Origin of the sequence: Martinezella lusitana (assembly GCF_016901135.1) — a bacterium.
GTDB lineage: Bacteria > Pseudomonadota > Alphaproteobacteria > Rhizobiales > Rhizobiaceae > Rhizobium > Rhizobium lusitanum_D.
This window is the reverse complement of record NZ_JAFEVL010000030.1, coordinates 1-57,671: the sequence shown is the minus strand read 5'-3', so window position 1 is coordinate 57,671 and position 57,671 is coordinate 1. Positions and strand designations below refer to the sequence as shown.

At 58.1% G+C, this 57,671-nt stretch carries 50 protein-coding genes and 3 pseudogenes (1 of these 53 running past the window's edge); 27 read left to right on the top strand and 26 right to left on the bottom strand.

What is annotated here, in order from left to right; translation table 11 throughout:
- From JTP94_RS11495 to JTP94_RS11470, 6 genes are all read left to right on the top strand, one after another.
- Positions 1-2,802: the final stretch of a hemagglutinin repeat-containing protein gene (locus tag JTP94_RS11495; protein ID WP_204850620.1), read on the top strand. Its footprint begins 12,960 nt before the window's first position; 2,802 of the gene's 15,762 nt are visible here — the last part of the coding sequence; its start codon lies off the left edge, out of view; the stop codon is at positions 2,800-2,802.
- A complete protein-coding gene (locus tag JTP94_RS11490; RefSeq protein WP_204850619.1) occupies positions 2,802-3,269 on the top strand; it encodes a hypothetical protein in 468 nt (155 codons plus the stop codon). Before JTP94_RS11495 ends, JTP94_RS11490 begins: the two co-directional genes overlap by 1 nt.
- Before the next feature lie 185 nt (positions 3,270-3,454).
- Positions 3,455-4,030, top strand: a complete 576-nt coding sequence (locus JTP94_RS11485) for a DUF637 domain-containing protein (protein ID WP_204850618.1) — start codon at positions 3,455-3,457, stop codon at positions 4,028-4,030.
- Positions 3,949-4,380: a DUF6862 domain-containing protein gene (locus JTP94_RS11480; RefSeq protein WP_204850617.1), complete on the top strand. Its 432-nt coding sequence runs from the start codon at positions 3,949-3,951 to the stop codon at positions 4,378-4,380. The genes JTP94_RS11485 and JTP94_RS11480 overlap by 82 nt, the downstream gene beginning before the upstream one ends.
- Positions 4,381-4,624: 244 nt before the next feature.
- Entirely contained in the window at positions 4,625-5,404 is a 780-nt protein-coding gene (locus tag JTP94_RS11475) for a polymorphic toxin-type HINT domain-containing protein (RefSeq protein WP_246754831.1), read from the top strand.
- A gap of 71 nt (positions 5,405-5,475) precedes the next feature.
- Positions 5,476-5,838: a hypothetical protein gene (locus tag JTP94_RS11470; RefSeq protein WP_312038152.1), complete on the top strand. Its 363-nt coding sequence runs from the start codon at positions 5,476-5,478 to the stop codon at positions 5,836-5,838.
- A gap of 449 nt (positions 5,839-6,287) precedes the next feature.
- Here JTP94_RS11470 and JTP94_RS11465 read toward each other — a convergent pair whose 3' ends face one another.
- From JTP94_RS11465 to JTP94_RS11430, 8 genes are all read right to left on the bottom strand, one after another.
- Complete coding sequence (locus JTP94_RS11465; RefSeq protein WP_204850614.1) at positions 6,288-7,610, bottom strand: FAD-binding oxidoreductase; 1,323 nt, start codon at positions 7,608-7,610, stop codon at positions 6,288-6,290.
- Positions 7,611-7,620: 10 nt separating this feature from the next.
- On the bottom strand, positions 7,621-8,520 hold the full coding sequence (locus JTP94_RS11460; RefSeq protein ID WP_204850613.1) for an ABC transporter permease: 900 nt from the start codon (positions 8,518-8,520) through the stop codon (positions 7,621-7,623).
- A 10-nt stretch (positions 8,521-8,530) separates the two neighbouring features.
- On the bottom strand, positions 8,531-9,481 hold the full coding sequence (locus JTP94_RS11455; RefSeq protein ID WP_204850612.1) for an ABC transporter permease: 951 nt from the start codon (positions 9,479-9,481) through the stop codon (positions 8,531-8,533).
- A gap of 81 nt (positions 9,482-9,562) precedes the next feature.
- Positions 9,563-11,236 (bottom strand): peptide ABC transporter substrate-binding protein, encoded by a 1,674-nt coding sequence (locus JTP94_RS11450; RefSeq protein ID WP_204850611.1) that lies wholly within the window; start codon positions 11,234-11,236, stop codon positions 9,563-9,565.
- 79 nt (positions 11,237-11,315) lie between these two features.
- Positions 11,316-12,647: an FAD-binding oxidoreductase gene (locus tag JTP94_RS11445; protein WP_204850610.1), complete on the bottom strand. Its 1,332-nt coding sequence runs from the start codon at positions 12,645-12,647 to the stop codon at positions 11,316-11,318.
- Between the two features lie 2 nt (positions 12,648-12,649).
- Positions 12,650-13,348 carry an SDR family NAD(P)-dependent oxidoreductase gene (locus tag JTP94_RS11440; protein WP_204850609.1) on the bottom strand — a complete coding sequence of 233 codons (699 nt, stop codon included), beginning with the start codon at positions 13,346-13,348 and terminating at the stop codon, positions 12,650-12,652.
- A 23-nt stretch (positions 13,349-13,371) separates the two neighbouring features.
- Entirely contained in the window at positions 13,372-13,857 is a 486-nt protein-coding gene (locus tag JTP94_RS11435; protein WP_204850608.1) for a MarR family winged helix-turn-helix transcriptional regulator, read from the bottom strand.
- Positions 13,858-14,134: 277 nt separating this feature from the next.
- Entirely contained in the window at positions 14,135-15,781 is a 1,647-nt protein-coding gene (locus tag JTP94_RS11430) for an ABC transporter ATP-binding protein (RefSeq protein WP_204850607.1), read from the bottom strand.
- Positions 15,782-15,979: 198 nt separating this feature from the next.
- Here JTP94_RS11430 and JTP94_RS11425 point away from each other — a divergent pair.
- Positions 15,980-16,129, top strand: a pseudogene (locus tag JTP94_RS11425) (IS6 family transposase); the annotation flags it as partial.
- Between the two features lie 59 nt (positions 16,130-16,188).
- Here JTP94_RS11425 and JTP94_RS11420 read toward each other — a convergent pair.
- Both JTP94_RS11420 and JTP94_RS11415 read right to left on the bottom strand, forming a co-directional pair.
- Positions 16,189-16,566, bottom strand: coding sequence for a nuclear transport factor 2 family protein (locus JTP94_RS11420; RefSeq protein ID WP_204850606.1), 378 nt, complete (start codon positions 16,564-16,566; stop codon positions 16,189-16,191).
- A gap of 31 nt (positions 16,567-16,597) precedes the next feature.
- Complete coding sequence (locus tag JTP94_RS11415; protein ID WP_204850605.1) at positions 16,598-17,350, bottom strand: SDR family oxidoreductase; 753 nt, start codon at positions 17,348-17,350, stop codon at positions 16,598-16,600.
- 110 nt (positions 17,351-17,460) lie between these two features.
- Here JTP94_RS11415 and JTP94_RS11410 point away from each other — a divergent pair, with 110 nt between their 5' ends.
- Together JTP94_RS11410 and JTP94_RS11405 are read left to right on the top strand one after the other, a co-directional pair.
- Positions 17,461-18,363: a LysR family transcriptional regulator gene (locus JTP94_RS11410; protein WP_246754830.1), complete on the top strand. Its 903-nt coding sequence runs from the start codon at positions 17,461-17,463 to the stop codon at positions 18,361-18,363.
- A gap of 317 nt (positions 18,364-18,680) precedes the next feature.
- Positions 18,681-19,697 carry a FecR domain-containing protein gene (locus JTP94_RS11405; protein ID WP_204850604.1) on the top strand — a complete coding sequence of 339 codons (1,017 nt, stop codon included), beginning with the start codon at positions 18,681-18,683 and terminating at the stop codon, positions 19,695-19,697.
- Positions 19,698-19,733: 36 nt separating this feature from the next.
- Here JTP94_RS11405 and JTP94_RS11400 read toward each other — a convergent pair whose 3' ends face one another.
- Positions 19,734-21,905 carry a CHASE2 domain-containing protein gene (locus JTP94_RS11400; RefSeq protein WP_246754828.1) on the bottom strand — a complete coding sequence of 724 codons (2,172 nt, stop codon included), beginning with the start codon at positions 21,903-21,905 and terminating at the stop codon, positions 19,734-19,736.
- Between the two features lie 139 nt (positions 21,906-22,044).
- Positions 22,045-22,830: an AraC family transcriptional regulator gene (locus JTP94_RS11395; protein ID WP_204850602.1), complete on the bottom strand. Its 786-nt coding sequence runs from the start codon at positions 22,828-22,830 to the stop codon at positions 22,045-22,047.
- A 400-nt stretch (positions 22,831-23,230) separates the two neighbouring features.
- Between JTP94_RS11395 and JTP94_RS11390 the strand changes: the two genes are divergently transcribed.
- Both JTP94_RS11390 and JTP94_RS11385 read left to right on the top strand, forming a co-directional pair.
- Positions 23,231-24,598, top strand: coding sequence for an NCS2 family permease (locus JTP94_RS11390; RefSeq protein WP_204850601.1), 1,368 nt, complete (start codon positions 23,231-23,233; stop codon positions 24,596-24,598).
- A gap of 12 nt (positions 24,599-24,610) precedes the next feature.
- Positions 24,611-26,473 carry an adenine deaminase gene (locus JTP94_RS11385; protein WP_204850600.1) on the top strand — a complete coding sequence of 621 codons (1,863 nt, stop codon included), beginning with the start codon at positions 24,611-24,613 and terminating at the stop codon, positions 26,471-26,473.
- A gap of 101 nt (positions 26,474-26,574) precedes the next feature.
- Here JTP94_RS11385 and JTP94_RS11380 read toward each other — a convergent pair whose 3' ends face one another.
- The 5 genes from JTP94_RS11380 to JTP94_RS11360 all read right to left on the bottom strand — a co-directional run bounded on the left by JTP94_RS11380 (position 26,575) and on the right by JTP94_RS11360 (position 31,819).
- Positions 26,575-27,261 (bottom strand): aspartate/glutamate racemase family protein, encoded by a 687-nt coding sequence (locus tag JTP94_RS11380; protein WP_204850599.1) that lies wholly within the window; start codon positions 27,259-27,261, stop codon positions 26,575-26,577.
- Between the two features lie 10 nt (positions 27,262-27,271).
- Positions 27,272-28,057 carry an SDR family oxidoreductase gene (locus JTP94_RS11375; RefSeq protein ID WP_204850598.1) on the bottom strand — a complete coding sequence of 262 codons (786 nt, stop codon included), beginning with the start codon at positions 28,055-28,057 and terminating at the stop codon, positions 27,272-27,274.
- A gap of 79 nt (positions 28,058-28,136) precedes the next feature.
- Positions 28,137-29,429 (bottom strand): LLM class flavin-dependent oxidoreductase, encoded by a 1,293-nt coding sequence (locus tag JTP94_RS11370; protein ID WP_204850597.1) that lies wholly within the window; start codon positions 29,427-29,429, stop codon positions 28,137-28,139.
- Positions 29,426-30,397 (bottom strand): cupin domain-containing protein, encoded by a 972-nt coding sequence (locus tag JTP94_RS11365; RefSeq protein ID WP_204850596.1) that lies wholly within the window; start codon positions 30,395-30,397, stop codon positions 29,426-29,428. The genes JTP94_RS11370 and JTP94_RS11365 overlap by 4 nt, the downstream gene beginning before the upstream one ends.
- 21 nt (positions 30,398-30,418) lie before the next feature.
- On the bottom strand, positions 30,419-31,819 hold the full coding sequence (locus tag JTP94_RS11360; protein WP_204850595.1) for an amidase: 1,401 nt from the start codon (positions 31,817-31,819) through the stop codon (positions 30,419-30,421).
- A gap of 224 nt (positions 31,820-32,043) precedes the next feature.
- Between JTP94_RS11360 and JTP94_RS11355 the strand changes: the two genes are divergently transcribed.
- The 6 genes from JTP94_RS11355 (at position 32,044) to JTP94_RS11330 (ending at position 37,019) form a co-directional block, all read left to right on the top strand.
- Positions 32,044-33,054: an ABC transporter substrate-binding protein gene (locus JTP94_RS11355; RefSeq protein WP_204850594.1), complete on the top strand. Its 1,011-nt coding sequence runs from the start codon at positions 32,044-32,046 to the stop codon at positions 33,052-33,054.
- A gap of 26 nt (positions 33,055-33,080) precedes the next feature.
- Positions 33,081-33,923 carry an ABC transporter ATP-binding protein gene (locus JTP94_RS11350; RefSeq protein WP_246754826.1) on the top strand — a complete coding sequence of 281 codons (843 nt, stop codon included), beginning with the start codon at positions 33,081-33,083 and terminating at the stop codon, positions 33,921-33,923.
- Positions 33,920-34,669 carry an ABC transporter permease gene (locus JTP94_RS11345; protein WP_204850592.1) on the top strand — a complete coding sequence of 250 codons (750 nt, stop codon included), beginning with the start codon at positions 33,920-33,922 and terminating at the stop codon, positions 34,667-34,669. Before JTP94_RS11350 ends, JTP94_RS11345 begins: the two co-directional genes overlap by 4 nt.
- Positions 34,666-35,409: an ABC transporter permease gene (locus tag JTP94_RS11340; RefSeq protein ID WP_204850591.1), complete on the top strand. Its 744-nt coding sequence runs from the start codon at positions 34,666-34,668 to the stop codon at positions 35,407-35,409. The genes JTP94_RS11345 and JTP94_RS11340 overlap by 4 nt, the downstream gene beginning before the upstream one ends.
- Positions 35,410-35,411: 2 nt before the next feature.
- Positions 35,412-36,194, top strand: a complete 783-nt coding sequence (locus JTP94_RS11335) for a class II aldolase/adducin family protein (RefSeq protein WP_246754824.1) — start codon at positions 35,412-35,414, stop codon at positions 36,192-36,194.
- A 99-nt stretch (positions 36,195-36,293) separates the two neighbouring features.
- Complete coding sequence (locus JTP94_RS11330; RefSeq protein WP_204850590.1) at positions 36,294-37,019, top strand: GntR family transcriptional regulator; 726 nt, start codon at positions 36,294-36,296, stop codon at positions 37,017-37,019.
- A gap of 10 nt (positions 37,020-37,029) precedes the next feature.
- Here JTP94_RS11330 and JTP94_RS11325 read toward each other — a convergent pair whose 3' ends face one another.
- Positions 37,030-37,788, bottom strand: a complete 759-nt coding sequence (locus tag JTP94_RS11325; RefSeq protein WP_204850589.1) for an alpha/beta fold hydrolase — start codon at positions 37,786-37,788, stop codon at positions 37,030-37,032.
- Positions 37,789-38,346: 558 nt separating this feature from the next.
- Here JTP94_RS11325 and JTP94_RS11320 point away from each other — a divergent pair.
- Positions 38,347-39,026 (top strand): annotated as a pseudogene (locus tag JTP94_RS11320) (IS6 family transposase).
- On the top strand, positions 39,027-39,245 hold the full coding sequence (locus JTP94_RS11315; protein ID WP_409456602.1) for an ATP-binding protein: 219 nt from the start codon (positions 39,027-39,029) through the stop codon (positions 39,243-39,245).
- 262 nt (positions 39,246-39,507) lie between these two features.
- On the opposite strand, the gene JTP94_RS11310 is transcribed toward JTP94_RS11315, so the two are convergent.
- Together JTP94_RS11310 and JTP94_RS11305 are read right to left on the bottom strand one after the other, a co-directional pair.
- Positions 39,508-39,711, bottom strand: coding sequence for a conjugal transfer protein TraD (locus tag JTP94_RS11310; protein ID WP_312038158.1), 204 nt, complete (start codon positions 39,709-39,711; stop codon positions 39,508-39,510).
- A 4-nt stretch (positions 39,712-39,715) separates the two neighbouring features.
- Positions 39,716-40,000 (bottom strand): TraC family protein, encoded by a 285-nt coding sequence (locus JTP94_RS11305; protein ID WP_204850588.1) that lies wholly within the window; start codon positions 39,998-40,000, stop codon positions 39,716-39,718.
- Between the two features lie 187 nt (positions 40,001-40,187).
- Between JTP94_RS11305 and traA the strand changes: the two genes are divergently transcribed.
- Together traA and JTP94_RS11295 are read left to right on the top strand one after the other, a co-directional pair.
- Positions 40,188-44,144 (top strand): Ti-type conjugative transfer relaxase TraA, encoded by a 3,957-nt coding sequence (gene traA / locus JTP94_RS11300; protein WP_246754876.1) that lies wholly within the window; start codon positions 40,188-40,190, stop codon positions 44,142-44,144.
- Between the two features lie 151 nt (positions 44,145-44,295).
- Positions 44,296-45,126, top strand: a complete 831-nt coding sequence (locus tag JTP94_RS11295) for an HlyD family type I secretion periplasmic adaptor subunit (protein ID WP_312038157.1) — start codon at positions 44,296-44,298, stop codon at positions 45,124-45,126.
- A 14-nt stretch (positions 45,127-45,140) separates the two neighbouring features.
- Here JTP94_RS11295 and JTP94_RS11290 read toward each other — a convergent pair whose 3' ends face one another.
- From JTP94_RS11290 to JTP94_RS11275, 4 genes are read right to left on the bottom strand one after another with little or no spacing between them, the layout of a single operon-like run.
- Positions 45,141-46,226 carry an extracellular solute-binding protein gene (locus JTP94_RS11290; RefSeq protein WP_204850586.1) on the bottom strand — a complete coding sequence of 362 codons (1,086 nt, stop codon included), beginning with the start codon at positions 46,224-46,226 and terminating at the stop codon, positions 45,141-45,143.
- A 44-nt stretch (positions 46,227-46,270) separates the two neighbouring features.
- The gene (locus JTP94_RS11285; protein WP_246754872.1) at positions 46,271-47,068 is read right to left on the bottom strand and encodes an ABC transporter permease; all 798 of its coding nucleotides are present in this window, start codon (positions 47,066-47,068) and stop codon (positions 46,271-46,273) included.
- 58 nt (positions 47,069-47,126) lie between these two features.
- Entirely contained in the window at positions 47,127-48,032 is a 906-nt protein-coding gene (locus JTP94_RS11280) for an ABC transporter permease (protein ID WP_204850585.1), read from the bottom strand.
- Positions 48,029-49,147, bottom strand: coding sequence for an ABC transporter ATP-binding protein (locus JTP94_RS11275; protein WP_204850584.1), 1,119 nt, complete (start codon positions 49,145-49,147; stop codon positions 48,029-48,031). The genes JTP94_RS11280 and JTP94_RS11275 overlap by 4 nt, the downstream gene beginning before the upstream one ends.
- A gap of 254 nt (positions 49,148-49,401) precedes the next feature.
- On the opposite strand from JTP94_RS11275, the gene JTP94_RS11270 reads away from it, so the two are divergent.
- The 6 genes and pseudogenes from JTP94_RS11270 to JTP94_RS11245 all read left to right on the top strand — a co-directional run bounded on the left by JTP94_RS11270 (position 49,402) and on the right by JTP94_RS11245 (position 56,248).
- Complete coding sequence (locus JTP94_RS11270; protein WP_204850583.1) at positions 49,402-50,091, top strand: GntR family transcriptional regulator; 690 nt, start codon at positions 49,402-49,404, stop codon at positions 50,089-50,091.
- Between the two features lie 108 nt (positions 50,092-50,199).
- On the top strand, positions 50,200-51,558 hold the full coding sequence (locus JTP94_RS11265) for an aspartate aminotransferase family protein (protein WP_204850582.1): 1,359 nt from the start codon (positions 50,200-50,202) through the stop codon (positions 51,556-51,558).
- Entirely contained in the window at positions 51,555-53,270 is a 1,716-nt protein-coding gene (locus JTP94_RS11260; RefSeq protein ID WP_204850581.1) for an acetolactate synthase catalytic subunit, read from the top strand. The genes JTP94_RS11265 and JTP94_RS11260 overlap by 4 nt, the downstream gene beginning before the upstream one ends.
- Entirely contained in the window at positions 53,267-54,043 is a 777-nt protein-coding gene (fabG, locus tag JTP94_RS11255) for a 3-oxoacyl-ACP reductase FabG (RefSeq protein ID WP_204850580.1), read from the top strand. Before JTP94_RS11260 ends, fabG begins: the two co-directional genes overlap by 4 nt.
- A 20-nt stretch (positions 54,044-54,063) precedes the next feature.
- On the top strand, positions 54,064-54,777 hold the full coding sequence (locus JTP94_RS11250) for a response regulator transcription factor (protein ID WP_204850579.1): 714 nt from the start codon (positions 54,064-54,066) through the stop codon (positions 54,775-54,777).
- Positions 54,778-55,259: 482 nt separating this feature from the next.
- Positions 55,260-56,248, top strand: a pseudogene (locus JTP94_RS11245) (IS5 family transposase).
- 329 nt (positions 56,249-56,577) lie between these two features.
- Here JTP94_RS11245 and JTP94_RS11240 read toward each other — a convergent pair.
- Together JTP94_RS11240 and JTP94_RS11235 are read right to left on the bottom strand one after the other, a co-directional pair.
- A complete protein-coding gene (locus JTP94_RS11240; protein WP_204850578.1) occupies positions 56,578-57,495 on the bottom strand; it encodes a nucleotidyl transferase AbiEii/AbiGii toxin family protein in 918 nt (305 codons plus the stop codon).
- Positions 57,485-57,671 (bottom strand): type IV toxin-antitoxin system AbiEi family antitoxin domain-containing protein (locus tag JTP94_RS11235; RefSeq protein ID WP_204850577.1); only part of this gene is annotated, 187 nt, incomplete at its 5' end. The genes JTP94_RS11240 and JTP94_RS11235, both read right to left, overlap by 11 nt.

Below are 57,671 nucleotides of genomic sequence, written 5' to 3'. Positions count from 1 at the left end.
AGCTCGCTCGACAGCGATGGCGGCATCACTATCCTTGCCAACCGCAACATCAACGATCAGTCCGGCCAGATTGCCGCCAATGGCGCGGTCGACCTGATCGCAGGCGACAGCGTCAACATGCTCTCGAGCAACGACGTTACTAATGCTTCCGAGATGCAGAAGAAGAGTTTTGCCGGCGTCAGCATCACGGTGTCGTCATCGCTGATATCGGCCGGTCAAAGCGCCGCGCAAGCAGCCGATACCCTTTCGAGCGACAACAGCGTCTACGGCATCGCTCCCGCGGTGCTGGCCGGGGTCAATGGCTACAAGGCCCTCCAAAGCATCATTCCAAATCCCGATACTGGCAAGACCACCGGCAATTTCGCCTCGATCTCGATCACTGCCGGCTACAGCTTCAGCGAAAGCTCGTCGCAATCGACGAGCTCAATTCCGGTTCCGCCTACGATCAGCGGTAGCTCGGTCACCATCATTGCTCAATCCGGTGATGTTGTCGGCCGTGGTGTACAGATCAACGCTGGTGTCGGCAAAGACGGCCAGGCCACGACGGCGTCCGATGATCCCAACAACGGCAATGTGTTGATCTCGGCGGCGGGCAATGTTGATCTCGAAAGCGTACAGGCGACCAGTGATAGCAAGAGCAGCAGCAAGTCGGGTAGCGCCAGCATCGGCTATAGCTGGAACCTAGGGGCTCAACCAAGTGCCGGCTTTGCCGCAAGCGGTAGCTATGGCAGTGACAAGTCCAACGGCAGATCGGTCACGCAAGTCAACACCAATGTCAGCGGCACCGGCACTGTGAATGTCATTGCCGGTGATACTTTGACCCTGGCGGGTGGGGTGCTCTCTGGCGATACGGTCAATGCCAGTGCCGCGAACGGCATTGTCATTGAAAGCCGCCAGGACATCGCAACCTATGACGAGAAGACGCAGAGCGCCTCCCTTAGTATCGGACCGAGCCCAAAGGGTTCAGTCATTGGTGGGGGTTATAGCCAAGGCACAATCACTGGAGACTATGCCAATGTCTCCCAGCAGAGCGGCATCTTTGCCGGTTCCGGCGGCTATCATGTCAGCACCGATGGCACCATCGAACTTATCGGTGGCTTCATCGGCTCGACTGCCGATCCGACGAACAACGATCTCTATGCTAATCAGATCCTCTATTCCAACATCGATAATTCGATGTCGGCGTCATCAGGTAGTTACGGCGTAAGCCTAATCGGTCCAGGCATCCCCATCCCTGTCGTGGCTCAGCCGGCAAGGCAGGACGATCATGGCGAAACGCTGGCAACAATTACACCCGGCAACTGGAATCTGACGAATCAGAGCCAGGACCTCTCTGCTCTCAACACCGATGTCTCCAAGGCCAGCAGCACCGTCGACCCGTTTGATATCGACAAGCTGAAAGCCCAACAGCAGAGTGCCGCGGCATTGTCACAACTTGCCAATACGGCGATTGGTTCGCTCGCTAACCAAATGCACTGGGAAGAAGGCAGTCCCGAGAAGGTCGTCCTACATGCGGTAGCAGCCGCAGTCGTCGCGCAGCTTGCTGGCGGCAGTCCCGCCCAAGCGGCGGCGGGGGCGGGAGTAGAAGAGATCGCCAACGGCATTTTGCAGAGCGTCCTGGGATCCGATTCGTCTATCAAGCTCAACGATACTGACAAGATAGCAATTAGTGAATGGGCGGCAATGCTGATCGGCGCAGCGGCCGGTGGAACGCAAGGCGCGGCTGCGAGCCTGGATAACTACAACTACAATTATCTGTATCACCAAGAGGCGCTCTATCGGGAAAAGGCGAAACAACAACTTGATGAATGCAATCAAGAAGGCACGACATGCTCTGACAGCAAGATTGCATCGCTACAGGAGCAGATCGGCTATTGGGATCAGCTCGACACCCAACGCGACACAAATTTAATCGATGCTTGCACTGCGAACCGGACAGGGTCTGCCTGCGTTGCCGCTGTCACTGATGCGTTAAAGGCGGTGGAATATCTCCGCGATCCCGCGGATCCGCTGATGAATCCGTCGACGGTAGCGCCCGGTGGCTATGCCGATATGGAAATGCGCTTGGTCAATGGCCGGTTCGGCGGTTTGGCGAACCAGGATGTTGCAACGGCTGTTTATGCCGAGCGCCTTCAGACCATCGCGCTACTGAGCCAATACCAGGATTCTGTTCAGGCGGCGCTTCAGGGCTATGTCAATCAATCCATCATCAATGCCGCCGTCGCAGTCCTGACTTTTGGTGTGACAGAGAAGTTCAACCAGAACGGAAATAGCGTCGGTGGATCAAAAGGATCGGCGACCGACACTCCAGATGGAGGAAGCGACGTTCCAACAAACAATCCTCCGAAAACAATTCCCTATACTCCGGAGGGAAACATGACGCGCCAACCCGACGGAACACCTCTATGCGGTGTTGCTTGCTGCTGCATGGTCGTTAGCGATGCTACAGGAAAACCTCTTGATCTATCGTCTATTTTTAATCAGTTCTCAGAAATCCGGCAGGGTGGTGTTAACGTACTAGACATGAGTCAAGTGCTTGATAACAACGGCGTTAGCAATTCGCTGTTGTTGAAGATAACACAATCTGATCTCAATGCCGCCTTGGCGGCTGGGAACGAAGTTATCGTGCAAGTTCCGGCAGGCACAGGCTATCATTTCTTGATCGTGGATGGAGCGAAAACCGTAGACGGAGCGAATTACTATTTGACGCGTGATCCATTCACGGGTCCGCGAGGAGTTCTCTCCGACTTGTTGGGGTCAGCGTTGTCAGGAAACGCCATAATAATTAAGGGAGCAAAATAATGAATGTGAAAGAAATAATACAGAAATTTTCGGAAATTGAAGCTGAAACGGTCAATGTAACCGGATGGCTGACGCTGGTGCGCGGCTATCTTTATTTGCTTGATTTCGAGGATGTCGAAGCATCTAACCGCGTGACGTCAAATTTTAACGAAAACTCATTAGAGTTTGTGGCAAGGTTGAAAATAAATAATAATGATATTGCTTACGTGATAAGAGATTGCATTATGCCACTAGGAGGTGGGTACAGCTTTATATTTCACCGTTCACGTATGAGCGGAATATTGTCTAAAGGCGAGAAGGAAACGGTTGAGATAAGTCCTTTGACGTTGGCGATAGAAGACAGTATCGGTGAAGAATATAAGCAAATAAAATTGGACGATGAGACCATATCGTCCGCTAAGGCAAAACACCAGAATCTGCCTATTGGAGAAAAATCGATTAATATAACGGGTGATTGGCTAGATTGACAAAGTAACAACCGGAAGGGCGATGTCACGTTGTCAGCCGTTTAACGGTTTGGCCTGGAGTGCGAAGGCACGCTGGTTAAAATGGTACCATCGACCTCAACGGCGGCATCATCGCCTCGACCGCCGACCCCAAAAACAACGATCTGACCGCCAACCAGATCCTCTATTCCAACATCGAAAATTCGATGTCGGCGTCCTCGACCAGCTATGGCTTCAGCCTGATTGGCGCAGGCATTCCGCTCCCCGTCGTCGGCCAACCGGCCAAACAGAGCGATAGCGGCGCGACGCTGGCAACGATCACGCCCGGCAACTGGAACCTCACAGGCCAGAGCCAGGATCTTTCAGGCCTCAATACCGATGCCTCCAAGGCGAGCAATACGGTCGATCCCTTTAACATCGACAAGCTGAAAGCCCAGCAGCAAAGCGCAGCGGCATTGTCGGTGCTTCTGAACATGGGCGTCGGCGAGCTTTCGACGCAACTTGGCTTTGCCGAAGGATCTCCTGAGAAGGTCGCCTTGCATGCTGCCGTCGGCGCGATCGTCTCACAGCTGGCCGGCAGCAATGTGGGTGCCGGCGCTCTCGGCGGTGCTGCGAGCGAAATCGCCAATGGCGTGCTTCAGCAGGTCCTGCAGGCCGATCCCAACCTCACGGATGCCCAGAAGAGCGCTATCACACATTGGTGGCGGCAGCCGTCGGCGCGGCCGCCGGCGGAGGCACAGGCGCGGCAGCCGCGCTCGATAATGTCAACTACAACTACCTGACACATGAGGAAAGTAAGGAGCTGGAACGCGCCGAATTGGCCTGCCGAGGTGGCAGCGATAAGGATTGCACTCGCCAATATGAGCTTCTCGATCTCTCTCAGGCACGTGACGACCAACTGCACGGTTGTGTTGGAAATTCATCGAGCGAATGCGTCAAAGCCAGAACGGATCTGCGCATTGCAGCGGCAAAATATGTGGACGCCGCTCTGACAGGCGATGGCGAGTATCTTTCGCCAATCGGAGTATTGCAAAGGCAGTGGGCGTTTTTGCAAGCTTACGAATATGCCGACGACAGCGATCTCGGCCAAATCGCCGATGCCGATCGTATTGCAGCTAATTTGAAGAAATGACGAAGCAAAGGCGCTCCTTACGGCGTCGAAGAGTGACTATGCCACAGCGCTTCGCCTTGGAATCCTTTACGGCGTCATAACGGTCGGCGCGAATGGAACGTCTGGCAAAGGCGGGACATCCAACCATGCTCCCGGTAGTGCGGAAGCCTCTCCCGCCGAAGGTGGTTGCTCATTCGATGGCTCCACGCTGGTCAAAACCGTAGACGGATTTACGGCCATCAGCGAGGTGCGCCCAGGGAGGACATTGGTTTGGTCGCGCGATGAACAAGGCAATGAAGGCTATAAGCTAGTCCTAAAGCGTTTCCTGGATAAACATTCTGAGACGGTCTATTTAACGCTGCAATCCGAAGGCGGCCACGTAGAGCAGACGATCACCACCACCACGTTGCATCGCGTCTTCGCTGTTTTGCCGCAGGGCGCCTCCAAGGCCGCGCAAATTGCGATCGATGGACGGTTCTATTCTGGGCCAATCCGCGACGGTGTTTGGATTGCCATTAAGGATCTGAAACCTGGCGACAGAATGCTGGATGACGACGGCTCTTGGTCTACCGTCGTTTCTATGCGCATCGAAGCCAAGTCGCTCGATGCCTATAATCTCACCGTTGCTGACTACCACACGTACTTCGTCAAACAGCCCGCGAATGATAACGCCAAGCCGGTCTGGATGCACAATACTAATTGCCAGATTCTTGGCGATTCTGTTTTAGTCGTCCCCAACAACGGCTCAAGCAAGGTTTACAATCGAATCCAACTTACCAGCTTCGGCGAAACAGTTTATGACGGCGCACTCGATCTTAGGCCGACAATGAATGAAATTAGCCAAAATGCTGGCTCAAACGGCGCCCACGAATACTTGAACAATAGTGGACTTCTCCCAGGATCAAGGGGATCATCCAACAACTACACTACATACGTTGTAAATATCCCCGGTATCGAGAGTTCACCTGCAAGGCTTTTATACTCATCTGATGGAAGTATTCGGTTCACTCCGAACCATTACGAAAGCTTTATAAAGGTAAAGTGAAGATGATATATTATAATCAGTCGCCCGATCCCGCGGAGAAATATGATCTCATCGTGAGAATCGATAGAATCGTGGAGCGCGATGAAGAGCTATTTCAGCTATTTTTTGACCAAGGAGTTCTGCCTGACTATTTTGGTTGGAGCCTCGATGCCTTGCAGGACAGTATTTTTCTCTGGCGGACGAAACTCAACAAGAAGAAGATACTTGTAGATTTCGTCGTGAACCTCTCGACGCCCACTCGTACAAATAGGGTGCTGTATCAGTGCTTGCGTCGGCAAATCGAAATTTGGAAAAACGAAGATGGTGTCTTTGATGTTTATATCAGACACGATCCAGATGGTGGGATCAGAAAAAAAGTCGAAAACTCCGGAAAGGTTCTCACTCAAGCAGAGTGGCAAAATAGAGTTGCTAATCGTACCAAACGACGCCATTAAATTTATATTCTTCATCACGTTGATCAAACAGCAAACACCGGGATGGGGCACTCTTCTGTGTAAATCGATTCACGCTTTGGGTTCCGGGCGGCGATTGGCAAGCCGTTACGTTGATGATTAACAAGGACGGCAGCGTTACTACCAAGTTCGAATACCCGGAAGAAAAGGTCTGACACTCATCTTGATGCGTCTGTCGACAGTCATGAAGGGCTTAGCGCAGAGCTTTCGAGCAGTTCGCAATGCGGATGATGCCTGCCGAATATTTGAAACAACATTCCGAGCATGCACCGTCAAAATCGAAAGCTGCTGTTACGCGTTGCTGGAGAACGGCCAGTCGTTATTGCGTTTGAGAGAGCCTGAGGTGGGTTCAAGGATGAAGTGCAACATCGGTCGAACGATGCCTGGTCATGCCAGCATGCTCCGCCGCAAAGCTTAAGGCGACGCTACCATCAAGCGTGCGGCGGCAAGGGAGCACCGGCGAGTTTCGTCTTGATCCAGTCCGAAACGCGATGATAGCGCAGGGTGAGCTTAGGTCCATAGTTCATGTAGAAAGGCGCTGACGTCAGCGGCTCGAGCTTGAGCGAAAGATCCTTCTCCGGCACGCCCCTGGCCCATTCCGAAAGAATGCCGCCAAGCATGCTGCCCGTCGGCACACCGCGGCCGGAAAGACCGGTCAGCGCCACAACGCCGGGTGCCAGGTCATAGAGGCGCGGGACCGTGCGATATTGCATGTCCAGCTCGCCGAACCAGAAGTATTCCCAGCGGATCTCCTGTTTGATCTGCGGATGCAGCCACTTCAGCCGATCGCTCATGACTTGCCGCGTATATTCCATGTCGCGGCCACGCCGACCCATTGGAAACATGGAGGCGACGATCCGTCCTTCGGCATTGTATTTGTAGACATAGATATCGCCGCGGCCATCGTGGATGGTGGTGTTTCGCGGCAGGATCGATTGGCGCTCGTCATCGGAAAGCGGCTGGGTAGCGGCGACGAAGACTTTCTGGATTTTGAATGTCTGGTCAAGTTTCGGCCAGCCGCCCACGGTGTAGGCGCCTGTCGCGAAGATCACCTTGTCGGCGATGACCTTGCCCTTGGCCGTGCTGATCGCCCATCCGTCGGCCTGGCGCTCGCATCCGGCCACCGGCGAGTTGGTGTGGATGGTGCCGCCTTCCTGGATCACCGCCCGCGCGAGACCTCGGGAATAGCCGAGCGGGTTCAGATGCCCCGCCTCCTCATGCAGCCAGCCGCCATGAAAGCGCGGACTGCCGGTGATAGCCGCCACCTCGTCCTTGTCGAGCGCCCGCGTCCGGGCGCCGACAGCATTATAGGTCCGCACCTTCTCCTCGATCGTCTTCATCGCGCCGGGGTAGGGGGCGCCCATGACATAGCCGTTCTGCTGCCATTCGCATTGGATCTGATAGCGCTGGATCATGCTGGAAACGCGGTCATTGGCGCGGGTCTGCCGGGCGATCAGCCGCTCGGCCCAGGGCTCGCCCAGCATCGAGCGCAATTCGGGCAGGCTGTAGTGGGTGAAGGTCGGCGTGCAATGCCCGGCATTGCGGCCAGAGCCGCCGAAACCGACTTCTTCCCTTTCGAGAAGCACGACGCTGATGCCGCCGCTGGCAAGCTCAAGCGCCGTCGTCAGTCCGGTGTAGCCACCGCCGACGATGCAGACGTCTGCCTTGGTTGTGCCTTCCAACTCTGTCGTTTCGGGAGCCGGCGGTGCCGTCGCGTACCACAATGTCGTCTTAAACGGCGAAAACTTGGTCATGGTGGTTTTCTCAACTCAGGTCGCTGCGGGCATCGAGCGCATCGCGCAAGCCGTCGCCGATAAAATTGAAGCTGGTGACGGCAAGGGTGATGGCAACGCCGGGAACGATCGCCAGCCACGGGGCACTGGCCAGATATTGCTGGGCACCGTTCAGCATGTTACCCCAGCTTGGCAAGGGCGGCTGGATGCCGTAGCCGAGGAAGCTGACATAGGCCTCGAGCAGAATGGCGCGTGCCACCGTCAGGGTTGCCGCAACGATGATCGGGCCTATCGCATTCGGCAGCAGCTCGCGAAACATGATCCAGCCGTTGGAAAGGCCGAGCATGCGGGCCGCCAGCACAAAGTCGCGTTCGCGCAGTGATCGCACCTCTGCTTCAACGATGCGCGCGACCTCCATCCAACTCGTCACCGCGATGATGACGGTGATCATGAAGGGGCTCGGCTTGATGAAGGCCGCGAGTGCCAGCAGCAGGAAGATGCTGGGGAAGGACAGGAAAGCATCGACGAAGCGCATCAGAAACATGCCGAGGCGGCCGCCATAATAGCCGGCGACGACACCGATCGTGGTACCGATCAAGGTGCTGAGCACCATGGCGAAAAAGCCGACCAGAAGCGAGATGCGGCCCGCCATGAAAAGGCGCACGGCAACGTCGCGCCCGAGCGGATCGGTCCCGAAAATATGGTAGCCGGCCGTAAAGGGCGGCGCGAAGCGGTGGCGCAAATCGATGAAAAGCTCGTCATAGGGAAGTAGCGACGGCCCGATCAGGCAGGTAAGGATGATGAGCGTGATCATGGCGACGCCGAGGAGGGCGAGCCTGTGGCGAGCGAAACGGCGCAGCGTGCGGTTCTGCCACCAGTGCGTATGCGCTAATACGGGCGGGGAGAGGCTGGTGGGGGAAGAGGAAGACATGGCGTTTCTCCTAACCGAGCCGGACGCGCGGATCGACGAAGGCGACCAGCAGATCCGCGAGCAGATTGCCGATCAGCGCGAAGACTGCCGAGAACATCAGGAGGCCCATGACAACGGGATAATCGCTGTAGCCGAGACTATCGAGAAAGAGCCGCCCCATTCCCGGCCAGGTGAAGACGGTTTCGGCCACCAGCGCGCCCCCGAGGATCGTCGGCAATTGCACGCCGGCAAGCGTGATCATCGGCAGCAGAGAATTGCCGACGACATGCCGCAACAACACGCGTCGTGGCGACAGGCCCTTGGCGTTGGCGGTGCGGACGAAATCCTGGTTGATGACATCGAGCGTGGCGGTCCGCATGTAGCGGCTCCACACAGCGATGTTGACGAGGGCAAGCACGAGGCTCGGCATGATCAGATGGATCGCATAATCACTGAACGAGCCGTTGCCGACCGTGTACATGTTGCCTGCCGGCAGCCATTTCAGTTTCAGCGAGAAAACATAGATGGCGACAAGGCCGAACCAGAAGGTCGGGATCGACAGCGCCACCATGGCGCCGATGGTGGCGCTGTAGTCGAAGATCGAATAGCGCTTGGTAGCACCCTTGATGCCGATCCAGGTGCCGAGCACAATCGAGATCGCCATCGAGGTGCCCATCAGCAGCAGCGTCGCGAAGAGGTGGCCGAGAATGATCGACAGCACCGGCTGGTTGTCGCGATAGGAGTGGCCCCAGTCGCCCATCAGCATGTGCCTCAGCCAGTCGAGATACTGGATGGGCAGCGGCCGGTCGAGACCCATCTGCGCGGCGATCCGGTCGAGCGCCTCCTTGGTCATGCCCGGCGTCAGCGTATATTGCGACAGCGGGCCGCCGGGTGCGAGGGTGAGAACGGCAAAGCCGATCATCGATACGAGCAGCAGCAGTATCAGGCTCTGCCACAGGCGACTGAGGAGATAGCGAAGCATGGCATTCGTCTCCGATGGTGACGAGATGGGAAGCGGCCAGCCCTCCGACCCCCAACGGATCGAAGGGCTGGAACGGGACGATTAGGCCTTGGCCCAGTACCAGGTGCCGACGTTCCATGTGTCGATGCGCACGTTGACGTTGGGGATGACGTTTTCAACCCCTACCTTGTGCCCGCGTACGGTCGCATATTGGAACAGCGGCAGGAAAGGCAGGTCGTGGCGCATGATCTCCTGGATCTTCTGGTAGACCTTCTTGCGCTCCTCCGGCACGAAGATCTGGCCGCCTTCAGCCAGGAGTTTGTCGACTTCCGGATTGGCATATTGCCAGGAGTTCTGACCGGCTCCTCCCTTGGCGGTGATCGCGGTGGAGCGGAAATAATCCGAGGTGTCGGGATCGGAACCGGTCTGGAAATTGATGCCGACGACGACGGAATCGAACTTCGACATTGTCCAATAATCGCCCCACATGACCGCCGGCGGCAGGTTGGAGATGGTGAGCTCCACGCCGATATCCTTGAAGGTCTGCTGCATGAACTGCTGCACTTGCTCACGGATATGATTGCCGGCGGTGGTGGAGTTGGTGAAGGCAAGCCTGACGCCGTCCTTCGCGCGGATGCCATCGGCGCCGGGCTTCCAGCCGGCGTCATCGAGGATCTTCTTGGCCTTGTCGGTGCTGAATTCCTGCTTCGGCAGGTCCGGATTGTAGTAGAAGGACTGCTGCGGCATGTAGCTCTCGGTCGGTGTCGGCAAGCCGTAATAGAGCGCGTCGATGATCGTCTGCTTGTCGATCGCGTAATAGAGCGCCTCGCGTACCGCCGGGTCCTTGAACTGCGGCCGCTCCATGTTGAAGCCGACGGATTCGACGGTGGCGGCTGGAACGACGGCGACGGCCTTGCCATCCAGCCCCTTGGCCTCGTCATAGTGATCCGGCGTGATCCATTGCAGGCCGACGACGTCGATGTCGCCTGTCTTGAACTGGGTATAGAGCACCGTCAGGTCGGGAATATATTTGTAGACCAGGGTCTCGAGGTAGGGGCCGTCCCCGAAATAGTCGGTATTGGCCGCAAGCGTGATGTGATCGCCGGCGATGCGTTCGACCCACTTGAACGGGCCGGTGCCGATGGGCGCGTTGTTGAAGGGCGCGCTGTTCTTGTCCTTCTCCGCGCCGAGGACATGTTTCGGCACGATGAATGTGGCGGCAAGGATCGACGGGTAGGGCGCGAACGGCTTTTCCATCCGCCAGGTGATTTCCGTCGGCGAGACGACGGTGAGATCGCGCACCAGTTCGTGACCGGTCTTGCGCCAACTGCGGAAATCCGGATCGACCATGAGTTCGAGGGTGAACTTGACGTCTTCGGCGGTGAACGGCGTGCCGTCATGCCATTTCACGCCGTCGCGCAGCTTGATCTTCCACTTAAGGCCGTCGGCCGAGATGCCGCCGTTTTCGACGGTCGGGACTTCGGTTGCAAGTGCGGGAGTGAACTTGCCCTCCGGGGTGACGTTGAAGAGCGGATCGAAGACGCTGAAATGGATACCCTCATCGACTTCGATGTGTATCAGGTGCGGATTGAAGACGGTCGGCTCCTGCGAAAAGCCGATGATGAGCTGGCCGGTCGGCTTGGCGGGCGGTGCCGCGAAAGCTTCACCGCGGCCGAGAATATTGGGCATGATCAGCCCGGAAGCGCCGAGCGCCATCATGGTCAGCGCCTGGCGGCGGGTGGGTTTCAGGAGGATAGTGTCGTTTGCGTCGGACATGTTGATTCCCCTTTTTGTTGGTAGGACTTTGGCTGTTCTTCTCTCTTGTTGTTTTTACTGTCTTCTATTGGCGGGCAGGTCAGAAACCACTGATCAGTTCGATCTTCGAACCGTCGTGGAAGCGGGAGAAACGGAAGTTCTTGCGGTCAACGATCGGCGGCTTGCCGGTGACGATATCGGCCATCAGCCGCCCGGCCGCCGGGCCGATGCCGAAGCCGTGGCCGGAAAAGCCGGTCGCGATGTGGAAGCCTGGAATGCTGTCGATCGCGTCGATCACCGGCACGGCATCCGGCGTGACGTCGATATAGCCGGCCCAGCGCTGGGCGATCTCGGCCTTTTCGAAAACCGGGAAGGCTTTCTTGAGATTGGCAAGCGCCGTGTTCGAAAGCTGGGTCGATGGCTTTGGATCGAGGACGCGGCAATATTCGAACGGGCTTGCCTCATCCATCGCCCAGCGGTCGGGAATGCGGACCTCGTCAAGAAAGCGGCCGGAGAGGCGGAAATTCAGCGAGCGCCATTCCTTTTTAAGCGCCGGAAAGAACTTGCCGGCATAGCGGAAAGACTTCGGCACGATGTCAACGATGTTCTCGTGACCGGAGGCGATGGTGTAGCCGCCATCCTGGCGCTTGCGCAGAGCAAAGCCGTTGGCCCAGATCGCCTGCTCGGGACCGCCTTCCAGCGGCTTGGTGCGCAGTACGGAGTTCATCACCTTCAATTGCGGGAGGTCGAGCCCGAACATGCCGGCAAACAGGCTTGACCAGGCGCCGCCGGCGAGAACGACGGCCTTGCAGGCGATCGGGCCGCGCTCGGTGATGACGCCGGAGATCCTACCGCCCGCCGTCTCGATGCCGCGCACGGCACATTCAGTGAGGATCGTCGCACCTTTGTCGCGCGCGGCTTCGGCGATCGCCGGCGCTGCGCGTTGTGGTTCGGCCCGACCGTCAGCCGCCGTAAAGAGCGCGCCTTTCAGGTCCAATTGAGAGCCCGGAAAAAGACTCTTGAATTCAGCTGAACCCACCATGCGGCTTTCCAGCTGGTAGCCCTCGAGATTTCGGTTCCATCGCTCATGATCCGCATATTGCTTGTCGTCGGCGCAGGTAAAGACGATGCCCGCCTTCCTGTAGCCCGTATCGCGGCCGGTGCGGGTGTCGAGCGTGCTCCAGATGCGCAGCGCTTCCGCCATCAGCGGCACCTCGCGCGGGTCACGTCTGGAAATGCGCACCCAGCCCCAGTTGCGGCTCGACTGCTCCTGGCCGATGCCGCCCTTTTCACAAAGCGCGACACGCAGACCGCGCTCAGAAAGTTCGAGCGCTGTCGAGGCGCCGATGATGCCGCCGCCGATGACGACGACGTCGACTTCCTTGGGCAATTCCGCATCCCCGTGGACGGGGACTACATAGGGACCGGGCATGCTCAGTAAGACTCCTCTAGCTGGCAGTTGATCGCAAACTCCGCGACGCTTGCTTCGTTCGGCAGTTCGATCAGCATGGAAATGATGCGGGCGAGATCCTCAGGGTTTGTCATCTCGCTATCGGCCTTGCCGCTGATGCCGCGGGCCATGTCGGTCGCAACAAAACCTGGGCATATGGCCGTGGCGCGGATGCCGAGATCGAATCCTGCGTGGCGAAGGGCATGGGCGAGAGCGACAGCTGCGAATTTCGATACGGCATAAAGCCCGGATTTAGCGCTTTTGACCCGCTTGCCGGAGAGCGAACCAACGATGATGACGCGGCCCCGGCCACTTTCGGACAAAGCAGCCCAGGTGGCTTTTGCCAGACGCTGCGGGGCTTTGACATTGACCTCAAGCAGCTGGTCCATGTCGTCGTCATCAGCCTCGATGACGGTCTTGGGGATCATGATGCCGGCATTGGCAACGACCGCATCGATGCGTCCGAACACATCGATCGCCGCGTCGTTCCAGCGTATCCCGGCCTGCGTATCAAACGCGTCATAGGCAAAGACATGGACGCGGACAGGGTCGGCCCAGACGGGCATTTCCGGCTGCCGCATGCCAAGCGAAAGGCGCCAGCCGCGGGCGGCCAATTCTTGCGCCAGGGCAGCGCCGATGCCGCGGCTTGCACCCGATATCAAGGCGACGCGGTCCTCACTCATAGGCTTCTCCAGTATTCGGCTCGTCATGACCGCTCCAGGATGCGCCGATAGGTCCGGCGCAAGATGTCGAGGACCACGTCATGTTCTTCATCGGTCATGTCCGAAAAGAATTCGCGGGACTGCAGCGTCACCAGCCTGCGCACGTGGACTGCAAGCAGGGCACCTCTGTCGGTGATGTAGAGGGCTTGGGCGCGGCTATCCTCCGGTGCGATTTTTCGCTGCAGGAGCCCATGTTCCTCCATCTGATCGACAAGCCGCCCCATTGCCGAACGGTCCTTGAGAATCACCTGGGCGATCGTCGAAGGGCGGATGCCGGGGTTTCCATCGACAAGAAAGAGCGTGGTGATCTTCCCTGTACCCTGGGCGACATCGAGGCCTTCGAGCTTCTCGTCGAGATCGCGGGACACGGCGATGTTGAGGCTGCGGATGTAAAAGCTCAACGTATCCTCAAGCACATCGATGTCGATGTCCTTAACGGAGGCGGGGCCATTCTTGGTCGGTGTCGTCATGGCACGGAACTCGCGAAGGCAACAGAAATCCACGCCCGCAATCCGTCAAGGAAGGGGATATCGCTGACATCAGCGGCAATGGATCGTTTGGACTTTCAAGGACATGAAACGTCGGATAGTGGACAAATGCAACTAATTTTTTCGACGCAGGTATAAATTTTAGTCACAGGAAGTAATTGCCTATTTCATAAGCGTGACACGCCGTGGAAAAGGCGAAGTGATCAGAAACAGCCCATTCTACATCGGCAGTGGCAAGGACCCGGACAAACGAGCCACCCTAGGCGCTGGCTTCCCAATCACCGCCGGGAATAGCCGCGACGAGGCGCTGCGTATAGGCGTGAGCCGGCGCCCGGAAAATCTGCGATGGTGGACCGTATTCGACGATCTCACCCTTGTACATCACCGCCACCTCGTCGCAGATCTGGCTTGCAACGCGCAGGTCATGGGTGATGAAGACCATCGCCACCTTGGTATCCTGCTGAATCTCGGCAAGAAGCTGAAGGATCTGCGCCTGAATGGAGACGTCGAGCGCGGACACGGCCTCGTCGGCCACAAGCAGCACAGGGTCGAACATCAACGCCCGCGCGATGCCGATGCGCTGTCGTTGGCCTCCGGAAAATTCGTGCGGAAAGCGATCATAGGCGCCCTCGTCGAGGCCGACGCGTTTGAGCAGCCGCAATGCCTTGGCCTTGGCCTCCTGCATCGAGATCGCGTGCGCCATCGGCCCGATCGTCAAAATCCGACCGATCGTATGGCGGGGATTGAGCGATGCAAACGGATCCTGAAAGATCATCTGGATATAGGGTCGCAGCGGCCGGAACGCCTGGTCGGACAGGGACGCGATATCGCGTCCATCAAACAGAATCTTGCCGCCGTCCGAGTTCATCAGCTTCAGGAGCACGCGGCCGAGCGACGACTTGCCCGAGCCGGATTCACCGACGACTCCGAGCGTGCGGCCCTTGCGAATGGAGAAGCTGACATCGTTCACCGCATGCACGATCCGCGCTTTAGAGAAAAAGCCGCCACCGCTGCGATAGGTCTTGTTGAGGTTTTGTACCTCCAGCACAACAGGCGTGTCGGTGGCCCCCTCGCGATCCCTAGCGGTCATTCGCGGAACGGCGGCGATCAGCCGCTGCGTATAGGGATGGGTCGGCGCCGTCAGGACCTGCAATGCCGGCCCCTGCTCGACCAGATGACCCTTTTCCATGACGATAACCCGGTCGGCAATTTCAGCGACGACGCCGAAGTCGTGGGTGACGAACAGGACGCTCATGTTCTTGCGCCGCTGAATCTTGCGAATGAGATCGAGAATTTGCGCCTGAGTCGTGACATCGAGCGCCGTCGTCGGCTCGTCGGCGATCAGGATATCGGGATCAAGCGCCAGCGCCATGGCGATCATCACCCGTTGGCGCTGGCCGCCAGAAAGGCGGAAAGGATATTGATGCTGCAGCATGACAGGGTCGGGCAATCCAACCTCAGACAACAGCTCCTGTACCTTTTCCTGTCGGCTCGAAGGGGTGCCGACCTTATGGGTCTCAAGGACCTCAAGGATCTGATCGCCGATAGTCATCAGGGGGTTCAGCGCAGAAAGCGGATCCTGGAAGATGATAGATACAGCCCGACCGCGCAACCCCTGAAGCCTTTTCGGATCAGCGCTCAAAAGGTCAACGCCCTGGAATAGGATGCTGCCGCTCGTGACCCGGATGACCGGTGCTAGCAGGCCCATGATGGCGTTCGCCGTTACCGATTTGCCGGAGCCAGATTCACCGATAATACAGAGAATGTCGCCCCTGTGCAGATCAAAGGAGATATCCTCGACCGCGTAGGCGCGCTCCATGTTCTTGGGAAGGCTCACAGTCAGTCCCCGCACCGAGAGAACCGGATCGCTGGAGGCAGCGACATTTTGGGTATCGGGTGGGGCCATAGAAAGCTTCCTTGCTCTGAACCGGGGACAACCGCTGTCTCAGCGAGAACTCGTGATTAACAGAAGCAAGAAGGATGCCGGTATTGCCGGACGTGATGCAAGCAGAGAAATTTCTTGAGCGGATATTGGCTTTCACAACGTCTGCGGCATTTCGCAATCGTCCTTTGGACCTTCACGCGCTGTCGACATTTCCTAATGCTTGCCGGCTTGAAGGATTGGGAAAAGCCGCTGACCATCAATACCGATAGGGCGCCAACCCATGGCATAGCGATTGGCGACCTCAAGAAGGAGGGCAAGTGCCCGCAGGAGACCGTGCATCGACAGGTGAAATATCTCAACAATCTTGTCTAGGCCAATTATGGACATGGGTTGGGATAATCACCTTCGTCGCATGATGACGACCTTCTTCATGACGATGCAGGTAATTGCTCATCGAAAAACAAGTAAATCGCCGCGATTTTGCCGTTCCTCGCGACAATGAAATCCGTCCCAGCATATGCTGGCGGTGCGCCGGGTGCGCCCGAAACCCACTGGACGCGCCCGGCCTGATCATGAAGAACTTCCGGTGCCCGCAGGATAGTGTATCGGAAGCTTGGATGAGTGGCGCGGATCACTCCCGCGATACGTGCGATCTCCTCGCGGCCGCGGTAGATGCCGTTCGGTTCACAAAACATGGCATCGTCCGTGAAGATCTCGTCCACGACGGTACGACGACGGGCGTCATCGCCCTCGCCGAAGACGTCGTGAAGATTGCGGATAAGCAAGGTGGCTATATCATAGGACATGGCAGTTCTCCGGTAAGAGGATGGATAGCGATCAGATCTGGACCTGGCCGCCGTCGACGAAGAGTTCGACGCCGTTGATGAAGCTTGCGTCGTCGGATGCGAGAAATAGTACCGCCTTGGCAATTTCCTCAGGCCTCCCGATCCGGCCGGCGGGGATGAGGCTAGCGAGATAGGTCTTCGTGCCTTCAGCTTGATCGCCGCTGCCGAAGAGTTCGTTGAGGCCGGCTGTGTCGGTCACGCCGGGACTGACCACGTTGACCCGGATGCGACGGTCCTTCAGGTCGAGGATCCAATTGCGGGCGAAATTGCGGATGGCGGCTTTCGTGGCGGAATAGACGCTGAAGGCCGGGGTGCCGGAAATGCTTGTCGTTGAAGAGGTGAGAATGATCGAGCCGCCGTCCCTAAGTAAGGGCAGGGCCTTCTGTACTGTGAACAGCACTCCCTTCACGTTCGTATCGAAGGTCTTTTGATAGTGCTCTTCCGTAATGGCTCCGAGTGGAGCGAATTCGCCGCCTCCGGCGTTGGCGAAGACGACATCGATATTGGAATGTTTCTGCTGCACAGCGTCGTAGAGGCGGTCGATATCGACGAGACGGCTCATGTCGCCCTGTACGCCTGTGACGAGACCACCGATTTCCTTGACTGCAGCGTCGAGTGCATCCTTGCGGCGACCGGTGATGAACACCGAGGCCCCGTTCGCTGAGAAAGCCTTCGCGGTGGCCAGGCCGATGCCGCTCGTGCCGCCGGTTATTACCACGACGTTGCTTTCGAACTTGTACGTCACTGTCTTTCTCCTTTGTCGCGGCTCTTCAGTCCGCTAACAAAGAACATGCCAGCAGAACGCCGATGCAAATAGTCGGCAGATGCGGTACCCACCGTTCTACAGGAGGAACGATGATGCGGGCTGACCTGAATGATCTGGTATATTTTGCCGAAGTGCTAACCCATGGCGGCTTTGCGGCGGCCGGCCGCGCGCTGCGCGAGCCTAAATCAAAACTGAGCCGTCGTGTCGCCGGCCTGGAAGTACGGCTCGGAGTCCGTCTGATCGAACGATCGAGCCGGCGCTTCAGGGTGACGGACATCGGCCAAAGCTTTTACGAACGTTGCAAGGTCATGCTGGTGGAGGCCGAGCGGGCTGAAGCCCTGGTGGCCGAGGCACAGTCGGAGCCACACGGCGTCGTGCGCATGAGTTGCCCGACGGGGCTCATCGAGGCCATCTCGACGCTCGTTGCGCAGTTTCTCGACCGCTACCCTAAGGTTCGTCTGCAACTCGTCGCCATCGATCGTCCGGTCGATCTCATCGAAGAGCGGATCGACGTTGCGCTGCGTGTCCGGACCTCGCTCGACAGCGATGCTTCCCTCACCATGCGGTCGTTGGGAGAGTCCATTCGTATCCTTGTTGCCAGTCCACAGCTTGCGGGCAAGATTGCCGATGTCGAGGATCTTGGGCGGTTCCCGACGCTTGCGACCAACGATGATCAAGGAGATATCGATTGGCATCTGACAACCGACGACGGCCGCACGCACGTTCTTCGACATGCGCCGAGGGTTGGATGTACCGACTTCTCGGCGGTGCGTGCTGCGGCGGTCGCAGGATTGGGTATCGCGCTCCTCCCTGACCACACATGCCGGCAGGCGCTGGAGGCAGGTTCGCTCATACGCGTCCTGCCAGCCTGGAGGGGAATGCGGGGACAGGTGCATCTGGTCTTTACGACGCGGCGAGGCCTTCCTCCTGCCGTGCGAAAGTTCATCGATAGCCTCGCCGCCGGATTTCCTCGCGACGCTCTGACACGTTGAGGGCGCGCTATTCTATGAGGAAGAGCCCAATTAAGTGCCAAACGACCCCGACTCAAATTCTTCGAGCTCAGCAATCGGGGCGTAGTACAGGTCTCCTCGGGCGGGCGTTGCTGAAGAACTCGGGAAAGCCATGCCATCGGATAGGTTGTGTAGAATGTTCTTCGTGAAGATTCAGTGAGAATACTGGTGGTAGAATACACCCGATCTTTGGCCAAACCCAATCCGACAATAACTCGGTCTACACCGTTTATACTCAGAAAGGATGATGGGTATCCGGGGATATCTATGGTAAAACATAGATAATCCTGGAGGGTGAGATGTTGTATCTGCGCCATGCCGCGACCGTTGTGCTGAGCGTCATGCTGCTCGCGCCGTTGTCTTCGAAAGCCGCCGAGAAGGTCGGCCAGGCTGTGCTGATTAACACCGAAGTTACGGGCGCAGGCGGTCCGCTGGCAGTCGATGATCCCGTCCACCGGGACGAGCAAATTCGTACCTCCATTTCGGGCCTTGGACAGTTCACATTTCGAGACGGCACGAAATTGGCTGTCGGAGCCGGCTCGTCTGTTGTCATCGACAAATTCGTTTTCGATGACTCGGGCTCAGTCAAAAAGCTTACCATAAAGGCCGCAAAGGGCACTTTTCGCTGGGTGAGCGGAAATTCAAACTCTTCGGCGTATCAAATCGTGACGCCCGCCGGAACGATCGGCGTGCGCGGGACCGTATTTGATTTTTATGTCGGGGCTAACGGCACGACGGCGGTTGTTCTTTTGAGTGGCGCCGCGCAGTTCTGCGGCGCGGGTGGCTGCCGGCAGTTGAAGCAGCAATGCGACTGCGTTGTTGCTAAACGCAATGGTGAGATAAGCGATCCTCGCCGGGTCAACCGCGACATTCTCAAGACGCTCGGCAACCAGCGAGCTTTGCCGTTTCTGTCCGGGGATCAACAACTTTCGGGACGAATGGGTTTTGGCGGCAGCTGCGGTCTGTCGACGGCGATGAAAGATCGGCCCAACGGGATATCTCCACGCAGCGTTCCGGCAAACAATCCTGCTCCGGCACAGCCCAATACGCCTAGCGTACCTAGCACGACGGAATCGCCACGCGCCGAGGCGCCTGCTGCTGCTCCGCGGGAAACTCCCAGCACGCCGAATGTCCCAAATCCGCCAAGCACGCCCGACAAACCTGACAAGCACGACGGCGATGAAGGCAAGCATCATCATGACCATCATCATGGCAGAGGCGACCACGGATGGGGTGATCACAACGGGGGCGACCGAGACAGCGATGGCCATGACGGCGATCATGGCGATCACGACGGCGGGCACCACCGTCGGTAGCGCAGGAGGAGTTGCGGGCGACGGCTGCAAAATCAGCTAAATGTCGGCCGCTTTATCTGCGGGCTCGTCGACGAAGTGTCCGGCTCGGCGCGAAATCTGGCCGTAAAACTCCTGCAACAGTCCTGTCGTCGCGACCTGCGCCTTGAGTTTTGCGGCGCCGACAAGTTTGCGGCTGCTCGTCGACCGTGTTCGCAGGGCAGCGACAAGCCGCCTGTGCATGGCCTGCAGTTCGACAAAATCAGCAGATTTCGCCAGGCGCGCATCACCGACCACCGCAAAGAGTTCGGTTCGCATACTCTTACCCTTCAGCGTCAGCGCTCCCGCGTCGAGTAGAGCGCAATCTGGCAGCAGGCTTGCTGTCGGTTCGGATACCAGAATGTCGAAATTGATGTCCTTGCAGGCAGATTCGATACGCGCGGCGATGTTCACGGCATCGCCGACTGCGGTGTAATTGAAGCGTGTCTCGGCGCCCATATTGCCGACGCATGCAAGCCCCGTATGTATGCCGATCCCTATTCCGACCTGCCGCGCGTCTCCGAAACCGAATGCATCGCTGTTGTTGAGGCGGGCGAGCGTTTCCCGCATGCCCAGGGCTGCATGCACGGCCTTGCCGGCATGGTCAGGGACATCGACGGGAGCGTTCCAGAAGGCCATGATCGAGTCTCCGATGAATTTGTCGAGCGTGCCTTCGTTGACGATGACATGGTGGCTCAGCGCATCGAGCAGTGTGTTCAGAAACGCGACGACGGCGCTCGGTGTCATCTCCTCGCTGATCTGGGTGAAGTTTCGCACATCGACGAACATGACGGTCAGCTCGCGCTCATCTCCTCCAAGGCGCAGGGCATTGCGCGTATGCTCGATGCGATGGAGCAGCGATGGTGAGAGATAGTGGCCGAAAGCCCGCCGCACGTCGCGCCGTTCCCGATCGATCACGAGAAAGCGGAATCCCGTCGCAGCGAAATGCGTGATCGATCCGGCGACGATCGGTGCCAGCGGGTCGAAGAGAAGCCCCCCATAAAGGAAGGCAAGCCAGGAGGCCACAAGGGCAAATGAGGTAATCAGCAGGCCGCACGCAAGTGCAACGGCCGGATTGACGAAGGTGGTGAGGATCACCAGAAGGCCGCCCAACACGGCGATGGACAGGATTTCAAGCCCGTCTGCCCAATCCGGCCGGGAAAGGAAGCGGCCTGAAAGGATCTGCTCGACGATCTGCGCATGGATGGAGACACCCGGCACGTTTTCACCAAGGGCCGTTGTGCGGACATCCTGGAGCCCGGAAGCAGAGGTTCCGACGAAAACGATACTGCCTTCGATGGCGGTTCTGATATCGGCGGAGGCGTCTCCGGTCGCGAGTACCTTGCTTGCCGAAATATACCGTTCCGTGGTGTCGGGGCTGACATAGAGCCAGAGCTCTCCTGTCGCCGTTACCGGCACCACGAAATCCCCGATCTTGACCCGGGTCAGTGTATTCGGCGTGTCCGGTGCCGCGTCGAGTACGTAGGTGGAGGCCCCCTGTGCGACACGGAGCGCTTCGAGCGCAAGATTGGGGTAAAGCTGCTTGCCGTCGCTGAGGAAAAGCGGAACCGCGCGCACCACTGCCGATGATGCACCCGGATTGAGGCTGATATGACCGAGGCCGGCGGCATTGGCTTCCAATTGCGGCTGCAGCGGCGTCGCGGCCTTGATTGCGGGCGGCGCACCGAAGGGGCTTTCGCCGGTATAGGCAAAGCCTGCCTTCACCGATGGCAGATAGTTTCCCGCATTGGAGAGGCCGAAGCCCAGCACCACCGGCCTTCCCGATAGCGATCGGGAAAAAATCTCATCATTATCCGGTAGCTTGCCCAACAGTGAGGGATCAACGCCGGTGACATCGCGAACGACATTGCGAGGCGAGAGGCGGTCGGGCTCGGCGAAGAGGATATCGAAAGCGATAGCGGACGCGCCCATATCGGAAAGCCTGTCCACAAGGGCGGCAATTCGGTTTCTCGGCCAAGGCCATTGACCGAATTCGCGCAGTGACGCTTCGTCTATGTCGATGACCCGGACAGGTTGGTTCTCGAAGGTCCGGGGCACCAGGCGCTGATACTGGTCAAATGTCAAATCGCGGGCGAGCCTTAGCAACTCAGGATCGCTTGCCCGCAGGATCGTCAACGCTGTGACGATAACCAGGCCGATAACGACGCCAATTTGCTGCGCACGCGTCACCATTACGGTGTCAGCCCCTTTGCCTTGCATCTCTTGGCAATAAGTAGCGATTCGAAGAAATACAAAAATCTATTGGTCTGCTGCTGCGCCAAGGAAGAATATGCTGCCTTGTTCTCGGGAACGATGCAAGAGAATGCCGCCACTACCGGAAACGGCTTGGTGGAGCGCCATTCCTGTCCTTGACCCGTCGGGAAAAATGCGCCGGGCTCCGGAATCCGCAGCGATGGGATATCTCGTCGATTGTCAGGCTGGTGGACTGCAGCATGTGGATACCCGCATCCAGCCTTCTCTCCCACAAGTAATGCATCGGCGGCACGCCGAGATAGGTCTTAAAAAGATGAATAAGGTAGTTCGCGTTGGTACCGGCGAGGCTTGCGAGCTTTGCAACCGTCCACGATCGTGAATATTCACTGTCGAGCGCCTTTTTTGCCACGATAACCGCCTTCGGCAACGGCCTCGTTCGCCCCGCAAGCTGGGTACCTCGGATATATTCCGCAAGGATCGTCCGGCCGAGCGAATTGCGCATATGGTTGGTTACATCATGCTCGGGCGGGGAATCGGATTCCTGCTGCAAGGAAAGAGCGCCGGCAAAGAGTGATGGCATCAAGGGAGGAATCGGCTGGGCGGCCGGCAAATTTTCCAGTACCGACCAGTCCTCCTCCGACAGCGCATCCGGGGAGAAGTGGCACCACATTGTCTGAACCTTTTGGTCGGTGTTCGACAACGCGTGGAGATCGACGTGATACGCCTGCAATGTAGCGCAGGGCGCATGCACGACACGCACACGGCCGTCGACGATGAACCGCACCGACCCCTTCATAATGAGCGACACCTCGACACGTGGTTCGCCGAAATAGGTGCCGGCAGGATTGCTGTCGCTTGTCGCCTTATGAAAGTGAAAATTATAGTCTCGACTTAAAATCTCCATAACTTGATCCTGCCTCCAAAAAACCCGCATCCGAAGCGTCGAACCCGGCTGCGTTCGTTCGGCTCGCGGGCCGGTGTGAGAATATGGGTTTGCCTGCTTACGATGGCGCCTCCATATCGATAACACGCAATATTCGTGCCTAACTCGCCACCCTCCATCTGAACGCCGAGCCCGCCTGTCTCACTGGGGTGGGACATTCGCGCCAGGCGCACAAGTTAGTCCGCATGTAGCGACCGAAGCCTCCCGAGTGTCGGAATACGCATATCTTCCTGAGTTCCAATCAACTTCGCGGAGCCGCAGTCATGGCGCCCGCCTTTTCATGGCGATATCCAGTTTCATCGCGCTCGATAGACAGCAAGAAGCTGCCAACGCGACGTCGAAAGCAGGGGAACGATAGGCAATGACAGGCAATGTTTTTTCGGATCAGGAGGGCTCAAAACTATCGGCCCTCAATCGATATTTCCGCATCGAAGAGCGAAATTCGTCGATATCCCGCGAGGTCGTAGCCGGTCTCACGACCTTCGGCGCGATGAGCTACATCATCGTGGTCAATCCGGCGATCCTGTCGGCGGCGGGCATGAATATGCATTCGCTCATCATCGTCACGGCCCTCGCTTCGATGGTGGGAACCCTGATCATGGCGCTTTGGGCCAACCTGCCGATCGCGCTCGCCCCAGGCATGGGATCCAACGTGATCTTCGCACAAGTTGTCGTGCTGCAGATGGGAGTGTCCTACCAGACTGCCCTCACCATGGTCCTGATCGGCGGGATCCTGTTTACGATCCTGTCGCTCACCCGATGGCGTGAGCGGATCGTCCGCGGCTTTCCCGAGTCGATTCGTCTGGGCATACAATGCGGCCTCGGCCTCTTCATCGCCTATCTCGGGCTCAAGAACGCCGGCTTGGTGTCTCTGGCCCATGACCGTCTTTCCTTTGGCAATATCGCCGAACCGGCTGTCATGCTTTCACTCGTCGGCGTGCTGGCGACGCCGATATTATTGGCATTGCGGATACCGGCCGCCTTTCTGATCTCGATTGCCGCTCTGAGCTTTATCGGTCTTTTCGTCACGGCCCATGGCGCGCCACTGACCGCTTTTCCTGATCGCATCATCGATTTTCCGATCATTCCGAAAGAGCTTTTCTTCGCCTTCGATTTCCATGATTTCTTCACCCACTTCTGGCTCGTTCTGCCGATCACGCTCTACTTCTTCATGTCCGATTTCTTCTCCGCGACAGCCACGCTGATCGGTGTGACGCGCCGCGGCAAGATTATGGATGAGGACGGCAACATCCCGAGCGCACGGCAAGCCTACGCCGCTGACGGCTTCGCCTCGATTATCGGGGCCGCGCTGGGCACGTCGACGGTCGTGGCTTACGTGGAATCGGCCGCGGGCGTCGAAGCAGGTGGCCGCACGGGTCTGACTGGCATCGTCGTCGCAGTTCTCTTCGGCTTCTCGCTTTTCCTCTGGCCGCTCATCGGCATCATTCCGGCCCAGGCGACGGCTCCGGCCCTGGTGATGGTCGGCGTTCTGATGATGGAAGGCATTCGCGATCTGGACACGTCTCGTCCCGAGAATGCCATTCCGCCTCTTTTGATCCTGCTGATCACGGTGGTGACCACCGACCTGATGATGGGCCTGGCGATAGGATGCTTCGTCTACTCGCTGATCGTGCTGGCGATGCGTCAGTGGCAGAAGCTCACGACTATGCTTCTGACCCTCGATGTCATTTTCATCATCTACATCATTATCGCCCATCGGGCATTTTAAGGAACGCATGTGATGAGTCTTCCAGACGATCTCATCCTGAACGCAAAGGATGACATTGCCGTCCGCCAGGATCTAGTCCTCGTGGCGCTGGGCAAAAGGCCGGCGGATTTGGCCATCCGCGTGGGCCGCTTGCTGAATGTTCATACCCGCATGTGGGCCTTGGACCAGGAGATCGTCGTCAAGGGACGGCGCATCGCCTGGGTTGGCCCTGCCGGCCAATACAAGGGAAAGGTTTTCCGTCGGGTGCATTATCCGGACCTGTCGGCGGTTCCGGGCTTCGGCGAAGTGCACAAGCATATCGAAAGCACTCATCTGACGCCTGAATATGAAGCAGCCCTTGTCCTGCCGAGAGGCAACACCTGGACATGCGAGGCGAGCCATGAATTCGCAAATGTCGACGGCCCCAACAATACGGCATTCTGGAAGACGGCCCGCAGCCATGGCGTACCACACAAGGTCTTCATCCAGCCTGGCTCCGCGGTGCCTCCGAGCGGATGGGAGAGCACCGGCGGCCATTACGGCTATGAGGAGCAGCGCGGCTTCCTGACGAGAGACCTGTCCGTGGTCAGTCTTGACGAGGTCATGGATTGGCCGGCGGTCTGGGATCCGCAAAACCCCGCCTATGAGCGGATTTGGGGAATGATCCGCGCAACGGTCGAACAGCGCGGCGTTGTCGAGGGACACGGTGCAGGTCTGGTGGAGGCGCATGAAACGAGTGCCTTCGCCGCATCCGGCATCTCGTCCGACCACGAGATCTGGAGTTTCGAGGACGGGTGGGAGAAAATAAACCGGGGCATCTTCATCGAAATCCGCCCCTATAATTTCCCCGAGGTTTTGCCGGGCCTCCTTGAGCGCGGCCTTCCCGATTGGTCCAATATCGCCTTTACGACGGATGACCGCAGTGCCTCGGAAACACTGAGAATAGGCGCGAGCGACTACAATCTTCGTTCGGCGATCGAGCACGGCGTCCCGCCCGAAACCGCCATTCAATGCGTCACGCTCAACCCGGCGAGACATATGCGCATCGACGCATGGGTGGGCAGTATTACACCCGGCCGCTACGCGGATCTCGTGCTGCTCGATGACGTGGCGTCCGTTTCCATCTCAGCCGTTTACGCAGACGGCCTGCTCGTTTCCGAAGGCAAGCAATATCTCGGGCCGCAACCCGACATTTCCTGGCCGGAATGGGCGACCGGAACGCTGAACATCGGGCGCCTCCTGAGCGCCGCGGATTTTGCCGTTCCGGCTCCCGGCGACCGCCGCAGCGCGCAGGCCGCGCTCCTGCGTCCCTTTCACTGGAATCAGGATTTTCTGACCACGGAACTGAAGGTTGAAAACGGTGAGGTCCAGCGGGATGTGATGCGGAAGATTACGAAATTCGCAATCATCGACCGCTATAGCGGCAACGGAAAGCTGGCATCGATGTTTTGGCTGGGCTGCGGTCCGGCGGATCCGGACACTGCGGTTGCCTGTTCCGTCGCCCATGATTCACACAATGTCTGGACGGTAGGCTCCTCCGACCGTGCGATGGCGATGGCCGTAAATCGCCTGCAGGAAATCGCCGGCGGATGGGTGCTGGTGCATCGAGGCGAGATCGTAGCAGAGGTCCGCTACGAGATCGGCGGCCTGATGACGGCGCGCCCGGCCGAGGAACTTGATCGAGAAATGCAGCAGCTATATTCAGCCGCGGAAAAGATCGAGTGGATGTATGAGCCTTCCGCTACCAAGATCTGGAAGCCAGGTTTCCCGGAAACCCTCATATTCGCCACCCTGACCTGCCTGCCCTGGCGCTGGGTATTCGTCGCACCGAGCGACCAGATGCCGTCGGGACTTGTCAACGTCAACACAGGCCAATCGCATCCCGTCGTCTGGTAAACTGAAAGGCGAGTATGGACCTGGGAAGCGGATCGATAGAACAAAGTAGTGATTTGGTCACTGGTCGTTTGAGGTCAGTCTTCACACTCAACGGCCTGCGGTCATTCGCCGAGGCAAACGAGGCTGTGTTCGATGGCCACACGCACGGAATCCAGGACGGGAACTCCAAGTTCCAAGGAAAGCATCGGCGCGATCGATGAGCCGGCCAAATTCGTGCAGAGAATGAGGATTGCGTCGACGGGAGTGCGCGCCACCTCGCGCACCATTTCGGCGATGTCATCCGGCACGATTGCCGCATAGGCGGTATTCTCCGTCAGGTCGCAGCGCACGGCGGCCGCCACCTCTATGCCGATGCCGGAATAGTTGGCGATGATGCGCCTTTCGAGTGCTTCGACATAGGGCGTCACCAGCCCGATCTGTCGCGCGCCGATCCGTTGCAAGGCCTCGTTGATCGCGATGACCGCCGTTGTGGTGCGAATGCCGGTTCGTGCCTCGATAGCGGCGACCCATTGCAGATCACGGTCGAAGCCGAGCCAGCTCGCCGCCGTTCCATTCCACAAAATGAGATCGACAGCGGCGTCGGCCAGAAGATCTGCAGCTGCGAGGACTGGTTCGATTTCAAACTGCTGAAGTGAGGATGCATCGTCGGAGATCTGGACCACCCGCAGGCGTGAGACATGCGACGTCACGGAGCCGTTGGCCGGCAAGAGTTTTACCGTCTCCGGCTCCAGCACCGTGTTGGAGGAGGGCGCCAGCATGCCCAGCCGCTTGGGGTGTCGCTCGGTCATCGCAGCACCTTCAGACAATCGAACGGCGGGAGGCGATCCCGCCATCCACCGTCATGATCGTACCGGTCGTGTAACCGGAGCGGAAGGAGGCGAGGAACACGATCAGATCCGTAACCTCATGGACATGAGCGGGGCGGCCCAAAGGATAGGTAAGGGCCAGTTCTCCAAAACGGGTTTCGTCGCCCAGCACATCCCTGGCCCGCTTTTTCAGCATGTTGTAGATCCGGTCTGTATCGACAGGGCCGGGATTGACGCCGACCACGCGGATGTTGTCGTCAAGGCTTGATCCGCCGAGCGCCCGGGTGAAGGCCATGAGGCTTGCATTGCCCATGGCGCCGGCGATATAGCGAGGGTCTGCGATCTCGCCGCCATTGCCGATGTTGTTGATGATCACGCCGCCGCCGGCAGCCTTCATGCGGGGATAATAGAGCCGGCAGAGATTGATATAGCCGTAGATCTTCAGTTCCCAGCCTTCGCGCCACTTTGCTTCATCGATGTCGAACAGCGAGCCGGACGGAATGACACCGGCATTGTTGACGAGGATATCGATATCGCCGACGGCCGTGGCCAGGCGCTCGGCGGCGCCGGGTGTCGTCAGGTCCTCGGGGAAGAGATCGACGACCGCATCGGGAAGGGCTTCGACGATGCCGGCTTTGACGGACTCCAGCCTGTCGACATTGCGGGCCGTCAGCCGAACCGCGCATCCTTCCTCAGCAAATGCCTTGGCAAGGCCCGCGCCTATGCCTTGCGACGCGCCGGTAATCAGAACGGTCTTCCCGTTTAACCGCAAATCCATTTTGGGCTCCTGTGAAAATCTTGTGAGAGGGCCGCGACCGGTGCGGCGTTTATGGGTGCCCGTGGCCTAGAGACATCGTCTAACGCTTCGCGGCTCGTTCGAGGTCGAGATGGTCCCGCAATGTCGAGCCGGTGTAGTCGGCTCGAAACAGACCGCGCTCCTGCAGGATCGGGACGACCAGATCGACGAAGTCGTCCAGGCCCTCGGGGAAATAGGGCGGCATGACGTTGAAGCCGTCGGCGGCGCGGCTCTCGAACCATTGCTGCAACGTATCGGCAATATGTTCGGCCGAGCCGCAAAGGACCCAATGGCCTCGGGCCGCGGCCATCAGATTATAGACATCGCGCAAGGTCATATTGTCCCGTCGGGCCTTGGACAGCATGACGCTTGCAAAGGAATGGTAGCTGTCGGGAAGCGGAATGTCCGGAACGGCGCCATCGAGATCATATTGGCTCATGTCGACGCCAAATCGGTCTGAAAGCAGCGCCATGGCATTGGTCGAGGAGATGAAGCCTTGCAGTGTTTTCAACTTGTCGAAGGCTTCGCGATCCGTACGGCCGACGACCGGCATAACGCCCGGAAGTAATGTTACCTCGTCCGACTTGCGGCCGAATTCCGGCAAAAGCGCCTTGAAACCTGCATATTGCCTTTGCGCCTCGGACATATCCTGCACCACGGAGAAGACGACGTCCGCCGTGCGGGCCGCAAGCTGCTGGCCGGGAGCGGAGCCGCCCGCCTGCAGAACGATCGGCTGGCCCTGCGGCGAACGGCCGATGTTCAATGGCCCCTTGACGGAGAAGAACGCACCCGTGTGATCCAGCGACCGGACCTTCGCCGGGTCTATGTAGACGCCGCTTGAGCGGTCGGCGACGATTGCATCATCGTCCCAGCAATCCCAGAGACCCTTGACGACATCGATGAATTCGCCGGCGATCGCGTAACGTTGGTTGTGGTCGGGGTGTTCACGGCCGAAATTCGCTCCGGAGACAGCATTCGCAGTGGTGACCGCATTCCAGGCAGCCCTGCCGCCACTGATATGATCGAGCGAGGCAAATGCCCGCGCGGTGCTGAACGGGTCGCTGTAAGTGGTGGAGGCGGTAGCGCCAAGGCCAATATGGCTTGTCGTTATCGCAAGGGCGGCCAGCATGGTGAGCGGCTCCAGCCTGGCGGTGTAGGACGGATGGGCGCCAGGATCCGCATAGAGATTGTCGCCCATGAAGATCAGATCGAACTTGCCACGCTCTGCCGACGCGGCAATGGCCTGAATGGATTTCATATCCTGAAAGCTGTCAAAGGCACCGGGATAGAGCCAGCCCGCGACATGGCTGCCCGTTCCCAGAATGAACAGGCCAAGATGCATCTGTCGTGTCATGAGCCGTTGCCTGTTGCTTCGAGGAAGGAGAAGCCCATCGTTCGGGCATGATAGTGAAGGCCGCCATCCTGCACGATCAGGAACATTGCCCGTTCATCGCCCTCGTTATGATGTGAATGCGGCTCGGTCGCCGGTGTCACCAGCGTTGCAAAAGGCGACCAGTCGCAGCGCAGGCCGCCGACCATCGAATAGGCGCTCTCTCCCTGGAGGATGAGGGTGATGGCCGCGGAATTATGCCGGTGCAGGCGCTGATGCTCGCCGGCCGGGACCGTATTGAGCGACAATGTCAGCGACGGCATGATATTGCGGCTGGCTTCCTGTCGCATGGACGAAAAAATCAGCGCTATGCCGGAGGTCGTCTCGTTCTGCCCGGCCTCCACAACGCGTTGCAATTGTCGTGCGATTTCCGCTGCGGGATAATGCACGGCTTCGATAGCCGCCGTCGCGGCATCCGGCGGAACCAGGTGCTCGAAGGCTAACTGCGGTTCGTTGCTGACCAGCCACAAGACGGCGCCGTCCGGACCCGCGGCAAGCGATGTATTCGGTCCGCCGGGTGTCAGGAACACGTCGCCCGCGGCCCAATCGAAAAGCTCGGTCCCGGTTTTGGTCGAGCCCGAACCCCGGATGACATACCAGATGACACCGCTGGCGGCGAAAGCTGCGGGAAGGGTGTCCCCTGGCGCGATCGCTGCGTACTGCGCGAGCATCAGGGGCGTCGTGGCGGCAAAGGGTGCGGCGATCACTACCGACTGGTCGCAGGCAAAAAGCGTCGTCGTCGTTGCCGCAAGGGCCAGCGCTGCTTCCTCGCGAAAAGTGGATGCTGGCACTGCCGGCAGTTTGACGTTGAAGGCATTGCCCGAATTGAAAAAGCGCGCCCGGGCGGCAACCGGCTCCGCTGTGGTGGCGGGAAGCTGTACCGGCATCGAGGCCATATCTATTTTCAGCGAAGTGTCCAGGCCGTTTGTCATGGTCTTCTCCTCGTTTGCGGGTCAGAGCGCCGGACGCCGCAAATGCCATTGGGTCACGCCCTGATAGGCATGTGCCGAACGGCAGAGCAGCGCTTCGTTGAATGGCTTGCCGACAAATTGGAAGGCGATGGGGGTGCCGGCCGTGCTGGCGCCGCAGGGTACAGTGATGGTGGGATAGCCACAGACATCGAAAGGGGCAGTGAATGGGCCGATGGCAAGGATCGCCTCGGGATCCTCGCCCAGTGACGCCATATAGTCGAGCGTTGGACCGGCAATTGGCAGGCCGGGCACGAGCAGCATGTCAATTCCGGTGAACATGGTGGCGATCCGCCCGTTGAATATGCGGCGATCATTGAGGGCTTCAGCCATCGCCAAGCCACTGAAACTGTTGCCGCGCTCCAGAAGAGCTGCGAGTCGCTCGCCATATTCCTGCCGGCGCGCCGGATATGTCTCGCGATGGGCGAGGGCAGCCTCGACCGCGCACTGCACCGCCCAGCCGTGCAGGACGGCTTCGGATTCGGGAAAGGTGACATCGACGATGCGGGCGCCGAGCGCGCCCATGGTGGCCGCAACGGCCTCAATCGAATGAAGAACCTCTTCCGTCGCGATCCGGCGAAGAAAGGCCCAATCGACGCCGATCGTGATGCCGGCCACACCACCATCGATGTCGGCAAGGTAGTCGGGTACGTCGACCGGTGCGGCTGTGGGGTCGGCGGGATCAGGGCCCGCGATGACCCCCAGAATGGCAGCGGCGTCCTTTGCCGTTCGCGCCATCGGGCCGACATGATCAAGGGATTCAGCAAGAGGGAAGACGCCATGGCGGCTCACCCGTCCCCAGGTCGGCTTGATGCCGACGAGCCCGCAGCAGGATGATGGCAGGCGGATCGATCCCCCCGTGTCCGTGCCAAGTGTTGCGTAGGCAAGCTCGGCTGTAATCGCAACGCCGGATCCGCTCGAAGAGGTTCCGGTCCAGTGCGCGGCGCCGAAGGGGTTGATGGGCGGCGCGATCGTCGGGTGATGATCGGCATAGACGCCTTCCGTCGCCGTCAGCTTGCCGAGCATCACGGCGCCCGCAGCCCGCAGCCTGGCCGTGGCGGTCGACTCATGAGGCGGCTGCCAATCGCTATATATCGAGCTGCCGAGACCCGTTTTTATATCGGTCGTGTAGAAGACATCCTTCACGGCCATGGGGATACCGTGCAGGGGACCGCGCCAGTGTCCGGCCTTGATCTCCGCATGGGCATTTTCAGCCGTCCTCATGGCGGTTTCGGGCGCGACTGCGACATACGAATGAAGCGTACCGTCATAGGCCGCGATACGTTCGAGCATCAATTCGGTCAACGTGACAGGTGAGAGGGCGCAGCTGCGGACACGGTCCGACAAAGCGGTAAAACTTTCGGCCCACAATCTGTCTTCCGTCATCTTGCCCATCTCCGCAGGCTGGTGCCATTCTCGTTATACATAAAGAAGCTCTCAAAATAATCAACGCAAAAATATTAGGCAATTTTGGGTAAATTTCAGGCTAAATCGGCGTTACGACACAGGTGACTTCCAGGTTTCCGGTCCAAGGCTGGTATAAAATCAATGATTTTGAGTTGGCATGTATATTGCTTTTACATTTCTGCATACAGAAACGGAGAGCGATCATGAGGGCATCTATAAGAAGTGGCTTGCTTGCAGCGGCGGTTACCGTCTTTGCTGGATTGATTTCCATAACACAGGTCTCGGCGGCCGAAGCGGTGTCGGTCCGCCTCAAATGGGTGGCCCAGGCGCAGTTTGCCGGCATCTATGTCGCCAAGGCCAAGGGCTTCTACAAGGAGGCCGGTATCGAGGCGACGATCAACCCCGGCGGCCCGAATATCAATGTCGAATCCCTCGTCGCCTCCGGTGCCGACACGTTTGGCATCGCCAGCGGAACGGAGGGCATGCTCTATGCGCGCCAAAACGGATTGCCGCTCGTCTGCATCGGTATGTCGCAGCAGATGACACCGTTTGCCTACGTCACCTACAATGGCACCGGCATCAAATCGGTCAAGGACTTCAAGGGCAAGAAGGTCGCCACCTGGTTTACCGGTCCGCAGTTCACGCTTTTCTCGGTGCTCGCGCATGAGGGGATCGCCAAGGATGACGTGCAGATCGTCTCCCAGCCTTTCTCGATGCAGCCATTTATCGACCATCAGTATGATGTGGCGACCGTGACGCTTTACAATGAGCTCAATACGCTGAAGGAGCAGGGCATTAACGACATCCGCCTGTTTCTCCCCGACGATTCCGGTGTGACGACGCAGCAGGATGCCATCGTCACCTCGGAGAAGGTGATCAAGGAAAAGCCGGAGCTCGTGCAGGCGTTCCTGGCCGCGACGTTGAAGGGCTGGAAATATTCCTTCGAACACAAGGCCGAAGCGGTGGATATCGTGCTTGCCGCCGGTTCAGGTCTCGAGCGCAAGCATCAGGAACTGATGCTTGACGAAATCGAACACGTGATGACAGCCAAGCTCGGCAAGACCGAGGGTCTCGGTGCCATCGATCTTGCTTCCATCGGCGCGGTGCAGGACAGCCTTCTCGAATACAAGGCGCTCAAGGCCAAGGTGGACCTGAAGTCAGCCTTCGATACGTCCTTTTGGGACAAGGTCCCGGCGGCGGACAAGAAGCTCTGAGCGCGCACGGAATGGAAAACGGGACGATGGATCAATCGATGATGCAAAGCCAGCCGGAAGCTCCCCATCGTCCCGCGCAACTGCAACTCGTCAACGTCTGGAAACGCTTCGGGGAGGGCGCACGGCAAACCGTAGCCGTTCGCAATGTCGATCTTTCCATCGCGCCGGGCGAGTTCGTCACGCTGATCGGCCCGTCCGGTTGCGGCAAGTCTACGCTTTTCAACATGATTGCGGGCCTTTTGCCGCCGGATCCGGATGGATCGATCCTGCTGGCGGGTCGGACGCAAATGGATGGCGCATTGCTCGGCAAGATTTCCTTCATGCCGCAGCGGGACTTGCTGTTTCCCTGGCGAACCGTGCTCGACAATGCCACGATCGCGCTGGAGATCGAGGGAATGTCACGCAAGGCCGCGCGACAAAAGGCTGAAGCGCTTTTTCCCGATTTCGGATTGCAGGGCTTTGAAAAACACTATCCGCATCAGCTATCCGGCGGCATGCGCCAGCGGGTGGCCCTGATGCGGACATTCCTGTTCGAGCGCGACCTGATCCTGCTTGACGAGCCGTTCGGCGCGCTTGATGCCTTGACGCGCAGCATGATGCAACGCTGGCTGCTCGACATATGGGCCCGCCATTGGCGTACGGTTCTGTTCATTACGCACGATATCGACGAAGCGATTTTCCTTGGCGACAAGGTCGTGGTCATGACGGCGCGACCCGGCACGGTCCGTTGCGAGGTGAAGGTGAACTTGCCGCGCCCGCGCGACGCCTCCATCCTCACCGATCCGGAGTTCATGGAGATTAAGAGGAAGCTGCTCGCGATCGTCGAGGAAGAGAGCATGAAGAGCTTTGCGACGGCGGCAGCGACATGAAGGTCCGGGTCGTCGCGAGTTCTCCATTCACTGCGGTTTTGATAACGATGGGCGTCTGGCTGGTCGCCGTCCCGATATTCGGGATCGAGCCGCGTTATCTCCCGGCATTGCCGGATGTATTTGCCGATGGGGTCTCCATCTGGCCCGATCTGGTTTCAGGCTTCGTGCGCACATTGTTGGAGACCGTGATCGGTTTCATGCTCGGCGCCGCGCTCGGCATGATCTTCGGCATTGTCTTTGCCTATGTCCGGATCGCCGAGCGTGCCTTCTTCCCCATCTTCGTTGCGCTGCAAACAGTTCCCGTCATCGCATTCGGGGCGATTGTCGTGATCTGGTTCGGCAATACCATCCAGTCGAAAATCGCGATCGCGCTTTACCTCTCCTTCTTCCCTGTGGCCGTCAATACCTTGCGTGGTCTGCAATCCGTCGACCCGCAGCGGTTGGCCCTCATGCGCAGCTTCGGGGCGACGGAGACGCAGCAATTCCTCAAGCTGGCACTTCCGACGGCGCTACCGACCATCATGGTCGGGCTCAAGCTCGGCGTATCCCTCGGTCTTGCAGGAGCCATCGTCGGGGAATGGTTCGGCGATACGGTCGGCCTCGGCGTCATGCTGCTGCAATCGCTCTATTTTGAGCAGGTGCCGCGCATGTGGGTGCTGATCATTGCGAGCGGCCTGCTCGGCTCGACGCTCTATGGAGCGCTTGCATTGCTGGAACGGAAATTCATCTGGTGGCGTCCCGAATGACCAAATTCAATGGCCTCGCTCCAGTATTCATCGCGCTCGCCGGACTGCTTCTCGCCTGGCAGTTCGGCGCCTCACTTCTTGACATGCCGGCCTATATCCTGCCTCGGCCGCTCGACATCGTCATGGGCGCTGTCGGCAAGGCTCACCTTATCGGCGACGCTTTGTTTGTAACGCTCCTCGAGGCATTGCTCGGTTTTGCCGTCGGTGCGGCAATCGGTTTGGGGCTGGCGGTTGTGATGATCCTGCTTCCGCCGCTCGAACTCAGCCTGCTGCCGCTGGTCATCGCCATCAATTCCGTGCCGGCAGTCGCCTTTGTCCCGCTGGCATTGATCTGGTTCGGGCTGGGCATGGCCTCGAAAGTCGCGATGGCGGGGCTTGCGGTCAGTTTCGCGGTTCTGCTCAATGCGCTGGCGGGCTTGAAGCGCCCCGAGACGGCGGCTGTCGATCTGTTGCGCAGCTTCGGGGCGGGACCGCTCGGCATCCTCTGGCGATTGCGGCTGCCGGCGGCGATGCCGCATTTGGTCACCGGCTTGCGCATCGGGCTTGCCCGCAGCACCATCGCTGTGATCGTCACCGAAATGCTGGGGGCCTATGCCGGCATCGGGCAGCTCATTTATCAATCAACGGCTCAGATCGACTACGTCACCGTATGGGCCGCCGTCTTCGCCGCGTCGCTGGGTAGCCTGATCCTTTATGGGCTCCTCGTCGCAATCGACCGCAAGCTAATATGGTGGAAATGACCATGGCATCGACTTCTCCGCCGCTCGAAGCGGCAACTGCGTCGCTATCCGAAGCAGAGCTTCGCATCCAGCTGGCGGCCTGCTACCGTCTCGTTGCCCATTTCGGCATGGATGATCTGATCTACAACCATATCTCGGTCCGGCTGCCAGGCCCGGAGCATCATTTCCTGATCAATCCCTACGGATTGCTGTTTTCGGAAATCAATGCCTCCTGCTTCGTCAAGATAGATCTGGATGGAAACAAGATCGGCAAAAGCGATCATCCGGTGAACCGGGCCGGCTTTGTCATCCATAGCGCGATCCATTCGGGCCGCGAGGATGCGATCTGTGTGCTTCATACTCATTCAGAAGCGGCGACCGCCATTTCGGCGCTGGAAGAGGGCCTGCTGCCCGTCAGCCAATTCGCGATGCGCTACATGGGGCATATGGGCTTGCACGATTATGAAGGTGTTGCCATCGACACCGACGAACGGCAGCGGCTAATCGACGATATCGGCCCGCATAACGTGCTGGTGCTGCGCAATCACGGCGTCTTGACGGTGGGGAGAACCATCCCCGAAGCCTTTATCCTCATGTATTATTTTGAAAAGGCGGCTCGCGTGCAACTCATGGCGCAGAGCGCTGCAAGCGCCGGGTCGCGCCTTGCCCTGCCAAAGGCGGAGGTCAGCGACAAGGCGGCCATGCAATTCCACGATCATCATGGCGACATTCTCGCTCCCGGCGCCCGAGAGTGGCCCGCATTCATCCGGCTGCTCGACCGGATCGATCCGTCCTATCGCGATTGATATGATCTGCTTATCTATGCGAAGTAGAGTCGATGGGACCTGCTGCGGATATGCAATCGTAGCGGCAAGAAATCTTATTCTAAAGACGGGAAAAATGGCATGACGGGGCAGGAGACCGGATCGGTTCTATTGACGTCCGACGACGGTGACGTGCGCGCGGGCGGGGGGACGCTTTCGGACGAATTGCGCAACCGTCTGGAGGAGATGATCGTCAGTGGTACGCTCAAGCCCGGCGAACGCCTTGATGAAGTGGAACTTGCGGCCCGTTTCAAGGTCTCGCGAACGCCGGTCAGGGAGGCGCTGAAAGCATTGAGCGCGACCGGCCTTGTCGACATACGCGGACGGCAGGGCATCACGGTCGCGATCATTTCGATCCCGATCCTCTTGGAAATGTTCCAGATGATGGCGGTGCTCGAAGGGTTGTGCGCCAAGCTGGCGGCACGCCGGGCGACAGTCCCCGAGAGGGCGGCGCTGCGCGAGATTCATGCAAGGTTGATCAACGCGCTTTCGGCTGGCGATCCGGACAATTTCTACGCCATCAATTCCGAATTCCACGAACTGCTTTACGATGCGGCGCATACGCATTTTCTGGCGGGCCAGACCCGGGCGCTACGCCGCCGCGTGGCAGCCTATCGCCGCTACGTCACCTACCAACCGGGCCGCATGGCGGCGACGATCGGCGAACATGAGCGCATCCTCGATGCCATCGAGCGCGCCGATGCCGAGACTGCCTTCAAAACCGCCAGCGAGCATGTCAGTCTGCTGGGCGATGACATGGTGGATTTTATCGCGGCCCTGCCGGCTGCCTTTGTTCAGGAAGGCTGAAGACGTTCCGTCAGCCGAAACCGTGTTTTTCCAGAACGGTCATTGCAATTGAATTGAAGGCATCCGGGCTCTCAAGCATCGGAAAATGGCCCACATCATGCATGACGTGCAGATCGAGACCGGCTAGATCGAGGTCGGTGCCACCACGAAGCATGGCGGAGTTGATGGTGGCGACCGGGACATCCAGAAGCGGCCAGCGTGTCTCTATGTCCCATTCCAGCAAGGATCGCAAAGCCGTCAGCGCGACGTGCCTATCGCAATGCGTCATGATGTCGATGATCTCGGTGACGATGGCCGGATCCGTTTCGGGTGTCGTGATGTTATGCACCATCTTGGCCATTGTGGCTTCAAAATGCACCGCGAATTTCTGAACCCGCAGCTCGATCTCATCGGGGGGGCGTCGCTGATAAAATGCTGCATCGGTGAAAGTATCAACGCCGAGCATAAACTTGCAGCGCCCGGCAAGACGCAAGCCGGCCTCTATAGCGATGGGACCGCCCATGGAATGGCCCATCAGGACGAGTTCCTTCGCTTGGAGCGCGTCCGCCACAGCGACGACGTTTTCCGCAAACCTGCCAATGCCGAGCCGCCGTATGTCTACCGGAGGCGCCGAAAGACCGTGCCCTTCAAGATCGAGCGTCACCACCCGGAATCGGCTGGCCAACTGCGATATTTGGAAACGCCAAAAAACGTGGCTACAGCACCAGCCATGAAGCAGGAACAGAAACGGCCCCTTTTCTCCGTGCACTTTGAAGTTGTGGATGGGCATTCTGCCGTGACCCCGCTTGCATCGATGAAAACAGCTTACACAACTTCCAGATCGGCACCGGGATCCCGTGTCGTTTTACACCACAATTCCGGCCTGCTTACTATTTGCTTTCTGAACGCGCGTATCGTCTAAACTGAAGTCCCAATCTACTGGTCAGAGGTTCAGATCCCTTCAAGGCAACCGTTCAAAATCTAGTTTTCGACCGATCCATCGCAACAGAGCTCGTTGAGATGACAAGCCCATCAGACTGCGTGATAGGCGGCGATGATTGCGGCAACCTGTCCCGAATCCAGCGCTTGCAACTGAGCCGTAGTGATCGCCAGGAGTTGATCACGGCAACACAGCTGCAGGCTATGAACACTGATCCGGTAGCAACCGTCATTGCGGCTTATCACGTCGCCTAATCCAATCGCACAGCGACTGCCGTGCATCTTTTATGGAGAGCCTAACAGCTCAAATCATCGGTTTTGTTGCAAACTTTTCACCGGATTTGCAAACCTGTCTGGTCAAGCCCTAAATTTGGGTTGAAGATGTGCAGGCAGGCTGAGCTTCCCGATCATGGTCGATTTCAAAGGCAATCACTACCCGAAAGTAGGTGATTTTATACGCTGTGTTTTTCTACGTCAGATATTCAGTTTCTTACCGTGATTTGGAAGAGATTATGACCGAGCGCGGCGTTGCCGTTGACCACGCGACGCTGAACGGATGGGTTGTGAAATATTCGCCCTTGATTGCTTGCCGGGCCTAGCGTCGAAATTCGGCAACCAGTAGCTTTTGGTGCGTGGACGAGACCTATGGTCAAAGGCATGTGGACGTATCTCTACCGCGCGGTTGATAAGCACGGCAACACCCTCGATTTCATGTTGTCTGAACATCGTGATGACGCAGCGGCCACCGCCTTCTTTGTCAGCGTGATCAAGAACAATGGCTGGCCCGAAAAGGTAGTCGTCGACAAGAGCGGTGCAAACCTAGCAGGATAGCAAAACATGAACTGGCTGCCGCTGTTGCAGGGATGGTTCTGGTTGATCGAGATCCTGCAGGTCAAATATCTGAACAACATCATTGAACAAGACCACCGGTTTATCAAGAAGCTGACCCGCCCGATGAGAGGCTTCAAATCCTTCCAGTCTGCGTCAGCAACACTGGATGGCATCGAAGTGGCGCATATGATCCGCAAGCCCCAATTTCCAACCAGTGGCCAATCGGCATTTCAGCAATTCGCTGCACTCGCTGCATAATTGTGTCCGGCGATAGCTGTTTCTGCGGCCTTCAAAAAGTTTGCGACAGAGCCCATCCTGATCACGAGCAATTTGCCATTTGACGATTGGGCGGAAACACTGAGGTCCGAGCGCCTGACCGGCGCTCTGCTCGATCGCATCACCCACCACGTCAACATCCTCGAGATGAATGGCGAAAGCTATCGTCTCGCTCAAAGCCGCGCCAGAAAGGCCGGCTAAGATCCTTCGAGAAATCGCCACGCGCGCATGACACCCCGCTCGGGCTACGCCCTCCCGGCCGTCTCATGCGCGCGCAAACCGTGGCCGACTTTTACTCCGCCGCGTGGCAGGGTTTTGCTCCGCCGTTGACACGTCTCTGAAAGCTTTTTGCTTTCCGCGGGGTTGTTATTCGGGCGAAGGGTCTTCAGTAGGTCCTCCTTGAAGAATTCATGCGTAAGACCGGGCTGCGTTTCTGCCAAAAGGTTCAGTGACTGCAGGGATTTTACCGCACTGACCGATCCGTCGATCGCGCGGATGCGTTGAATTCTTCAATCCCAATATTGCGCAGTTGTTCATATTCGGGAGCGCCGGGAAAGAGCTTCGCCAGTTTTATGAGGCCGCCCAGCAAGAATGCCCGATCAGCATCTCCTAGGCCCGCTCTCACGACCATTGCACCTAGCAAAGCCTGCTGACGCCTCTGAGCCATTTGCTCAGCCGACATGCGGATGTTCCTTAGTCGTTCCAGACCTATGATCCGCTGGTTGAGACGTTTTAGAGGTGGTGAGAGTGGTCTCTTTTGTCTGCCTGCGAAATCGAGCGGCAATCTCGTTAAAGAGTGTGTCGATCTGCGTGTCGGTAATCTCCATCTCGGCCACGCCCGACTTTGTTGCCGCACGTGCAAATCGTTCGGCCGACTTAACTATCAATAATCTCTTACGTTCCATCAGCGCCTGAATTTGAGCGTCGAGATCGAGAACCGACGATTTTGAAGTCATATTAGCCACATCCCCGTGTTAGTGAAGCAAGCCGGATGCCATTATACTGACTAGAATAAGTTAGTAAAATGGATTATTTTGATCCGATAGAAATCCGTCAGGCGAAACAAATCCCTCGGGTTGGTAGCTCGAGGAGCTAATTGACGGGTGCATACTGAACTAGACGGAGAAACGACTATTGCCGATCATGTTTGTTAGGGCACAACTGATCAGTCGAGGCGCTGGACGTTGCGTGATTGCCGCCGCCGCCTATCGCCATCGTAGCCGGATGATCGATAAACAGACGGGTATAGCCTACCGTTCTCGGGGCGATGCCGCGGAACTGGTGTATGAAGAATTGGCACTTCCTGCGGACGTGCCGAGTTGGCTATGCAACGCGATCGACGGCCGATCTGTGGCGGGCGCCAGCGAGATTCTTTGGAATGCGGTTGAGGAGTTTGAGACAAGAGTAGATGCCCAGCTGGCGCGCGAGTTGATCATCGCACTACCGGAGGAACTGACACACGAGGAGAACGTGACGCTGATGCGCGAATTCGTGCGCGATCAAGTGACAGCGCGCGGCATGGTCGCCGACTGGGTCTATCACGATAAGCCGGGCAACCCGCACGTCCATTTGCTGATGACCTTGCGGCCTCTGGCGGAAAATGGATTCGGGTTGAAGAAGGTGGCGGTCATCGACGACGACGGTCAGCCGGTGCGCATGCCGGCGTTGGATGCCTCCAAGAAGGGCAAGCAGGTCTATCTGAGATGGGCCGGAGACAAGGAGACGATGAAGCAGTGGAAGTTCGCCTGGGCCGAAATGGCGAGCCGGCATTTGGCGCTAGCCGGCCATGATGTCCGTCTCGATGGCCGCTCTTATGAGGAGCAAGGGATCGGCGGACTTGCGCGGCACCATCTTAGTCCGGCCAAGGCAGCGTTGCAGCGACAGGGCGCACAGATGTTGTTTGCACCCGCCGAACTTGCGCGGCGGCAGGCCATGGCCGAGCGGTTGTTGAGGAATCCCGAGCTGTTGCTGACCCAGCTTTCCAACCAATATTCCACTTTCGATGAACGCGACATCGCCAGAGCGCTCAACCGCTACGTCGACGATCCCGCAGCCTTCGCAAATATCCGCGCTAAGCTGATGATGTCGGATGAACTAGTGCTTTTGAAGCCGCATCAGGCAGATTGGGAGAGTAGCACGGCGACAGAACCTGCAGTCTATACAACGCGCCAGACGTTGCGCACCGAATGGGAGATGGTAAAGTCTGTAGAGGTATTGGTAAGAAGCGGCGGCTTCGCGATTGGTGCGAAACGGGTACGTGCCGCAATCGAACGACTTGAACACCGTGATCCCAATCTGTCGTTCCGGTTGGATGCTGAGCAAGTGGATGCGGTGCATCATGTTACCGGAGACAGCGGTATTGCAGTCGTCGTCGGCCTTGCCGGTACCGGCAAGTCAACACTGTTGGAGGCTGCCCGTCTTGCTTGGGAAGGCGATGGTCGGCAGGTGATCGGGGCAGCGCTTTCCGGCAAGGCGGCCGAAGGGCTGGCGGTGAGCTCCGGCATCCAGTCACGCACGCTTGCTTCCTGGGAGCTTGCCTGGAGCAAGGGCCGTGATCTGCTTGGGTCTGGCGACGCGCTCGTCATCGATGAGGCCGGCATGGTGTCATCGCGTCAGATGGCGCGGATGCTAAGGGCGGTAGAGGAGGCTGGAGCCAAGGTGGTACTGGTCGGCGATGCTATGCAGTTGCAGCCGATCGGGGCCGGGGCCGCCTTCCGTGCCGTCGCCGAGCGCATCGGCTTTGTCGAACTGTCCGATGTGCGCCGGCAGCAACAGCAATGGGCCCGCGCTGCATCGAGGCAGTTTGCCGGAGGCGCGGTGGAACAAGCGCTCGATACCTACGCCGCCCAGGGTCATATCATCGAGACGCAAAGCCGCGACGAGGCGATCGACAGGATCGTCGCCGATTGGTCGCAGGCAAGGAAGGAGCGTCTGGAACACCGCCAAATTGATCGCAAACAAAGTGCTATTCGGGGCCAGACGGAAGCTGTTCTTCACAGCCATGCTCATCCAGATCCTCATCTAAGGGGCGACCAACTCTTAGTGCTGGCCCACACCAATGAGAGCGTGAAGCGCCTGAATGAAGCATTGCGTTCGGTGATAAAGGAGGAGGGGGCTTTGAACCAACCTCGCTCATTCCGGACCGAACGGGGTATGCGTGAGTTCGCCATCGGCGACCGTGTCATCTTCCTGGAAAATGCTCGCATCCCCGATCCTGGCCGAACAAAGCCGACGATGCAGCCGGTCAAGAATGGCATGCTAGGCACGGTGATGTCGACGACGGATCGGTTTGGCGCTACACTATTCATGGTACGCCTCGACAATGGCCGCAGGGTCGTATTCGGCGAAAGTCATTATCGTAACATCGATCATGGCTATGCGGTGACAATCCATAAATCGCAAGGAGCGACGGTCGAGCGCAGTTTCGTGCTGGCGAGCGGCATGATGGACCGCCATTTGACCTATGTGGCGATGACCCGTCATCGTCATCGCGCCGACCTCTATGCAGCACGAGAGGATTTTGTGCCGCGGCGGCGATGGGACGGAAAGACACGCGTCGCCCATGACGCTGGCATGACCGGCGAACTGATCGAGACTGGTCAAGCAAAGTTCCGCGAGGGGAAGGAGATTAATCCGTCGCCCTATGCCGACCTCAGGACCGACGATGGCAAGCAGCATCGACTTTGGGGCGTCAGCCTGCCAGCAGCCCTTGCGAAGGGCAACATCGCCATTGGTGATAGCATTACGCTGCGAAAAGACGGGATGGAGCCCGTCACGGTCAAGGTACCCGTTATCGATGAACAGACGGGTGTGAGGCGCTATGAGGAGCGGCAGGTCGAGCGCAATGTCTGGACGGCAATTCGGGTAGAGTCTGCTGGGGAACGACAATCACGGATTGAAAAGCAGAGCCATCGGCCGAAACTGTTCAACGAACTCGTCGAACGCCTTTCGCGCTCGGGCGCCAAGTCGACGACACTCGACTATGAGGCGGAAGACGGCTACCGGCGATACGCAAGGGATTTCGCCCGCCAGCGCGGGATCGTTTGGCTGGCGGACAAGGCCGGTGCCATCGAGGATGCCGTCTACAGACAACTGGCCTGGTTCGCGGAAAAGAGGGAGCAGCTTGCTGCTCTCTGGGAACGGGCGGGCAGCGCGCTATCGTCCGCTATCGAGAAGGATCGGCGTATGATCTATGACGACGCAAGGCACGTTCTGCGAGATATCGACTCGGCGGATGGTGTGGTCAGCGCGTTAGTGCGTAGGGAGCAGGGACATTCATCGACCACTCCCACCGCAGCGAAGCAGCAAACCTCGCATTCAACTGATGCCTCCATTCCACCAATAATTTCCGCAGTGACCGAGTTCAGGACGTCGATCGAGGAGGAGGCGCGCGATCGGACACTGGCTGCACCTCTCTATCATCAGCAGCGAAAGGCCCTGACGCAGGCCGCGGAGCGTATATGGCGTGATCCGGCAGGCGCGGTGCAGACGATCGAAGATCTCATCGTCAGGGGTCTCGCACCCGGTCGGATTGCCGCTGCGGTCGACAGCGATCCCGCCGCTTACGGGGCGCTGCGTGGCTCGGGCAGGATGTTGGATCGGTTGCTGGCTGCCGGGCGCGAGCGCAGGCAGGCGATCGAGGCTGTTGCAAACGTCGCGACGCGCCTCACCTCGTTGGCTTCGGCCTATGCGTCCTCGTTCGAGACGGAGCATCAGGCGGTCGAAAACCAGCGTCGGCGCATGGGCATCGTCATTCCAAGCCTGTCGCAAGCAGCCCAACACGAACTGACGCGAATGATGGCAATGGTGGAGCAGAACAGACAGCTATCAGCGGAGACGATCGCCGGGCTCGATCCGAAAATCCGCGATGAATTTGCCGCGGTTAGCAGTGCGCTTGATGCTCGCTTCGGACGCGGCGCTGTCTTGCGCAACGACAACGATTTCGTCAACCTCGTGGCTCCAGAAATGCGAAAGACATTCGGCGCAGTACGAGATAACTTTAAAATCCTACAACAGGTGGCTCGTCTCGATGAAAACCAGAGGATTGTTTCAGAGCGCAAAGCGCGGATCGCGGGTCAAGCGCGGACCATTGAAAGATAGACGTGGGGCAATGGGTAGCCATGCCTCATCATCGAGTCCGAAGAAAAAGTACTCTTGGTGCCAAACAGGTGACCAAGAGCAAAGCGGAGTCTTCGATGGGGATCTAAAAGCCACAGCCTCGGCAGCGTTTTGAGCGCATGTAAGACTTGGACTGCTAACGCCGCCCCATTTTGATCGCTGCTCGGTTATCCGCTCGACGCTGGTTGATCAGGAGGCTGGTTCAAAGGCCGGTGTGATCGACGCTCTTGAGACGAGCCAGAAAGAAGAAGCGACGCTCGCGGAAGAGACCGGCCAGCTCGAAGAGGCAAAAGCGTCGCTGGCGGTCACGTCCAGCGATGGAGAAAAGACTGTTCGAACCTTTGTTGCCGACAATGTTCAGAAAGCCGGGGATGCATCGCGACAGGCCGACGAACTGGAGCGCCAGCTTGTCAAGGCCCGCAAGCGGCGGGAATCCATGACGATCACCACGCCGATCGATGGCACGATCCAGTCGTCCTCGATCAACACCGTCGGGAAGGCGGTCACGACAGGTGCCGAACTCATGCGCATCGTGCCAGACAATTCGGCGCTGGAAGCGGAAGCCTATATTCCGAACAGCGACATCGGCTTCGTATCGGTCCGGCAGCCGGCGGTGGTCAAGATCGAGGCGTTCCCGTTCACGCGTTATGGCGTGATCCATGGTCGTGTGACGGCTGTCGCCACCGACGCCATCCCGGAGCCGGATGCCAATCAGCTCGAAGGTGATCCGACCAAGCAACTGCAAGCAACCGTGCCGACGACGAATGTGCAGCGGGTTCAGAACCTCGTCTTCCCCGTTACCATCAAGCTCGACAGCAGCGTCATGAACGTCGACGGCAATTCGGTAACACTGTCTCCCGGCATGGCCGCGACTGCCGAGATCAAGACCGGCAGGCGGCGGATCCTCGAATATCTGTTCTCGCCGATCGTCGAGGTCACGTCGCAGGCCATGCAGGAGCGGTGAATCGAATCCGCTTGTTAGCGAATCCAATTGTTCCAGCGTTGAAGCAACATTGCAGTATTGGCGTTGATCCAGTCCGCATCCGGCACGACAATGTAATCACGAACATCCTCAGCGCTTGGCATGGTCTTTCTAACCTCCTCAGGGATCAAAGCAGCCGCCTCGATGCTGGGAGGAGTGCAGGACAGAATAGTGCAGACCTGCGCCTGAGCTTCGGGAGAGTTGAGCCAGAAGGCAATCAGTTTCAGTGCATTGTGGTGATGGGGCGCACCTTTGATCAGTGCGATGCGATCGCCAACCAGAAAGGATGCCTTGTAGGACCAGCCAATGGGCAGGCCCTCAGTTTGCATCGCCTTTGCTCGCGTCAACCAGATCTGGCCGAGTGAATAATCGCCGTTGCGGAAACCTTGCACGCTCTGATCGCCAGTCTTCCACCAGATCGAGACAGCTGGGCGGATTTGATCAAGCCTCTTCAACGCGCGATCGACATCGAGAGGAAACAACTTGTCTCGAGGCACGCCATCGGACAAAAGGGCAGCTGCCATCACCCGCCAGGGATCGTCAAAGTTGGGAAACGCACGCCCACCCGGAAATTTCTTCGTATCCCACATATCCGCCCATGTTTCCGGCAGGGGATCGCCGGCCTTGCCAACCCGATAGGCCAGCAGAGTGGCCGTCGACTGAAGAAGAGCGCCGCCGGCCGCACAGGCGTGAGGTCCAAGATCCTTGCGGTCGATAAATTGGCGGCAGAACTCGGTGAGATCCTCCGTGACCTCACGATGCGCCTTTGAGGCTGCCTGTATCTCGCCGTCAAGGTATAGATCCCAGGTGACGTTGCCTGTCTTTACCATCGCACTGGCTTTGGCGCGCATTTCAGCATTGGTGGCGACAACCGTCACAACCTCGATGCCTGTCGCCTCGGTGAATGGGTCGAACCACGCCTCTTTAAGGGCCTGGTCATACGCCCCACCGGTTGAGGCGATGATGACTTGTTCTGCAGCTGTCGCCGATTGTGGAGGAGCAAGAAGCCACAGGAGGCTGGCAGCAGCATAGGCTAATCGCCGGAGTTGGAATTTACGTGTCGAATAGCTTTTGGATGACATGGAATGTTCTCTTTGTGTGTGTTTTGAATTTGTTGGCTTCGGCGTCATTGCCCGGCTTTGCGGGCGGTCAGCAGGTGGGTCGTTCCCATCAGAAGCAGGGAGACGGCGACGAAAACCGCAGACGCAGCGGCAATCACCGGCGTCAGATTGAAATCGATGTCTTCGAACATCTTCCGACCGATCGATTTTCCGCCGGTGTCCGAGATGAAAAAGGCGACAGTCGCTTCGTCGAATGATGCAAGGAAAGCGAAGACGGAGGCAGATGCGATGCCGGGCGCAATATTGGGCAGCACAATTCGAAAGAATGTCTGCAGCCGGTTTGCGCCACAGCTCAACCCCGCAAGCTCCAACATCGGATCGAGGCGCTGGAGCGATGCCGTAACCGTAATAACGACATAGGGGATGGCAAGCACGGTATGCGCGATCAGAAAGCCGATAAAGCTTCCAGTAAGCTGCAAGGGTGAGAAGACCAGATATAGGGCAACGCCGAAGACGACATGCGGAACGATCATTGGCCCGACCGACAGGACCTGCAGCGCGTTTTTGAAGGGTAGATCCCCCCGGACAATGGCAAGCGACGCCATGGTTCCTATGATGGTGGCGCTTGCGGTTGTCGCAATTGCAATCCTGACACTGAACCAGGTCGCCGCCATCCAGTCCGGATCACTGAAATAGACCTGATACCAGTGCCAGGTCAGTCCCTGCGGCGGGAACTGAATGTAATCGGTTTTGCTCAGCGACATCGGGATGATGAGCAGCGTCGGCAGAATGAGAAAGAACAGGATGCTTCCCACGAGCACGCCAGCACCGATGAGCGCTGCTGCCCTACCAAGAGGATGCAAAGCCGCGAGCCTGAGCCTGCCGGTCGCAGCGAAAAGCGGTGGCAAGGTGGAAGATTGATCAATGAACACTGCTGAATCCTTTGCTGAAGGAAAGCGCCTTGCGAAATACGACGATGAAGACGATCGTCATGGTGAGAAGAGCCGTCGACAGGGCGGCGGCAAATGGCCAGTCGAGTAGAACAGTGGTCTGCTGGCCGATCAGGTTCGCCATCAGCATCGAACCCGGGCCTCCGACCAGAGCGGGTGTGATGTAAAAGCCCAACGCAAGAACGAAACACATGGTTGCGCCGGCAAAGACACCTGGGAGGCTGAGCGGCAAGGTCACGAAGAGGAAGGCCCGGATCGCCCCGGCTCCAAGATTGCGTGCCGCTCGGGCATAGTCCTGTGGGAGCATTTGCAAGGTGGAAAAGATTGGGACAATGACGAAGGGCAGGAGCACATGCGTCATCGCCAGCACGACGGCACCTTGCGTGTAGAGAAGCTTGAGCGGTCCATCCGTCAGGTTTGTCGCGACGAGTAATGAATTGACGATGCCGTGACGCTGAAGCAGCACGATCCAGGCATAGGAACGGATGAGAACCGAGGTCCATAACGGAATGAAGACGCATGCCGCAATGACCAGGGCCAGCCTTCCTTTGAGACGGGCCATGGCAAGGGCGACGGGGTAGCCTATGAAAACGCAACTAACGGTGACAGCAGTGGCGATTCCCACGGTATTCGCAAGAACGGCCGCGTAGAGAGGATCATCCAGAAGGCGCCCGTAATTGGCGAATGGGCCTTCGGTAAAGCTGAGGGTGATCAACTTGGTCAAGGGATAAAGGAAGCCGATCGCAAAGATCGCCAGAAGCGGCAAGACCAGCAGCCAGGAAGGGATGGCTGCATAGTGTCGTGCAGAACCGGGCCGCATCCATCTGGCCGGTCGTAACTGGTTCGTCGCGGTCGAAGGGGAAGCTGGCAAGGTCATGCGGCACACCCTTCCTTGATCGGGAAGGTTTGCAGCCTCGTTTCATCGATCAGGAGGTTGACACTGCTTCCTTGTTCGAAGGCCGTCGCTTGTCCGGCGGGCATCTGCACCCGCAGGACAACGCTGGGCAATCTTGTGAGGCGGACAAGCAGGATGTTGGTCGAGCCGAAGAAGACAGATGCCTCCACGATGCCGGCAGCCGTACTGTCGCGATTTTGGCCTGATGGTGTCAGACTGATATGTTCGGGCCTGATGGCAAGGTGAAGCGGTGAACCCTTTACCATATGGATGGCACTGCCATCCGAAACGGTTGGCGCCCTCAATAGGACGTCTTCTGCTACCTGGAATACATGTTTGCCGTTCTCGGTCCCGACATAAGTACCGGGCACGAAGTTCATCACGCCTATGAAGTCAGCGACGAAGGCGTTGGCAGGTTTGCCGTAAAGCTCGGCAGGCGTTCCGATCTGCTGCAGTTCGCCTTGCCGCATGACCGCAACGCGATCGGACATCGCCAGAGCTTCATCCTGATCGTGTGTGACATAGACAACGGTCGCGCCAAGTCGCTGCTGTATGCGTTTGAGCTCGAATTGCATCGCCTCGCGCAGCTTCTTGTCGAGTGCGCCAAGTGGCTCGTCCATGAGAATGATCGGCGGATCGAAGACCAGCGCTCGGGCAACTGCGACACGCTGCTGCTGCCCGCCCGATAGTTGGTTCGGATAGCGATCCCGGTATTCGGACAGTTGAACGAGTTGAAGTATCTCCTCCAGTCGCGATTTAAGCGGCGCTCCCGAAAGCGCGCGGCGCATCTTCAGCGGAAACGCAATGTTCTGCCCTACCGTCAGATGCGGAAACAACGCGTATTTCTGAAAGACCATGCCGATATCACGACGGTTGGGTGGCAGAGGCGTGACGTCTTTGTCGCCAATGCGGATCGTCCCCGCGGTCGGCATCTCGAAGCCGGCAATCATGGTCAGCAGCGATGTCTTGCCGGATCCAGACGGACCGACGATCGAGACGAACTCGCCCGGTTCGATCTCCAGACTTGTGTCTCTGACAGCCCAGATGTCTGCATAGCGTTTTTGGAGTCCCGAAAGGATCAATCTACGGCCAATCAAATCATTGCCCTCCTTCTGTTGAGTGAGAATTCCCCATTTTTTGTCGCGCAGCCTTAGCCATCCGCGAACGGTGCTAGCCTCTTTCTGGCAGCCCGGCAGATCGCTTGAATGCAGAATTCATTGAACCAGCAGCCCCGTGACAGTCACAAAGCGGGCTGCTAAAGCTTTTTTTGATGTGACAATCGCTTTGCGAAAACTTCACATAATCTTTTTGTTGCATCAAAATATTAGCCTGTCAACAGCGGGAACGGAAAATGATATTAGAACTGGGAGAAGGTGCAGGTTTGGATCGGCAGGCTAGCGGGTTGGGAGATACCGCATATCGGGAAATGAAGGAGCGCTTGATCCGAGGTGTCTATGAGCCTGGCTACAAGATGACGGTTCGCGCCGTCGCTGAGGAGCTGGGGATCAGTTCGACGCCTGCTCGCGATGCCATCAATCGCCTGATCGGTGACGGCGCACTGGTTTACGCCGGTCCCAAGACGGTGATCGTTCCCGTTCTCAGGGAGTCGGATTTAAAGGAGATAACCTCGATCAGGCTTGCTCTGGAGGGTCTTGCGGCCGAGCGAGCGGCGTTGCACGGGGCGGATCAAGATATTGATAAATTACGACAAATTCAGGATGAGATCAATTCGGCTCTGGAGGTGGGTGACTACACGACAGCGCTTCGGCACAACAAGGAATTTCATTTCTCGGTCTATCGCATGGCAGGCCTTCCTCATTTAGTCTCAATGATCGAAGGGCTGTGGCTGCGCATCGGTCCGTCGCTCTACAACCTCTATCCGGAGTTTGCCGAAGAGAAGTACGGCGTGCGCAATCATGAGATGGCAATGGAGGCGCTCACTGAGCGTGATGGCGCCGCTTTGAGAGCCGCCTTCGAGAGCGATATCCGCGATGGCTATCGTAGTCTGCGGCGCGCGGCGCGGGGAAATTTGCGCTCTTGAGGCCAAAATTTTGATGCATTGACTTGACGGCGAGTAATTTTGTTGCAACAAAAATATAAAGGCGGTGCAAAGACACGCGTCTGAACTTGCAACAGAAAGCCTCCTATCATGTTTACGGATAAAGCTCAGGGACGAGGCTGGTCGGCTATTCGAGCCCGATCAACTCATCTCTTTCGCCGGGGGAAAGGCGTTTTTCCGGCTGGTGTTACACGCTCCACGATCGAGAGGGATCCCATCCCGATTTACGTCGCCAAAGGCGAGGGAGCCTATGTTTGGGATGCGGACGGCAACCGTCTGCTCGACCTCAACAACAACTTTACGACATTGATCCATGGCCACGGTTTCGCACCCGTCACGGAGGCCGTGGAAAAAGTCTTGAAAACGGGCACATGTTTCGCCAATCCCACGGAATATGAGATCGTGCTCGGCGAACTACTGGTCTCGCGCATACCGGCGATGGAAAAGGTGCGTTTCGTCAATAGTGGTACCGAAGCCGTCATGTTTGCCATCAAGGCTGCGCGGGCCTTTACCCAGCGATCAGCAATTGTCCGCTTTGCAGGTTCCTATCATGGCGCCTATGACTGGGCCGAGGCTGGTCAGGGTGGCGTGATCGCAGACGACGCTTCCGGTAGAAATTTGCCTAAGCTCGGTTATCCCGGCGCGCCGGAATCGATCACCGATGATGTCCTCGTGCTGAATTTCAACGACTCGGCCGGTATAGAGCCGGCAATTGCTCCAAGAGCAAACGACGTCGCTGCCATTCTCATTGATCCGATGCCGAGCAGGGCAGGCCTCCTGCATCCGGCGCCGGACTTCATCGCCGCAGTGTCTGCCGTCGCCCGCAAATACGGCATTCTTGTCATTGCCGACGAAGTTCTCAATTTAAGGCAGAGTTTTGCCGGTGCTTCGGCCCGCTATGGTCTTGAGCCGGATCTGATCACCGTCGGCAAGATCATCGGCGGCGGCTTTCCAGTGGGCGCCATTGGTGGCCGCACGGACGTCATGGCTGTGTTCGGCGCCGACGATGAGGCGCCGCTCGTTTCACAAGGCGGTACGTTTTCGGCCAATCCCGTGTCCATGGTTGCCGGAAAGGCTGCAATGGAGGCCATGACGCTTGAGGCCTTCGATCGCCTGGAGCGATTGGGGGATGGTTTGCGCAAGGGGTTGGCGCATGCAGCCCTGAAACGGGGCGCGCCGTTTTCAGTTTCCGGAGCGGCGTCCTTGTTTCGCATCCATCCACGGGTGATCGCGCCGACGAGTTTCCATGTGGCGACAATGACACCGGAGGAGAATGACATCATGCGGGCGCTCTCACGACATTTCCTGGCATGCGGGATTTTGCTGCCGTTCGGGGCCGCTGCATGCCTGTCAACGCCGATGTCTGATGCCGATGTCGAAAGCATTGTCGCAGCATTTGACGATTTTCTGGAAAAGAACAGCAGAACGGGTTGGGAGGGACGGCAATGAAGGAGACCTCAATGACGGATACGGTCGCGGACCGGATTGCAGAAGCGCTCGGACGTCACGGTGTCGAGATGATTTTCGCCCAGAGCCTGCCGTCGGCGCTCATCCTTGCCGCCGAAGCGCGCGGCATTCGACAGATCGCCTATCGACAGGAGAACATGGGCGGAGCCATGGCAGATGGCTATGCGCGCACCTCCGGGAAAGTCGGGGTTGTTGCCGCGCAGAACGGTCCGGCCGCGACATTGCTCGTGCCTCCGTTTGGCGAATGCCTCAAGGCGAGCATTCCGGTTGTCGCATTGGTCCAGGATGTTGAACGCGATCAGACGGACAGGAACGCTTTTCAGGACTTCGATCAGATTGCGCTGTTCCAATCCTGCACCAAATGGGTCCGGCGCGTCACGGTTGCCGAACGGATAGACGACTATGTCGATGCGGCGTTCACTGCCGCCACCTCCGGCCGCCCTGGCCCCGTGGCCTTGCTGCTGCCCGCAGATCTGTTGCGTTCGCCGGCGCCCGTCACCGAGGCATCCCGCACCAGCAATCTCGGACGGTGGCCGCTTGATCGAACCCGGCCATCGGATCACGATATGCAAACAGCCGCTGAACGGATCGCCAGTGCCCGATCTCCGGTCGTCCTTGCTGGCGGCGGTGTTCATTGCGGTGGGGCGGCAGAGGAACTGGCACGTCTACAGGATGAGGCAGGCTTGCCCGTCTTCACCACCAACATGGGGAAGGGCGCTGTCAGCGAACTCCATCCGCTGTCTGTCGGCGTCCTCGGCTCGCTCGTCGGTCCTCGATCCCTGGGGTTCTACAGCCATGAACTCATGTCGGACGCCGATCTTGTCGTCCTGGTCGGCACTCGCACCAATCAGAACGGCACTGATAATTGGCGACAGATACCGGCCAAGGCAAGCGTGATCCATATCGACATCGACCCGACGGAAGTTGGCCGTAATTATGAGGCTCTCCGACTTGTCGGCGATGCCCGGGAAACATTGGCGGCGTTGCGCCGGTCGCTTCAAAGCTGCGACCTCTCGCTCAGGCAAAGCTTGCGCGCGCCTCTCGAAGAGCGGATTGCTTTATTTTGGCGACATTTCGATGAAGCGCGCCATGCTCAGTATGCCTCGGTCAATTCTCCCATTCGTCCGGAGCGGGTCATGGCTGAATTGCAGCCCTGGCTGCAGCGCGATATCGCAATCGTCGCGGACGCCAGCTATTCCTCCATGTGGATTCTTGGGCAGCTGAGGGCGCCACGGGCGGGCATGCGTTTCATCACGCCGCGAGGCCTAGCCGGACTTGGATGGGGTTTCCCGCTTGCGCTCGGCGCCAAGGCTGCCGAGCCGAAACGTCCGGTGGTCGCGGTCGTCGGCGACGGCGGTTTTGCCCATAGCTGGGCCGAGCTCGAAACGATGATGCGGATGCGTTTGCCGGTGACCATCATCGTGCTCAATAATGGCATTCTGGGTTTCCAGCGCGACGCCGAGACTGTGAAGTTCAGCCAATATACCTCCGCATGCCATTTCGCCGAAGTCGACCACGCCGCGCTTGCGAAAGCCTGCGGATGCCCGTCGATCCGCATCAACGATCCGGCGGCACTCGCTGCAGCTCTGAAACGTGGCATCGAAGGAAATGAACCGCTGCTCATCGAAGTGATGACGGATCCAGAGGCACATCCACCCCTGTCGCTGTTCGCTGAGATGGATCGTGCCGCATGACTCCGGCTCCCCGGCAAAAGCTTGCTGTCGTCACCGGCGGCAGCTCGGGGATCGGCTTGGCAACCGCTGCAAGCCTGCTCGAGCATGGCTACAAGGTGGCTATTTTCGGCCAGCGCCGGGACCATGTTACAGCCGCAGAGCAAATGCTTTCGGCGCGGTTCGGCGCAGAGAATGTCTTTGCACGAGCAGTCGACTTGAACGTGCCCGCTGAGATACAACAGTTCTTCCATGCGCTGGAGCGCGCATGGGCAATGCCGGATATCCTCGTCTGCAACGCAGGAATATCCCCCAAAAGTGCCGGCGGTCCGACATCGTTCGCACGGATCACCATCGAAGAGTGGCATTCGGTTCTCGCGGTCAACCTGACCGGCGCGATGCTTTGCTGCCAGGCGGTGTTGCCGCATATGATCGATCACGGCTTTGGGCGCATCGTATTCGTTGGCTCGATTGCAGGGCGCACAATTCCAAGAATCTCTGGGGCCGCCTATGTCGCGTCGAAGTCGGCGCTCGCCGGCCTTGCACGATCGCTGGTAGCGGCCTCTTTCGGTCACGGAATGACCGTCAATCTTGTAACACCTGGCCGGATTGCAACTGAAATGGCAGGGCCACCAGACAGTGAGATCAATAGGGCCACGATGGCGCGCATTCCAGTCGGACGCATTGGGACGCCGGAGGATGTTGCGGCAGCCATCTGCTTTCTCGTCTCGGAGCAAGCCGGGTTCATCAATGGCGCGATCCTTGATGTGAATGGCGGTGAGTTCGCTCCGCTATAAGGCAAGCTGGAGAAAGAGATATGGATTTTCGCATTCTTATCCATTCGCACGATGCGCAAATGTTTCTGCTTCTGCAACATCTCCTCGCAATTGAAGGGTTTCCTGCCGCACTCGTGCGCACTTTGGACGAAACGGTGCGCGCACTGCGTGACGATAGCGTGCGAGTCGTCATCATTAACGGCGCGACCTCTGAAATGGAGCTTGGGGGCTTGCGATCTCTTAAGATTGCACGGCCTGAAATCGCCATTGCTCTTCTTTGCAATGAATTCGACAAATTGAGCAATCCATTGCTCGAAAAGGATGGTGCCGATCTTGTTTTAACGCGCCCCTTCGATCCGGTTCGTCTCATCGCATTTCTTCGCAGCCTGAGGTCGGATGCCCTGATCGAAAAAAGCGGCGTCTTGGCGGAGGCCAATGTGCTTCACTACGCCGATCTCGAAATGAATTCAGCCACCGCAAAGGTGCAAAGGAATGGTCGCGATGTCCCATTAACCGCCTTGCAGTTCCGTCTCCTACGCCATCTCCTGCAAAATCTTGAAGCTGTTCAAAGCCGTGAGGCGCTGATTGCTGCAGCATGGCCAGCCGACGCTGATGTTGAGCCACGGACGGTGGATATTCATATAGGTCTTATTCGCAGGGCACTTCGGACGTTGGGGCCGGATCTTATTCGTACTGTTCGGACGCGTGGCTATGCGCTGGGTATTCAAGATCATTTGGAGAATTGGAGTTGTTGAACAGGGGATCGAGCTGTAGCGCTCGGGTGTATAATATCGTAAATATGATGTGTATTTAAATAATAATTTGGAAATGAAATATAATTTTAATTTATATAAAGTGTAATCAATGTAATAATTGATATTATTTCATCACCATCGATAACCAGTACCTATCGATGGTTAGAGGCACGGCCAATTGCCGTATGACCAACGGAAGCAATGGCTATTTTCGATTCACTATTGCGAAAGAACAGTGTTATATCATATAGTTAATAAAACATAGATTCGGAAACTTTGTCTCCCGATCGGGTAAAAGCGGCAGATTTGTTGGCGGTGCCAAAGAGGGACGCGATTGTGCCGTGGATGCTACTACACCATAATCGGTGATGGAGCATAAGACGGCATTGGGACCAGAGGCGTGGATAGCGACTTTGGTGCGTGGATCGTTAATCGCGTTGGCTTAGGTGATCGGCAAGCGCAACAACCGGTCCTTCGCAACGATGCCTTTCAAGCACAATGCCGCCCATCGCCATCGTATAGGCAAGATGATGTTCAGGGTTACGAACTGGTCGGAATACGAGGCAGGCCTTCGCCGGCGCGGGAGCCTGACGCTTTGGATGACAGAGAAGCGCTATCGTCGTGGCGAGCACCGAAGCGCACGACACGCGGTGGCCAGCCGCGCTATTCCGATCTGGCGATCGAGACCGCCCTCACGCTGGGCCTCGTGTTCGGCCTGCGGCTTCGCCAGACGGAGGGTTTGCTGACATCGGTGCTGAAGTTGATGGGCCTGGATCTCGCCGTCCCCGATCACACGACGCTGAGCCGACGAGCACGGACATGGCGATTGGCCGACAGCCGGCAAGGCCGCAGCGCTCCGACAAAGGAGCCCGTTCACGTTCTTATCGACAGCACTGGGCTGGAAGTCTATGGCGCTGGTCAGTGGCTGGAGGAGAAGCACGGCGCCAAGTCGCGTCGGAGCTGGCGGAAACTGCATCTGGCCTTGGACGCCGAGAGCGGCGAAATCATTGCTAATGTCCTGACTGATCAGGATGGCGGCGATCCCTCGCAGGTCAAGCCCTTGCTCGACCGGATCGGTGTCCCCATCGGCCATTTCACAGCCGATGGTGCCTATGACGGCATCCCAACCTACGTCGCTGTCGCCAAGCACAGCTCCGATGCAGCCGTCATCATTCCACCTCGGACCAACGCAGTCTACCGCTCGAATACAGGGATCGAAAGCCAGCGCGACCGGCACGTCGCGGCTATCAACACGGACGGGCGAATGAAATGGCAAGCCGCCACCGGATATGGCAAGCGTTCGTTGGTCGAGACAGCCATCGGCCGCTACAAATCCATCATCGGCGCCCGATTGCGGGCGCGGTCCTTCAAAGCACAACAGACCGAGGTCGCCATCGGCTGCGCCGTCCTCAACCGAATGCTGGCATGCGCACGCCCGAAATCCGTCCGGAGCAACGCAGCCACCGCATAAACAACGGCATCAAAGAATGAAGTCCGAAAACTCTCGGATCCCCGCACCAACGCTACCAAAAATTGTATCGAAATTTCGGTCAACTAAAAGGCCCCAACGGCCTTGTCGCGCCTAAACCCCAATCCTGTCGACCAATGCGTATAAGAAAGTCGATATATGGAGACTTTACCACGGGATTTCAGGCGGGTGACAACGGAGTGGTCAAAGGCCCGATACGCATCAAGGCGACCGATGATCAACCAATCGCAGGAATCGTTGATTGCAAGCCCCGCACCACGCCCCTTTGCGAAGCCGCAGGCCTGCCTACGACGCCGTGATGTGACCGGTATCTAGGCAAGCATATTCTCGATTTCCCGACGCTGCAGCATGTGTTTATCGGGATTTTGCTGCTTCAGCTTCGCGAGATTGAGCAGCTTCCACCGTACTGCCGGCAGTGCCGCCGCCTGCGGCAGCCCGATGACTTCGAAATCGGGCTCCGCGTCATGGAGAGTAAGCAGGAACCGCATCGCCTTTTCATCCAGTCTTGCAAGCAGATCACCTGTCAGGCGCGCTCTTGCGTCTTTCAGTTCGATCAGGCTGACGGGTTCGATAGTCATGCCTTCGAACTCTTTCACGAACGCTTCTTCGAGTTCAGACAATGACGGCCTGATCAGCTCATGCGGGGGTCGGCCAGAGCTTGCGACGTAGATGAGGAAGGTGCGAAACAATGCATCGGTGAGCCCTTCATTATCATAGAGCAGCTTCACGTCGAACAGATCACGCGGGTGCTGACGGTCCACGGCGGCATGAAGCTTGCCACCAAACAGATCCTCGAAGGAGACGACCTGCATTTCGGCAAAGCCAAACGCCTCGGCCACCCCATCCGTTACCGCCCGCAGTTCTGGAGGGTGCACCGTTCCACGCGCGACCGGCGAGGTCTCGATCTTGATTTCGGTGGCGCCCTGCCGGACCAGGACCCGCGTGTCATTGTTGCCGCCGCCAGCGATACGCTGCACTTCGACACCGCGAAGGTTTTTCAGCAGATCGTTGCGAATGCGGTCAAGCGCGGCGTCGATACCGCTGAGCGTCGTTTCCCGATCCTCTATGGGTAGGTAAGTGAGGTCGATGTCGACCGACAAGCGAGGCATATCCCGGTAGAACAAGTTGATGGCCGTTCCCCCCTTGAGGGCGAAAACATCCTGCCGTGCGATATAAGGCAACGTCCGAACAAGCAGTTCGACCTGCCGCATGTAGCGATCACGCGCCATCTGTATGCTCCTGTTGTACAAGGTCCGCAGGGACCGTAATGCGATAAATCGGGTGAAGCCGGCCGCCTGGAACAAGCGCCCGATCGCCGCTTCCCATATCGATCTGCGATCTGTCGATATGCTTGAGCCACGCATGCGCGTGCTTGTCTGCATAGACGAAGAAGAGGCGTTTCACC

Coding starts and splice junctions, on each gene's coding strand:
- JTP94_RS11490 (WP_204850619.1), top strand. CDS start 2,802: ATGAATGTGAAAGAAATAATACAGAAATTTTCGGAAATTGAAGCTGAA.
- JTP94_RS11485 (WP_204850618.1), top strand. CDS start 3,455: ATGTCGGCGTCCTCGACCAGCTATGGCTTCAGCCTGATTGGCGCAGGC.
- JTP94_RS11465 (WP_204850614.1), bottom strand. CDS start 7,610: ATGACCAAGTTTTCGCCGTTTAAGACGACATTGTGGTACGCGACGGCA.
- JTP94_RS11460 (WP_204850613.1), bottom strand. CDS start 8,520: ATGTCTTCCTCTTCCCCCACCAGCCTCTCCCCGCCCGTATTAGCGCAT.
- JTP94_RS11455 (WP_204850612.1), bottom strand. CDS start 9,481: ATGCTTCGCTATCTCCTCAGTCGCCTGTGGCAGAGCCTGATACTGCTG.
- JTP94_RS11450 (WP_204850611.1), bottom strand. CDS start 11,236: ATGTCCGACGCAAACGACACTATCCTCCTGAAACCCACCCGCCGCCAG.
- JTP94_RS11445 (WP_204850610.1), bottom strand. CDS start 12,647: ATGCCCGGTCCCTATGTAGTCCCCGTCCACGGGGATGCGGAATTGCCC.
- JTP94_RS11440 (WP_204850609.1), bottom strand. CDS start 13,348: ATGAGTGAGGACCGCGTCGCCTTGATATCGGGTGCAAGCCGCGGCATC.
- JTP94_RS11435 (WP_204850608.1), bottom strand. CDS start 13,857: ATGACGACACCGACCAAGAATGGCCCCGCCTCCGTTAAGGACATCGAC.
- JTP94_RS11430 (WP_204850607.1), bottom strand. CDS start 15,781: ATGGCCCCACCCGATACCCAAAATGTCGCTGCCTCCAGCGATCCGGTT.
- JTP94_RS11420 (WP_204850606.1), bottom strand. CDS start 16,566: ATGTCCTATGATATAGCCACCTTGCTTATCCGCAATCTTCACGACGTC.
- JTP94_RS11410 (WP_246754830.1), top strand. CDS start 17,461: ATGATGCGGGCTGACCTGAATGATCTGGTATATTTTGCCGAAGTGCTA.
- JTP94_RS11405 (WP_204850604.1), top strand. CDS start 18,681: ATGTTGTATCTGCGCCATGCCGCGACCGTTGTGCTGAGCGTCATGCTG.
- JTP94_RS11400 (WP_246754828.1), bottom strand. CDS start 21,905: ATGGTGACGCGTGCGCAGCAAATTGGCGTCGTTATCGGCCTGGTTATC.
- JTP94_RS11395 (WP_204850602.1), bottom strand. CDS start 22,830: ATGGAGATTTTAAGTCGAGACTATAATTTTCACTTTCATAAGGCGACA.
- JTP94_RS11390 (WP_204850601.1), top strand. CDS start 23,231: ATGACAGGCAATGTTTTTTCGGATCAGGAGGGCTCAAAACTATCGGCC.
- JTP94_RS11385 (WP_204850600.1), top strand. CDS start 24,611: ATGAGTCTTCCAGACGATCTCATCCTGAACGCAAAGGATGACATTGCC.
- JTP94_RS11380 (WP_204850599.1), bottom strand. CDS start 27,261: ATGACCGAGCGACACCCCAAGCGGCTGGGCATGCTGGCGCCCTCCTCC.
- JTP94_RS11375 (WP_204850598.1), bottom strand. CDS start 28,057: ATGGATTTGCGGTTAAACGGGAAGACCGTTCTGATTACCGGCGCGTCG.
- JTP94_RS11370 (WP_204850597.1), bottom strand. CDS start 29,429: ATGACACGACAGATGCATCTTGGCCTGTTCATTCTGGGAACGGGCAGC.
- JTP94_RS11365 (WP_204850596.1), bottom strand. CDS start 30,397: ATGACAAACGGCCTGGACACTTCGCTGAAAATAGATATGGCCTCGATG.
- JTP94_RS11360 (WP_204850595.1), bottom strand. CDS start 31,819: ATGACGGAAGACAGATTGTGGGCCGAAAGTTTTACCGCTTTGTCGGAC.
- JTP94_RS11355 (WP_204850594.1), top strand. CDS start 32,044: ATGAGGGCATCTATAAGAAGTGGCTTGCTTGCAGCGGCGGTTACCGTC.
- JTP94_RS11350 (WP_246754826.1), top strand. CDS start 33,081: ATGGATCAATCGATGATGCAAAGCCAGCCGGAAGCTCCCCATCGTCCC.
- JTP94_RS11345 (WP_204850592.1), top strand. CDS start 33,920: ATGAAGGTCCGGGTCGTCGCGAGTTCTCCATTCACTGCGGTTTTGATA.
- JTP94_RS11340 (WP_204850591.1), top strand. CDS start 34,666: ATGACCAAATTCAATGGCCTCGCTCCAGTATTCATCGCGCTCGCCGGA.
- JTP94_RS11335 (WP_246754824.1), top strand. CDS start 35,412: ATGGCATCGACTTCTCCGCCGCTCGAAGCGGCAACTGCGTCGCTATCC.
- JTP94_RS11330 (WP_204850590.1), top strand. CDS start 36,294: ATGACGGGGCAGGAGACCGGATCGGTTCTATTGACGTCCGACGACGGT.
- JTP94_RS11325 (WP_204850589.1), bottom strand. CDS start 37,788: ATGCCCATCCACAACTTCAAAGTGCACGGAGAAAAGGGGCCGTTTCTG.
- JTP94_RS11310 (WP_312038158.1), bottom strand. CDS start 39,711: ATGGCTCAGAGGCGTCAGCAGGCTTTGCTAGGTGCAATGGTCGTGAGA.
- JTP94_RS11305 (WP_204850588.1), bottom strand. CDS start 40,000: ATGACTTCAAAATCGTCGGTTCTCGATCTCGACGCTCAAATTCAGGCG.
- traA (WP_246754876.1), top strand. CDS start 40,188: ATGTTTGTTAGGGCACAACTGATCAGTCGAGGCGCTGGACGTTGCGTG.
- JTP94_RS11290 (WP_204850586.1), bottom strand. CDS start 46,226: ATGTCATCCAAAAGCTATTCGACACGTAAATTCCAACTCCGGCGATTA.
- JTP94_RS11280 (WP_204850585.1), bottom strand. CDS start 48,032: ATGACCTTGCCAGCTTCCCCTTCGACCGCGACGAACCAGTTACGACCG.
- JTP94_RS11270 (WP_204850583.1), top strand. CDS start 49,402: ATGATATTAGAACTGGGAGAAGGTGCAGGTTTGGATCGGCAGGCTAGC.
- JTP94_RS11265 (WP_204850582.1), top strand. CDS start 50,200: ATGTTTACGGATAAAGCTCAGGGACGAGGCTGGTCGGCTATTCGAGCC.
- JTP94_RS11260 (WP_204850581.1), top strand. CDS start 51,555: ATGAAGGAGACCTCAATGACGGATACGGTCGCGGACCGGATTGCAGAA.
- fabG (WP_204850580.1), top strand. CDS start 53,267: ATGACTCCGGCTCCCCGGCAAAAGCTTGCTGTCGTCACCGGCGGCAGC.
- JTP94_RS11250 (WP_204850579.1), top strand. CDS start 54,064: ATGGATTTTCGCATTCTTATCCATTCGCACGATGCGCAAATGTTTCTG.
- JTP94_RS11240 (WP_204850578.1), bottom strand. CDS start 57,495: ATGGCGCGTGATCGCTACATGCGGCAGGTCGAACTGCTTGTTCGGACG.